Raw genomic sequence first — 57671 nt, 5'->3', positions numbered from 1 at the left:
CAGCGGGCGCGGATGCATAAACATCTTGTAATAAAAGCCCGCAGGCAGAAAGCGGCTGAGGTGTTTGTTAAGCGCCCCGACATCGAACTCAAGGCTCGGCCAATGGTTCTGGCTTTCCGCCTCCAACCCCTCGTAAAGCTCGGTCGTGGTGACGCGGGCGTTGGGCTCAAACCGCCCCTCTTGGCCAAGGCCGACCAGACCGTTGGGCTCTTCGGGGCCGGAGGTCACGATGCCGCGCGGACGGTGGTATTTGAACGAACGCCCGACCAGCACCTGATCATTGGCCAGCAAGGCCGAGGCCAGCGTGTCGCCCTCATAGCCGCGCATTTGCTTGCCGTTGAAGGTGAAATTCAGCGGTTTGCTTTTGTTCAGCAGGCGGCCGCCTGTGGCCAGTCTTGTGCTCATCTTGGGAAACCTTGCGGGCTGGTGGAGGGCGGATGCCTCCCGGTTGGGTTGGGGCCGAGACGGGCTTAGCTGGCTGCGGGCCATTGCCAATCGGGATGGCGTTTGCGGATCGCGTCAACGATATGATCCGGTGGCGCGAGGGTCTGGGCCGCATAGCTGCCAAAGACCTCAAGCGTGGCGGTATCACGCGCCATGTGGAACCACTTGCCGCAGCCATAGACATGACGCCAACGCTCTAGATGCACACCCTTCGGATTTTGGCGCATGAACAGGTAGCTTTCAAAGTCACCTTCAGCTCCGTCCGGCCCCACACGCTTTAAATGTGCCTCACCGCCGCCGTGAAACTCTGTTTCTTCGGCTGTGACATGGCAACAAGGACAGGTAAGGATCAGCATGGGCAGGCTCCTAAGCGAGGGGCAAACAGCAAAACGCCGCCCCTGCGCAATAGCGCGGAGCGGCGTTCGCCGTGTCGAGGCAGCGCCACACGGGGCATTGCCAGAGTGAATTTACTCAGTCGGGGTTGCTGTCTCTTCGACTGCATCTGCAGTGCCTTCGGCAGCGCCTTCAACCGCTTCGCCTGTGCTTTCTGCGGCACCTTCGATGTTGACGTTGACGTCATTTGCGCCATCCAAGTCGCCACCGGCAAAGAGGAAATAGGCCAGCAGAGCCACAACAACGACAACCGCACCAACGATAAACGCGAGGCCATTGCCGCCGCGGTCTGTCGTGGTTGTGGTCGTGTTCGTATGGTCGGTGTGATTGTTTTCCGGGGTTGCCATTGTTCAGCTCCGTTTAATTCAATGTCTGAACAGGCAACGCGGCTGAACGCAAACTCGTTCCCCCCGACGATCTCACAGAGCGGATTGTGGCTGACCGGCAACATCAATGAGCCACCCCGGCAGCCACGGATTCGTCGATAAAGCGCCCTTCGGCGAAACGCTCCAACCCAAAGGCATCGGTCAGCGGCGAATGCCCCTTGGCCATCAACTCGGCAAAACCCCAGCCCGACCCGGGGATCGCCTTGAACCCGCCCGTGCCCCAGCCACCGTTGATAAACACCCCCTCGACCGGTGTCTTGGAAAGGATCGGAGAGCGGTCGCCGGTGACATCCACGATGCCGCCCCATTGCCGCAGCATCTTGAGCCGTGAGATCATCGGGAAAGTCTCAACCAGCGCGCGCACCGTCTCTTCGATATGATGGAAGCTGCCGCGTTGGGTGTAGTTGTTATGCCCGTCCGTGCCGCCGCCGATGACCATCTCACCCTTGTCGGACTGGCTCATGTAGCCATGCACCGTATTGGCCATGACGACGACATCCATACACGGTTTGATCGGCTCGCTGACCAGCGCCTGCAGGGCAACGCTTTCGATCGGCAGACGAAAGCCCGCCATATTTGCCAACTGCCCCGAATGCCCGGCCACGACGAACCCCAGTTTGTCGCAATCAATATCGCCGCGGGTGGTGCTGACGCCGGTCACCTTGCCGCCCGTCTGACGCACGCCGGTGACTTCGCACTTCTGGATGATGTCCATGCCCATATCCGAGCAGGCCCGCGCATAGCCCCAAGCCACCGCATCATGGCGCGCCGTGCCGCCGCGGGCTTGCCACAACCCGCCCAGCACCGGATAGCGCGGCCCATCTAAGTTGATGATCGGCACCAGTTGTTTGACGCGGTCCGGGCCGATGAATTCGGTGCTGACGCCCTGAAGCGCGTTGGCATGCGCGGTGCGCTTATAGCCGCGCACCTCATGTTCGGTCTGTGCCAGCATGATGACACCACGGGGGCTGAACATGACGTTATAGTTCAAATCCTGGCTCATCGTCTCATAAAGGCTGCGCGCCTTTTCGTAGATCGCGGCCGAAGGGTCTTGCAGGTAATTCGAGCGGATGATCGTCGTGTTGCGCCCGGTGTTACCGCCGCCAAGCCAGCCCTTCTCAAGCACCGCGACATTGGTGATGCCGAAATTTTTGCCCAGATAATAGGCCGTGGCCAACCCATGCCCCCCGGCACCGACGATGATCACATCATAGCGTTTCTTGGGCTGCGCATCGCGCCACGCGCGGGTCCAGCCCGTATGATGGCGCATGGCCTCTCGGGCCACTGCGAAAACGGAGTATTTCTTCATCACGTCAATTCCCGGCAAGGATTCGGGCCGCGCGGGCGGCTGTGGTCTTTTCTGAGCCTAGGAGCAGATATTCGAAATGACCACCACGGCATTTGGACGCGGTTTTGCGACATGTGGTGCAATTGGTGAAAAATGCCGCAGGGGGCACGGCAATTGCGGTCTTTTGTCGGCGTCGGGCAAAGGTTAGGTAAAGGACATGATATTTTGGTTTCTCTCTGGCGCGATGGCGCTTGTCGTGGGCGGTTTTCTGGCGCGGGCCGCATGGCGCGGCTCGGATACGCCCCTGCCCGTACAGGCGGATTATGATCTCAAGGTCTACCGCGACCAATTGGATGAGGTGGAGCGTGACGTAGCGCGCGGTGTGGTGCCTGAGGCCGATGCCGCCCGAATCCGGACCGAGATCTCGCGCCGGATCCTCGCCGCCGATGCTGGGCGCGACACGCGTGTACAAAGCACGTCGCGGCCCGCGCCGGTCGTGCTGATCGCGGGGATTATCGCTTTGGGTGCCGGGTCACTGGCGCTGTACTGGCATTTGGGCCAACCCGGCTATGGTGATCTGGCGCTTGCTGACCGCATCGCCTTCGCCGAAGATATGCGCCGCAACCGACCCAGCCAGCAAAGCGCGGTGGAAAGCCTGCCCGCCAGCCCCAGCACCGAAGGGCTAAGCGCCGACTACCTCGCGCTGATCCAACAGCTCCGCGCCACGGTCAAAGAGCGCCCCGAAGATCTGCAAGGTCAGACCCTGCTTGCCCAGAACGAAGCCCGTATCGGCAATTTCGTCTCCGCTGCCGAGGCGCAGGGCAATGTGCTGCGTCTTAAGGGCGCGGATCGTACCGCCAAGGACATTGCAGACTACGCCGAACTTCTGGTGTTGGCCGCGGGGGGCTATGTCTCTCCCGAGGCGGAAACGGCCCTGCGCGAAGTGCTGAACCGCGATGAGCAGGATGGACGCGCGCGCTATTACCTTGGGCTGATGATGGTGCAGACCGGGCGGCCAGATGTCGGTTTCCGTATTTGGGACGCGCTGTTGCGGCGCGGGCCTGAGGATGCAGCATGGATTGAGCCGATCCGCGTGCAGATCCCACAGGTCGCAACCCTTGCCGGGGTGGATTACGAAATACCTCAGACAGGCAACGGCGCGCCTGCCCGAGGGCCGTCCGCCGAAGACATCGAAGCGGCCTCTGAAATGGACGCGGGCGACCGGATGGAAATGATCGGCGGCATGGTCGCGGGCCTCTCTGACCGTCTGGCCAGCGAAGGCGGCCCGCCGCAGGACTGGGCGCGGCTGATAACCTCGCTCGGTGTCTTGGGCGATACCGATCAGGCTCGCGCGGTCTATGACAATGCACTTGAGGTCTTCTCGGGCGATAGCGCAGCGTTGGATATGATCCGCAATGCCGGAGAACGCGCAGGGGTGGCAGGATGATTTTTGACGACACCGCAGATTTCATCGCCGCCCTGCCCCCGATGCAGGCGCTGATCGGGTTGGATCTGGGAGAGAAAACCATCGGCGTCGCGGTAAGCGACAGCTTCCAATCCGTTGCCACCCCGCTTGAAACCGTGCGGCGCAAGAAATTTGGGCTGGATGCCGCGCGTCTGGCCGAGATCATCGCCGAGCGTCGCATTGGCGGTCTGGTCTTGGGCCTGCCGCGCAATATGGACGGCTCTGAGGGGCCGCGCTGCCAATCGACCCGCGCCTTTGCCCGCAACTTTGACCGGCTCACCCCACTGCCCATCACCTATTGGGACGAACGTCTGTCGACCGTCGCAGCCGAACGCGCGCTTTTGGAGGCCGACACCACCCGCAAACGCCGCGCCGAGGTAATTGACCATGTGGCGGCGGGCTATATTTTACAGGGGCTTTTGGACCGCCTGCAGGTGATGCGCCGTGAGTAAGAAGGTCTGGCAGCGCGATGAGATTGAAAGCCCCTGCATCAACATCTGCGTGGTGCATCCCGAAAGTCGGCTCTGCACCGGCTGCCTACGCTCGATTGATGAGATTGGCCGTTGGTCAACGATGACCAGCGACGAACGCCGCGCCATCATGGAAGAATTGCCTGAACGGGCCAGCGCCCACACAAAACGGCGCGGGGGACGCGCGGCGAAACTGGCCCGACGCCGCGATTAGCGCGGCCTCACGCGCCGCGGCGTTGGGTGATCTGATTAAGAAAGATCAGCGCGGCGTCGCTATCTGTGCCGTCGCGGTAACCAATGGGGCTAGCGTTATAGTTCGCCGCCGGGAAAGACGCCCGTGCGAAAGACAAGCTGGTTTCGCGGGTGAACATCCCATCAAAACGGAACGCCCGACGACCATTACGCGCAGGCCGCCAATAAGCGAGGTTCTCGCCCTGCCCTTTTAGAATGATTGCTTTGGTCCGGTACTGGCCCATTAGATCGATTCCTCTGATTCTGCCGCCGTTAGGGCATTCAACCTCTAGTTTGTGTCGAGAATGCGGCGAATTGATGAAAATGGGCTTAAATTGGGCGTAAATTGTCGAATTTCGGCAGGTTTAAGGTGTAAAACCGGACGACCCTACCCCCAGAGTGCCTTTCTCAACATATTTAGTGCCACCAGTATCAGAAACACGGCAAAGACCCGTCTTAACGGCTTGGGGTCCATCGCGTGGGCCAATCGCACGCCCCAAGGTGCCGTGATCAATGTCATCGCAACAACGATCCCAAAGGCTGCGACATTGACCGCGCCTATCGTCAGCGGTGGTCGGTTTTGGGCTATGTCCACAAACAGAAATGCAATGACCGACGGCACGGCGATCAATAGGCCAAAGCCCGCCGCAGTGGCCACAGCCTTGTGGATCGGCCGCCCGTGCAATGTCATGAGCGGCACGCCAAAGCTGCCGCCGCCGATCCCCATGAGAACCGACAGAAACCCGACCATTGGCGATAGAACCGCACGTTTAATGCCGCGCGGCATGTTCTCTCCCAAGCGCCAATCGCTGCGCCCGAACCCAAGATAAAGCCCGACAAGCAATGCCAAGCCGCCGAAAATCATCTGGAGCGTCACAGTTCGCAATTGTGACACCAAAATCACGCCCAGAACCGCGCCCAGCATGATACCCGGTGCCCAAGTCCGCAGAATTTCCCAATCGACCGCGCCCTTCTTGTTATGTGCATGCACCGACCGCGCCGAGGTGACGATGATGGTCGCCAGCGAGGTCGCAAGGCAGATCTGCATCAATTGCGGCCCGCCATAGCCCAACGAATGCAGCACATAAAAGAAGGCAGGCACCAAGACGATGCCGCCGCCCACGCCAAGCAACCCCGCCAAGACACCCGCAATCCCCCCGATCAGGACAATAAGCGCCAGCATCGGCAGCAATACGTTCAACTCTGGCATGGAAGCCCTCCCCGAGGTTTCTGCGCTCTTTCAAGCCGTTTCCTACCGGGGGTTCAAGGCCATAAAGGCGGGGTTGCACTTCCCCTACGGAAGGTTAGGTTGCGCGCGAAGTTCAAGGCGGGCATATCGGTCTGCGCTTGCCGCCTCCTCCTATGGCTGCGGCCATCCCATCCGAAAGGACATCACGTGCTACGTTCAGCGCTCATTCTCGGGTTGCTGGGGCTGGTCGGCCCCTTCGCCATCGACATGTATCTGCCCGCCATGCCCGCCATCGCCGCCAGCTATGGCGCGTCTGAGACGGCGGTTCAGGCAACCATCACCGCCTATTTCATCGCCTTCGGACTGGGTCAGCTTTTCTATGGCCCGTGGGCCGATCAGGCGGGGCGCAAGCTGCCGATCATGGTGGGGCTGGTGCTGTTCTTGATCGCCTCCTTCGGGGCCGCCTTTGCGCCGACGATGACGGCGCTGATCGGCTGGCGGGCGCTGCAAGGGCTCGGCGGTGCGGTGCTGATGGTGGTGCCGCGTGCGATCATCCGCGACCAATATACTGGCACGCAGGCCACGCGGTTGATGGCGATGTTGATGCTGGTGATCTCGATCTCGCCAATGCTGGCCCCTCTGGCTGGCAGCGCAGTGATGGCGCTGGCCGATTGGCGCGCGATTTTCATGACCTTGGCTGTCTTGGCCATTGCCGCTCTGGCCCTCACCGCCTTCGCTCAGCCCGAAACGCTGCCTGTAAAACGCCGCGTGCGGATCAACCCGCGCAACCTTGCACGCGGGGCAAAGGTACTGCTGAGCGATCCGATCTTCATGGGGCTGACCTTTATCGGCGGCTTTGCCATGGGGTCTTTCTTTGTCTTCATCGCCTTCGCGCCCTTCGTCTACACCGGGCAATACGGGCTGGGGCCGACCGGGTTCTCGCTGGCCTTTGCGGTGAACGCTGTCGGCTTCTTTTCGGCCTCGCAACTGGCCGGTTTTCTAGGCGAACGTTGGGGCATGCGCAGCCTCGTGCGGCGCGGGGTGGCGGGCTTCGTCTTCTTTTCCGCCGCGATCTTTATCACCGCGCTGGCGACCGACCCGGGCCTCTATCTGGTGATGGCGGGGCTGTTTTGCGCCAACGCCTGCCTTGGCGTCGTGGTGCCGACGGTCATGGTCGTGGCGCTGGACGATCACGGCGATATCGCGGGGTTGGCCTCGTCATTGGGCGGCACCTTGCAGATGGTAGCGGGTGGCCTTTCCATCGCGCTGGCCGGGCCGTTCTTTGACGGTTCTGTCACACCGATGTTGGGGGCGATCGCAGCCTGCGGCCTGGTAGCGGCGGTGCTTACCTTAGCGCTGCTGCGCCCACGCCCTGTGATTGAACCGACTGCCTGATCCTACCCCGCCGCGGCGATTTCCTGCGCCGCGGCGACCTCGGCCAAAGCGGCCTCTACCAGCTCCGGACCCGCGCCGGGCTTATGCGCCCCCTCCGATAGGATACGCCGCCACTGCCGCGCGCCGGGACGGCCGGCAAAAAGCCCCAGCATATGCCGCGTGACCTGCCCCAAACGCCCGCCGCTGGCCAGATGCGCCTCGATATAGGGCAACATCCCCTGCACCGCCGCCTCTGCACTGCTGTCCGTCTCTTTACCATAGATACGCCGATCGGCACTGGCGAGGATATCGGTCGGCGAATGATAGGCACTGCGCCCGACCATAACGCCGTCTAGCCCAGCGTCGAGAAAGGCCTCGGCCTGTTCCAACGACGTGATGCCGCCATTGACCGAGATATGCAGATTGGGGAACAGCCCCTTCATCTGATGCACCAAATCATAGTCTAGCGGCGGGATATCGCGGTTTTCCTTGGGGCTCAGCCCCTGCAACCACGCCTTACGCGCATGGATCGTGACACGGGTGCAGCCTGCCGCCACAATGCGCGACAGGAATTCTGGCAAGATTTCCGCAGGGTTCTGATCATCCACACCGATGCGGCATTTCACGGTCACCTCGACATCGCAGGCCGCGCGCATGGCATCCACGCAGTCCGCCACCAGCCCCGGCTGCTGCATCAAGACCGCGCCGAACGCACCCGATTGCACCCGGTCTGAAGGGCAGCCGCAATTGAGGTTGATCTCGTCATAACCCACATCCGCCCCCAACCGCGCTGCCTGCGCGAGCTCTGTGGGGTCCGAGCCCCCAAGTTGCAGGGCCACGGGGTGTTCAGATGGATCGTGATCCAACAGATGCAGCGCACCACCGCGCACAAGCGCAGGCGCGGTGACCATCTCAGTATAAAGCAGGGTCTCGCGGCTAAGCAGTCGGTGCAGATAGCGGCAATGGCGGTCGGTCCAATCCATCATGGGAGCCACGCTCAAGCGGGCCGCTCTTTCAACTTTATACGTCAATATCTCAACCTCAACACCGACCAAATCTCATATGGCGCGCTTTGCGTGGTTACCGGAGTGTTCCGGTGCTTCGTCTCTGGATTGCCACCCTGTAGCATATTCACGTTGACAGGCCAGCACCTGTCGGTGATCCTGAACCGACCTACACAGATTTGGCATTCCTCTCGGCGCAAACCGAAATCACGCTCTGTCGATCACAAGGCACGCAGCTAGGCCATCAGACGTGTCTTCAAAGGACAGCGACCCGCCATGCAATTTCGCAATCGCCGCAACAATCGTAAGGCCAAGGCCATAGCCGTCGATCGTGGCCGTATTGGTCCCGCGCTGAAACGGAGCCATGAGAGCCGCCATATCTGCAGCAGAGCTTTCAGAGCCTTCGTCTTCGATGATGATCCTCGCCGTATGGGCGTCAGCTTCGAGCGCGACAATCGCACGACGACCGTATTTCAGCGCGTTCTCAATCAGGTTCGTCACCGCGCGCTCAAGTGAGACGGGCCGCCCGATCACAGTGACATCCCGGTCGGCAGCAAACACGCTTTGCCCCTGTCGCGCGCTAAAGACCGAACGGGCGCTCTGCACGACAATGTCCGACCCTGTGCGGAAGGTCACATCCCTGCCCGTGTCCTGATAATCAGCGACGATGGAATCGATCAGTGAGCCCAGTGAAAGCTTGCGTGGCTTTTCGACGTTCATCTCGACCCGCGTATAGGTCAGCACGCTTTCGATGATCCCCGTCATACTGTCGATATCGGCCTCAAGTTTCTGGCGCAGTTCCGCATCGGGAATAAGCGCGCTGCGCAGGCGCAGGCGTGTTGCGGGGGTGCCAAGGTCATGGCTCACGCCAGAAAGAACGGCGGCGCGGCTCGACAATTGTTGGCGTTCATCTTCAAGAAAGCTGTTTACGGCCGAAACGATGTCCTGCAACTCCTGTGGGCCGGGCAGATCATAGCTCGCCGGGCCGCCGATGCGGCGGCGGCTGCGCAATTGCTCTGCAAACTGCGAAAATTCAGCCGAGAGGTTCAGCACCACGGTGAGGGTCACCCCCATCGCCAGCACGGCCAATAGGACAGCCCACATGCGATTATCAGCCGGGGCTGCGGCGCAGCTAAGCACGGACGCGGCGTCGATCTCAAACCACGGCGCACTGCCCATCTGGGTCAGCACAACCGGATCAGAGCAATAGGACGCCACCAGACGAAAGACCTCTCCGGTCTTCTCCGCCGCGGTTTGATCGGCGCGATTGGGCATCTCGGCCAGCTTGTAGGTAAGATCGGGCGACAGGATCGCCATGGTCAGGGGCGCCCCGGTCTGGCTGTTCGCGCTATCGGCAGAGATCAGGACAATAGTGACACGCGCTGCGAGAGGGGCGTGAGAAATCTGGCGGAAGGCCCCGTGCGCGGCGCGGGCCTGATCCTCAGCGCTGAGGGGGCGGATTTGCACCTCCTCCGCCGGTACGGTGCCGTTTTGTACGGCGTAGTAAAGGTTGATCCCCGCGACATAGGCACGTTCCTGATGTGCCCGCCAGCTTGCGTTAGAATGGCTCCATAGCCACACGGCAATCCCACCGGAAAGAAAGGCCGTGATGACAAGCAAGCTGCCAATCACCCGTAGGCTGCGGCGCTGGATCACCTGTCGTGTTCCATTACATCGACGGCAAAGACATAGCCAACCCCGCGTTCCGTTCTCAGGAATAAGGGGTGTTTCGGGTCGACTTCGATTTTAGCGCGCAGCCGCCCGACCAAAACGTCAATGGCGCGGCCCAGCCCATCGCCCTGCGGTCCTGCCTCGCCTGTTACATCAAGTGCTGCGGCGATCTCTTCACGGGTCAGGGGGATATGCGGATTTGCAAGCAGCACCCGCAAAAGCGCCGTCTCGCGCCGAGACAGCGAAACCTGCACCCCACTGGGCGCGCGCGCCTCATTGTGTTTTGCATCATAGGTCCAGCCTGCGAATGTAAAAGTCTTGGTATTGCGGCGGTGCACCAGCGAAGAGGACCGCCGCGTGCGGTGCAGCACGGCCTTCACCCGTGCGAGCAGCAGTTCAGGGTTGAATGGCTTGGCGATATAGTCATCGGCCCCTACCGCATAGCCTTCCATCCGCTGATGGTCCGCCGACAGGGCCGAGACCATGATGATTGGCACGTCTTGATCCTGCCGCAAGCGCCCACAGATATCGAGCCCGCTTTCATCCCCCAGCATCACGTCGAGCAGGATCAGATCGACCCGCCCACCCTCAAGATGAGCCGCGACCTCTTCCTCCGTTGCGGCGGGCAATGCGATCGTCCCATGCTTGTGCAGAAATTGCGTCATCATTTGCCGCATCTCTATATCATCATCGACCACCAAAATCCGCGGAATTGTCACCCGCTCTCCTCCTCTACCCTCAGCGGGATACCACTGCCTTGTCCCCGTCTGAGCGCCATGATGCAACAAAATCCACGGCTAAGTAACAAGCTGTAACGTGCGCACAGAATAATTGCATGTTGCGCCCGGTTTGCTGTGCCCTGCGCATTGCAAGCTGTGTTTTTCCGCGACAATCTCCTGCCATCCGGTCTGGGAGGGCCGTCATTTCCACGGGAGGAAACATCATGAATACCTATGTAACCGGGGCGGTCTCTGCCCTGTCGATGATTGTCGCGACTTCGGCCCTCGCCGAGCCGACAGCCGAGGTGCTGCACTATTGGACATCTGGCGGCGAAGCGAAATCCGTCGCCGTTTTGCAAAAAGAATTCGCCGACAAAGGCGGCAGCTGGACCGATATGCCGGTGGCTGGCGGCGGCGGTGACGCGGCAATGACCGCTCTGCGCGCCCGAGTGCTGTCAGGCAACGCACCAACGGCCGTCCAACTTAAGGGCCCCGCCATTCAGGAATGGTACGAAGAAGGCGTTCTGGCCGATATTTCTTCGGTCGCCGAGGCGAACGATTGGGAAACTGTGCTGCCCGCCTCCATCGCTGGGCATATGAAATGCGAGGGCACATGGTGTGCTGCGCCGGTCAACGTGCACCGGGTCGACTGGATTTGGGCGAATGCCGAGGTGCTGAACGCCAATGGCATCGAGATGCCCACCACATGGGATGAATTCAACGCCGCCGCCGACAAGCTGCAGGAGGCCGGGATCATCCCCCTCGCGCACGGTGGGCAGGCTTGGCAAGACGCTACGATTTTCGAGGCAGTCGCCCTAGGCATCCTTGGGCCAGACGGCTACCGCAAAGCCTTTGTTGAACTCGACAACGAAACCCTCACGTCGGACGCGATGATCGCGGTGTTCGACCAAATGCGCACCCTGCGCGGCTATGTCGACAGCAACTTCTCTGGCCGCGACTGGAACCTTGCCACGTCCATGGTCATGAACGGAGAGGCCGCTTTCCAGATCATGGGCGACTGGGCCAAGGGTGAATTCATGGCTGCGGGCAAGGTGCCCGGCGAAGACTTCCTCTGCGCTTCTGCACCGGGCGAAGGTTTCCTTTATAACGTCGACAGCTTTGCAATGTTCGACGTGGACGGCGATGATAAAAAGGCTGGCCAAGAACTTCTGGCTGAATTGGTTGTCGGGCAGAACTTTCAAAAGGTGTTCAACCTCAACAAAGGGTCGATCCCTGCCCGCACCGATGTAGCGCTGGATGAATTTGACGATTGCGCCCGTCTGTCCGCCGATGACATGCAAGCCAGTTCTGACAGTGATGCGCTGCTGCCAAGCTATGCCCATGGCATGGCGCTGCGCGGCGCGCAGGCTGGTGCGATCACAGATGTCGTGACTGCACATTTCAACTCGGACATGTCATCTGCCGATGCGGTTCAGATGCTTGCCGACGGTATCGCCAACAGCATGTAACGCCTGCTCCTGCCCCCGCGCATTTGTGGGGGCAGGCCAATTCGGGACATTCACATGATCAAGTGGCTTGAAGAAAACACCCCCAAACTGGTTCTGGCGCCCTCGTTCATCGCCGTTCTGATCTTCGTCTACGGCTTTATCGCTTGGACGGCTTGGGTATCGCTGACGCGCTCGCGGCTGTTGCCGAAATACGAGATCGAAGGTTTCATCCAATACGAACGGCTCTTTGCCTCTCCGCGGTGGGAAACGGCCTTTGGCAATCTCTTTGTATTCGGGACGCTGTTCATCGTGATCGCGATGGTGCTGGGTCTCGCGCTGGCGATCCTGCTGGATCAGAACATCCGCACCGAAGGTGCGATCCGTACGATTTACCTCTACCCCATGGCGCTGTCGATGATCGTGACCGGCACCGCGTGGAAATGGATCCTGAACCCCGGTTTGGGGTTGGAGGCCATGGTGCGCGGCTGGGGGTTTGAGAACTTTACCTTCGACTGGTTGGTTGACCCCGACAAGGCAATTTACACCATCGTACTTGCGGCGATCTGGCAAAGCTCTGGCTTCGTCATGGCGTTATTTCTCGCCGGGCTGCGTTCGGTAGATGGGGAAATCATCAAGGCCGCTCAGGTCGATGGCATCCCGACATGGCGCGTTTATACCGCGATCATCATCCCGGCGATGGCACCGATTTTCCTGTCGGCCTTTATCGTGCTGTCGCACCTTGCAGTCAAAAGCTTTGATCTGGTCATCGCTCTGACCGGCGGAGGCCCGGGCTATGCCACTGATCTGCCCGCCACCTACATGTACGCCATGGCGTTTTCGCGCGGGGATATCGGGCAAGCGGCAAGCTCGGCCATGATTATGATGCTCGTCGTATTCTCTATCGTCGTGCCTTATCTTTATTCTGAATTGAGGTCCAAAGATGGTTGATCTTTCCCTCGCGCAGACCCCGCATCAGGCTGAAGGCCGGACAGGCAGGCTGATCCTGCGGTGGATGCTGTATATCTTGCTGCTGCTTTTTGCGCTGTTCTATTTGCTACCGCTTTTCGTAATGTTGACTACCTCACTGAAAAGCCTTGAGGAAATCCGCACAGGCGATCTGATCGCCCTGCCCCGCGACGTGACCTTCGCCGCATGGCGCACGGCATGGTCAGAGGCCTGCACCGGTATCCAATGCGAAGGGGTGCGGCCGTTTTTCTGGAACTCTGTCCTCATCGCCATTCCGGCAGTGGTGATTTCCACCCTGCTGGGCGCGATGAACGGCTATGTCGTGGCACAATGGAATTTTCGCGGCGCGAACCTGTTCTTCTCACTGATGCTCTTTGGCTGCTTCATCCCTTTTCAGGTGGTGCTTCTGCCGATGGCGCGGGTGCTGGGGCTGATCGGTATGGCAGGCACAATTCCGGGGCTGATCTTTGTCCATGTGATCTATGGGTTGGGTTTCACCACGCTGTTTTTCCGCAACTACTATGTTTCGATCCCGTCAGAACTGACAAAGGCGGCCAAGGTGGATGGCGCAGGGTTTTTCCGCATCTTCTGGTCGATCTTCCTGCCGCTGTCCTTGCCGATCATCGTGGTGACCGTGATCTGGCAATTCACCCAAATTTGGAACGACTTCCTCTTTGGCGTCTCATTCAGTCAGGCCGGTACGCAGCCGGTGACCGTGGCGCTAAACAATATCGTCAATTCGACCACCGGCATCAAAGCCTACAACGTCGACATGGCCGCCGCGATCATCGCCGGACTGCCGACACTTCTCGTCTATGTGATTGCCGGGAAATACTTTGTCCGCGGCCTGACCGCCGGTTCCGTGAAAGGATAAATCAATGGCCCCGATCCTCGAAATCAACAATCTGTTCAAAAGCTATGGCACGGTTGAGATCCTCAAGGACATCAATGTGGCGATTGAACAGGGGGATTTTCTTGTGCTGGTCGGCCCTTCGGGCTGTGGCAAGTCGACCCTGCTCAACTGTATTGCTGGGCTGGAGCCGATCAGCGGCGGCGAGGTCCGCATCGGTGGGCGCGACATGACCAGCGTCAGTCCCAAAGACCGCGACATCGCGATGGTGTTCCAATCCTACGCGCTTTACCCGACGATGACCGTCGCAAAAAACATCACTTTCGGCATGAAGGTGCGCGGCGTTGATCAGGTCACGCAGGCCGAAAAGCTCGCCCATGTGGCGCAGCAATTGCAGATCGAACCACTGCTTAACCGTAAACCCGGCCATCTCTCGGGTGGCCAGCGCCAGCGCGTCGCCATGGGCCGTGCCTTGGTGCGCGACCCCAAGCTGTTCCTCTTTGATGAGCCGCTTTCCAACCTCGATGCCAAGTTACGGGTCGAGATGCGGACCGAGATCAAATCCCTACACCAGCGGCTTGGTGCGTCGATGGTCTATGTGACGCACGACCAGATCGAAGCGATGACGCTGGCCACCAAAATCGTCGTCATGAAGGGCGGTGTCATTCAGCAGATCGGCACGCCTGCAGAGATCTACAACCATCCGGCGAACCTATTCGTCGCAGATTTCATGGGCAGCCCGGCGATGAACCTGATCCCGGCAAAGGCACGGTCCGGTAGCGCCGGAACAACAATCGAAATCGCGCGCAAATCGGGCGGGTCAATGGTTTTGACCGACCGCAAAAACCTCAGCCTGCCAGAGGATGTGATTATCGGTGTCCGCCCCGAAAACATCGCCGATGCAAACGCGCATTCCGGCCCGGATTCGCAAGAGGCCGATTGCGTCATCGACATCGTAGAGCCTGCGGGCGCAGACACCTATGCGGTCATGGAGTTGGGCGGCAAACATGTCACCGCGCGGCTGCACGCGGAAACCACCGCTGCGCCGGGCATAAAGCAGCGATTGGCCTTTGATCTGGGTAAAGTCTCGTATTTTGCGCCCGATACGGGGCTGCGTCTGAACTAAGGCTTTTCGGTTTAGCGGCCCTGCCCCGTTCTGCTTTCAGCCGGACGGGGCGAAACCGCCCAATAACCCGGTCATACGCGAATGACTTCGCAGCCATGCCGCGCACAACTTTCCATAACAGGCGGCGAAAACCTTGCGCCTGTCACCACGATATCAACGTCCCAGAGGTGGCCCATCTGAAATGCCAAATCTAATCGGTTCTTGGTGCTGTCCATCACCAGAATGCTCTTTTTGCCGCAGCTCGCGATGGCCTTGCGTGCGCTCATTTCGTCAGCGTTATAGTCCATCACCATGCCCTCTTCGGACAGACCCCCGCAGCTAAAAACCGCGTAATCGACGCGGTACTTTGCAAAGAATTCAAGCGCAGGCGTGCCGATCATATCCAGATCGCGCATTCTTACGGTTCCGCCTGCCAGTTCAACGGCAACGCCGGGGGCTTGTTGCAGGGCGCAGACGGCGTGGATGCTATTGGATGCGACGAAAAGGTCATTGTGCGAAGCCAGAAACCGGGCGCAGGTTTCCACTGTTGTGCCGGTCCCCAACGCCACCCGTGCGCCATCTGGAATCAGACTTTTGACCACCAAAGCGATGCGCTGCTTTTCCTGTCGCGCGATGCTTTCGCGAGGCAGATAGCCGATGTTCTCACTCTGCTGCCGCAGCCGCGCATTGCCGTTGCGGCGCTGGACAAGCCCCGCTTCATCAAGATCGCGCAGGTCCGCTCGTATGGTTTGCACCGAAACGGCAAGCTCGGACGAAAGCTCGATCGCCGACAGAGTCTCGCTCTTAGACAGGAGCGCGATAATCTCATCTCTTCGCTGGGTTACTTCCCGTCGCACGGTCATTTCCTTTGAAAAATTCTCAAACTTTCCGGCAGGTTAGGAAAAGTTTTTGAATCTCGCAATATAAATAAAAGTTTCAACTAACTGTTACAAAACCGTCAAACTTCTCAGGGATAAGGCTCATGTGAACTGCTTTCGTTCGAAAGTTAAAACCCTAGGAGCATCCCATGAAGTCCTTCGTCACATCCACCGCTTTCGCGCTTTTGGCCAGCACGGCCATGGCCGATACGATCACTCTTTATACCTCGCAACCCAATGCCGATGCGCAGCGGACCGTTGATGCCTTTATGGCTGCCAACCCCGGCACCGAAGTTGATTGGGTCCGCGATGGTACAACCAAATTGATGGCCCGCCTGCGTGCCGAGATTGAGGCAGGCAACCCGCAGCCCGATGTCCTGCTGATCGCCGATACTGTGACGCTGGAAGGCATGGCACAGGAAGGTCTTTTGACCGCCTACCAATCGCCCGAAGCCGGTGACTATGACGCGGCGTTGCATTCTGCCGAAGGCTATTACCATTCGACCAAATTGATCACCACCGGGGTCGTCTACAACACAGGAGTCGAGACCGCGCCGACCTCTTGGAAAGACCTGTCAGACGCTTCCATCAAAGGGCAAATCGCAATGCCCTCGCCACTTTATTCCGGTGCCGCGCTGATCCACCTTGCCACGCTGACCGGCGATGAGACTTTGGGCTGGGAGTATTACGAAAACCTCGCCGCGAATGAGGCCCGCGCTCAGGGCGGCAACGGCGGCACTTTCAAGGCCGTGGCTTCGGGTGAAAAGCCATATGGCATGGTCGTCGACTTCCTCGCGATCCGCAACAAAGCCGATGGCTCCCCGGTTGATTTCGTCTTCCCTGAAGAAGGTGTTTCCTATGTGACCGAACCTGTGGCGATCATGTCTTCCGCCAAGAACGTCGAAGGCGCAGAGAAATTCGTCGACTTTCTGCTCAGCATTGAAGGCCAAGAACTGGTTCTGGACATGGGTTATATCCCTGCCCGTGACGGTATGGGCGTCCCCGAAGGGTTCCCCGCCCGCGAAGACATCAAGCTTATGGCCTTTGACCCTGCCGAGGCCCTTGCAAATGCCGAAGCCAACAAAGCCAAATTCGCAGAGCTTTTCGGCGCTGAATGATGAGTGTCGCACAACAAAATGGAGGCAGCCGGTCCGAGGCCCGGCTGCTCTCTGCCATTTTGATCGTCGCGATTTGCCTGACGCTCGCCCCGGTTCTGCGCCTGTTTGTCGAAGGCGTCACCGATCAGGGCAGGCCCAGCCTGACCCTTATGCGCGATGTGCTGGCACAACCCTCTACTTTGAGCGCGTTGAAACATTCACTGGTCACGGCGGGCTTTGGCACCTTGGTATCGCTGGTGCTTGGCGCGGCCTTTGCCTTTCTGGTGGCACTGACAGACCTACGGGCCAAGGCGGCTTTGGTCTTTTGTTTGATGATCCCGATGATGATCCCGCCGCAGATCACCGCGCTGTCCTGGACCCAGATTATGGGGCCGTCGTCGGTCTTACTAAAAACGCTAGGCATTGCCCCCCCGCTTGGCGCGCCGCAGCCACTTTATTCGCCGCAAGGGATCATCTTCCTTTTGGGAATCCAACATATGTCGATCATCTTCCTGACCCTGCGCGCGGGTCTGCGGTCTATCCCCCAAGACGTGGTTGAGGCCGCCCGCATCAGCGGTGCCAAAGGGCTGCGTACATGGTGGCAGGTCGTGATGCCCCTGACCTTGCCCAGTTTGGCGGCGGGCACGGCGATTACCTTTGTGACTGCACTTGGCAACTTTGGCATTCCCGCGATGCTGGGCATTCCCGCAGACTATGCGACGCTGCCGACGCTGGTCTATCAAAAGCTGGCTGGCATGGGGACAACCGTCTTGGCCGAGGTTTCGGTTCTGGCGATGCTGATCGGGGCGGTCGCCGTGGCGGGCATCTTGTTGCAGCGCCTATGCCAGTCTCGTCAGAGATTGCATCTTGTGGGCAGCACCTCCCGCCCGCTGGCCCTGCCCTTGGGCGCGGCCCGCCTACCGGTTGAGATACTTCTATGGGCCGTGGTCTTTGCCATCCTCGTCCTGCCGATGTTCGGCCTATTGGCGACATCATTGGTGCCTGCCTATGGGGTGACCCTGCGCTTTGACACCGTGACGCTTGCATCTTGGTATGAGGTTCTCTTTCGCCAACCCGTTACTTCGCGGGCCTTTGCTAATTCCTTTGGTCTGGCGGCGGGGGCCTCTGCCGTTTTGGTGATGATCTGCCTGCCCCTAGCGTGGCTGATGGAGCGGCGCAAAACGCGACTTGCGCGGCTTTTCGACAGCCTGCTTGATCTGCCCTACGCGCTGCCGGGTGTTGTCCTGTCGATTGCGATGATCTTGCTGCTGATCAAGCTGCCTTTCACCGAGGCCACGCTCTACGGCACCATCTGGATCATTTTTCTGGCCTATCTCGCGCGGTTCTTCGCGGTGATGTTCCGCCCAGTTCAGGCAAGCCTGAAGCAGTTCGATCCTGCTATGGATGAGGCCGCGCAATCGGTTGGTGCCTCACTCTACCGGCGGCTGCGCGATGTGATCTTTCCGCTTTCGGCCCCGGCGGCGGCGGCGGGGGCGATCCTCGTGTTTCTTACCGCGTTTAACGAACTCACGGTTTCCGCGCTCTTGTGGTCTTCGGGTACCGAGACATTGGGCGTGGTGATTTTCAACCTCGATGACAGTGGCGAAACCGGCATGGCCAGCGCCTTGGCGATGACCATCGTCTTTGTGGTCATCGTCCTCATGGCGCTGATCCAACTGTTTTCCCGTCGCTTTCCCAAAGGAGTTGTCCCATGGCAGACATAGACCTGTCCTCGGTCGGCAAGACATTCGCAGGCACCCCTGCGCTACAAGACATCACAACCCGGTTCGACGATGGCGAATTTATCGCGCTTTTGGGGCCGTCGGGCTGTGGCAAGACCACCCTTCTGCGCATTTTGGCGGGGTTCGAGACCCCCACCAGCGGCCAAATCCGCATCGGCGCCCGCGAAATGGCCAATGCTCAAACAGGGGTGAGCCTGCCCCCCGAAGAGCGCAACATCGGCTTTGTGTTTCAATCCTACGCACTCTGGCCGCATATGTCGGTGTGGCGCAACGTGTCCTACCCGCTTGAGATCCGCAGGTTCTCCAAATCCGAGATTGCCAGACAAACCGATGCGGCGCTCGCCTCCACGGGGCTTGAGGCCTACGCCGATCGCATGCCCTCTGACCTTTCGGGCGGACAGCGGCAGCGGGTGGCCTTGGCACGCTGTCTGGTCTCTGATCCCTGCGCGGTGCTGCTGGATGAACCCTTGGCCAACCTTGATGTGGCGCTGCGGGCCACGATGCAGGGCGTCTTTACCGATTTCCACAAGCGCACCGGGGCCACGATGGTCTATGTCACCCATGACCAAGCCGAAGCCATGGCGATGGCCGACCGGATCGCGGTGATGGATCAGGGCCGTATTCAGCAGTTCGACACGCCGCAAACCCTCTATGAACGGCCCAAAAACCGCTTTGTTGCCGAATTTGTCGGGCGCGGGACCGTGGTGCCCGTGCAAGAGGTCACGCAGGCCGGAGGGGCGAGGCAGGCGCGGATACTGGGGGCCGAAGTTGCGGTGCAATCGGCACGCGCCGAGAAGCAAGTCAGCCATGTCTGCTTGCGCCCCGAAAACCTGACCATTTCTGAGAGTGGCGATCTGCGCAGCAAGGTCGCGCGGGTCACCTATATGGGCGGCAAATACCTGTTGGAAACAGTCACCGACTGCGGCGCGCGCCTGTTTGCAGAAACCCGCGCCCGCTTTGACGTTGGCGCACAATTGGGCCTGACAATCACCACCCCTTGGGCCTTTTCAGAGGATTAAATGCAAAGCATACGACTACTTTCCGGCATCGGGGACAAAGGCCCTGCGTGCATGCAATTGACCGTGGATGATCGGATCTGGCTGCTTGATTGCGGTTTTGGCCCCGAAGCCAATGCGCATTTCGATCCTGCATGGCTCGAAGGGGCCGAGGCGGTGTTCATCACCCACGATCACATCGATCACATCGGCGGCGCGTCTCATGCGGTTGAGGCGGGCTTGCCGATCTATGCCACGGCACAAACGGCCAAAGCCTTGCCCCCTGCGGCCAATGTGCATCTGCTGCCCGAACAGGGGCAGACGGCGATCAATGGCGTCACCCTGACCACCGGGCGCAACGGCCATGCAATGGGCGGCGTCTGGTTCCACTTTGATCTGGGCGAAGGGCTGTTTTATTCTGGCGACTGGTCAGAGGAATCCGATTGGTTCACCTTTGATGTGCCACCCCCTGCGGCGACCGCGATTTTGGACTGTTCTTATCACCTTGATGACGTACCACAATCGGATCGGTTCGAGGCGTTGAATGCCCTGTTGGATAGAGTCGAGGGTCAGGTACTTTTGCCCGTCCCCCCCTCTGGCCGCGCGGGCGAAATGGCGCTGCATCTGGTGCGGCGCTACGGCTGTGAAAGCGTGATGCTGGACCCTGAATGCCAAGACACGCTGCGCGGAGCACTCAGCAGCGGTGCCGTGAGCGCCGACGCCCATCTGATCGCCCCGCTGCTGGACCGCGGCCCGATGGAGCAGGCACGGTTTCTGATCTGCGACACCCCTAATGCCGACGGCGGTGCTGCTTGGGGCTATGTACGGGCATGGCACGAAAGCGGGCGTCTGGGGCGCGACGCGCATGTCGTGTTCACCGGCCACATGACAGCCCATGCGCGGGGTATTTGCAGCGTGCCGGGCGGATATTTCCAGCGTTGGAACGTCCACCCGCCGCTGCGCGATCAAATCAAAATGCTTAACCGTCTAGGTGCCAAACGCTTTGCCCCCGCGTTCTGCACCCAGCCCGAAGATTACCTGATTGAAGGGCTCGATGCTGAGGTGTTCTTTCACGACCGGGTGCGCCTATGACCGCCACGACTTTACCATCCCGCAGCTTTTGCCTGATCCGCCACGGCGAGACGACGGCAAACGCAGACGAGATCATCGCCGGGGTAACGGATGTGCCGCTCACCCAGTTGGGCCGCGATCAGGCGCACACCCTGTCACACAGGACATGGCCGGAATCGATAGCGATCTTCGCCAGCCCGATGTCACGCGCCCAGCACAGCGCAGAACTCGCCTTTCCGGGCCGAGCGGTTAAGCTAAACGACGGTTTGCGCGAGCGTGACTGGGGGGTGTTCGAAGGGCAGCCCTTGAGCGAGCAACCCGTCAGAGAAGACACGCCAGACCAAGGCGAAAGCTGGCCCGACATGCTGATGCGCGTGCACACAACGATCCTAGAGATTTGCGCGGCGTCTCCGGCGGCATTGCCTGTTTTGGTCTGCCACTCCGGCATCATCCGCGCCGCGCGCGTGCTCTGGACAACAGGCGATGTGGGCCAACGCCCCCCCAACGCAATACCGCTTTTGTTTGAAAAAACAGGCGAACAAATGATGGAGAAGACCCTATGACCCAAGCAGCAGAAGCGACCCCATGTGTGGTTTTCGATGTCGATGGCACCCTTGCCGAGTTCGACGCAGAGCGGCTGGGCCATCTTGTTCATGGCGTCGAAAAGCACTGGGATGACTTTCACCTTGCAATGGCAGATGCTGCACTGATTGGCCCGGTCGCAAAATTGATGCGCCGGTTGAAAGAAAGCGGTGAGACCATTCTGATTTGCTCTGGCCGACCAAAGGGTTGGGCTGACCATACAATCGCATGGCTGCGCAAACATGACCTGCCCTTCGACGGCATATACCTCCGCGCCGAAGATCAAGACGAAGCCACCGACCCCGAAGTAAAGCGCCGCGCATTAAAAGAGATGAACGCGGACGGTTTCAAGCCTTGGCTGGTAATCGACGACCGGAGCTCTGTGGTCGACGCATGGCGCGGCGAAGGGCTGGTGTGCCTACAATGTGCGCCGGGGGACTTTTGAAAGGGTGAGAAGATGGGACCTTTTGCACAATGTTTAGGTCCCCCCTTCTGTCTCCTCCCACGCATGGTTCGTTCTATCGGTTCGTCTAAGAGGGTTCCGCGATCGAAAAATCGATGTGAGCCAGATGTGCTGCACCCCCTTAACAGCGTAGCACTACATCGCGTCGGCCGCTTCCGTTTGAGGCAAAATCCCCAAACTCGCAAAAGCGCGGGCAAGGTCGCGGTCTCCGAAAGGCTTTTGCACAACGGCGCAGCGGCCCAAAGTCTCAGCGACGGGTACTTCGGCTTGGCCCGTGGCAAAGACGATCGGCATATCGGGGTGCTGCTTGCGCACGCGGGTGGCGACCTCTTCGCCAGAGATATCAGGCAGGCCCACGTCGATTAGCAACACGTCAAACTGTTCCTTTTCCAGCTTGTCCAATGTTTCCTGACCAAAGGCGGTTTCGGTCACCTCCGTGCCCATGCCTTGCAGTATATCCGCCAGATCAAGCCGGATCAGCGCGTCATCTTCGCAAAGCAGCACATGGCAGGCATTGTTAGGCCGCTCTTCACCACGCGCGGTTGCAGCCGCTGGCACAGAAGTGAGCGCATCGCGCACCTTGATGGCCAAAGCATCCTTGGTGAAAGGCTTGGCAAGGAACTGCACCCCGGCATCGACTTTGCCATCGCGCACAATCGAATCGCGCGAATAGCCTGAGATGAATAGGATGGGCAGATCGGGCCGTTCGGCTTGAAGGGTTTCGGCCATATCGCGGCTGCTTAGCTCACCGGGCATCACCACATCAGAGACCAGAAGGTCGAACTTTGGCTCTTGCCGCACGGTTTTCAGCGCGGCGGACGGGTCTTCGGCGGTGCGGACTTGATACCCCAGATCAGACAGCAAGGCAGCTGTGGCATCGCGCACCTCGGCGTCATCTTCGACCAACAGCACCGTCTCGGTCCCGCCGACGATATCTGACGGATCATGCCATTGCACAGGCTCTGCCGCGGATTTTGCGCGTGGCAGCAACAGCACCACAGAGGTGCCGATATCGGGTCGACTGTTAATTGTGACCCGCCCCCCCGATTGCCGTGCAAATCCATAGACTGTGGAAAGCCCCAGCCCGGTGCCTTTCCCCACGGGCTTGGTGGTAAAGAATGGATCAAAGACCTTGGGCAATGTTTCAGCAGGAATGCCGGGCCCTTGGTCGATGACTTTAACCTCGACGTAATCGCCGGCCATCATGTCAGGCTCTCCCAACAGGTCTTTTGGACCGAAATGACGGTTCGCGATTGCGATCTTCAACTTGCCGCGCCCCTCCATCGCGTCGCGCGCGTTTATCAAAAGGTTCAGCACGGCGTTCTGAGTGCTGGCGGCGTCGACATAGGCGGGCCAAAGCGCGTCGGCTGCGTCTATTTCGACCGCCATCCCTTCGCCCAAGGCGCTGCGGATGATATCATCGATATCGGTCAACAGGTCGCGCAAATCAATCGATCGGGGTTGCAGCGGCTGACGGCGGCTGAAAGCCAGCAGTTGCGATGACAGCGACGCCCCGCGTTCGACCGCCCGCATGGCAGCATCTATCCGCCCGCGTGCGGGGATCTCGGCCGGGAGTTCACGGGTGGCCATCGTTAAGCTGCCGGTCATAACTTGCAGCAAATTATTGAAATCATGAGCAATGCCCCCGGCAAGATTACCGACTGCCTCGACCCGCTGGCTTTGCGCCAAACGGTCATGAAGCTCTTCCAACTCGCGGTTGCGCTTCTCCACCCGTTCTTCCAGCGTGCTGTTCAGATTGGCGAGTTCGCGTGCCATCTCTTTCTGCTCGTGGATATCTGAGTTTGTCCCGACCCAGCGCAATAGATTGCCCTGCGCATCCATAATCGGTGCTGCCCGTACCAGATGCCAGCAATAGGCCCCATCCGCGCGGCGCAGACGGAACTCTGTCTCATAGATGGTTTCGGATCTGATCGCATCGGCCCATGCGGCGATTGAGGCCGCGCGGTCTTCGGGGTGTATGATAGTCGGCCAAGCGTCCCCCGCCAAGCTGCCTTTTTCCGCCCCGGAGTAGGCATAAAGCTGTTCGCTGATCCAATCCAAATGCCCGTCGGCCGTAGCAGTCCAGACATGCACAGGCATGGTATGCGCCATGGTCCGAAAGCGTTCTTCCGCTTCGCGTAGATGCATTTCGGCCATCTTTTGAGCTGTGACATCATGGCCTTGCACCATAATGCCGATGGTTTCGCCGCGCACATTGTCGAGCGGCTGGAACACAAAATCCACAAAGGCGCGTTCTGGCGGCCCCTCGGCGCTACGCTGCAACCACGCTTCGGCCCCGCGTTGGGTTACGGCCTTGCCGCTGCGGTAAACCTCATCAAGCATTTCGGGAAAGCCTTGCCCCCTGAGTTCCGGCAAGGCCTCGTTCAGTGGTTTGCCAATCAAATCACGCTGACCGACCAGTTTCATATAGGCCGCATTGGCTGTGCGGAACACATGGTTCGGCCCCATCAGGGTGACCATGAAGTTCGGCGCTTGTTCAAAGATCATCTTGAAAAGACTAATGCCTGAATCAAGCTCAAGGTTCTGGCGTGTGACCAGATGGGCGCGGCGCAGCACATCTGTTTGAGCCAAATTTGAATTTCCGTCCGACAGCGCTTCGGCGTTGTAGATGTCGGTGATGTCTTGTGTGTGCTGCAAGATGAACTCAACCTCGCCGCCAGCGCCCAAAATCGGAGTATGCGTCGCGCTCCAATAGCGGTCTTCGCTTTTGCCATCAGCGTCGGAAATCGGATAGGGGATGACAGGAAGATGGTCAGCGATACCATCGCGGAACACGCGTTCAAAAGACCCGCGCAGCATACGCCCTGACTCGCTGTCTGGGTCAGAGGGGAATTCTTCGGTCAGGATCTTGCCAAATAGCTTGTCTGCCTGACGGTCTGTGACCTGTAGATAAGCATCGTTCGCCCAAACCACCCGCAGTTCATGATCCAGCAGCACAAAGGGCGAAGGCGCGGCTTGGAGAATCTTTTCAAAATCGTGGTTCATTGCGTGTAAATCTACATTTCTAAATAGGAAATATGGGTTGGAGACCGTTGCTGCGCATTCAATCCTGCTTTTTGGTGGCAGGCAAGAACCCGTGTCAGCCCTCGCGCCGAGGGTGGCACAGACCAATGACAATGCCGCGTCGGCGACTCTCGGGTGGCGTTATGCATGTTATCAAAGCTCAGATACATTTGGATCATGGCAGAGTAAATCCACTGCCTCTTGAACGCGGGCCAATTTCATATAGCTCGAATGCAGGACCGCACCAGCCTTCGATACGCATTTTACAACGTCTTGAACTCCGCGCTCAGTTTGCGATGAATGGACCGGGGAGATCCTCTGCCCGATGCTGCCCCGCATCTGAAAAACCTTTGCCATTCGCCGCATATTGACAGAGTGCTGCCCTAAGCAATTCAGGACAACCGTATGACATTCCGCTTCATCCACGCGTCTGATCTGCACATTGGGCGCAAATTCGCGAATATCCCGCAGCCACCCGATGGCAATATTCGCGGGCGTTTGATGGAGGCACGGCATGGGGCGATCACAAAGCTTGCCCAAGCCGCCCGTGATCGCGGTGCCGCGCATGTCTTGCTGGCAGGGGATACATTCGATACCGCCACCCCCTCGCCCGCCGTGGTGCGGCAGGCCCTGACCGCAATGGGCGAAGCGCCAGAGGTGACATGGTGGATCCTGCCCGGCAACCACGACAATCTGCGCGATGCCGAACCCCTGTGGGATGTGATCAGCCGTGACGCACCCACCAACCTGCGCGCCCTGACCGATGCTGCCGCTATTGAGATGGCCGAGGGCATCACGCTGCTGCCCTGCCCCGTGGCTTATCGCGCCGGGGCGAGTGATCCAAGCGCGCCCCTAGATCAGATGCAGAGCCCCGAAGGCCACCTACGGATCGGCTTGGCCCATGGTGGGGTCACAGATTTCACCGAAAGCGGCGACGCAATTGCGCCTGACCGGGATCGCCGCGCGGGTTTGGACTATCTTGCGCTTGGCGACTGGCACGGGCGCATGGCGGTGTCTGAACGGGTGCACTATTGCGGCACGCCCGAACAGGATCGGTTCAAACATGGGCAACGTGGTGTCTGTCTTGCCGTCGATATCGCAGGCCCGGGGGCCGCACCAAAGGTCGAAGAGATAGAGACCGGGAGTTTTCTTTGGTCAGAGGCCGAGCTTGCGCTCCACCCGAGGCAAGACGCCGCTGCGGCCCTGAACGCCCTGTTGCCCACGACGGGCCGCCGGGATCACCTGCTGCGCGTCACGGCGCGTGGCTGGGCGGGCCTGCCGGATCGCGCCGACCTTGCCCGCGCAGCCGAAACCTGCGCCCCGGATTTCGCGCATTTCGATCTGGTGACAGATGCGCTGGCCACACAATATGAGGCGGGCGACCTTGATGAGATCGACCGCGGTGGCGCGTTGCGTCTGGCGGCAGAAGCACTGGTGTCCGAAGCGGAATCAGAGACCCTCTCGCAAGCAGAGCGTGACGTGGCCGCCGATGCGCTTGCCCGGTTGCATGCCTATGTGCAGGGGGCAAAAACATGAAAATCCGCGCCATCACCCTCAATAACGTGCGCCGTTTCACCGACCCTGCGCAGGTGGTGGGCATTGGCGACGGTATCAATGTGCTGAGCGAGCCGAATGAACACGGCAAATCCACGCTCTTTGACGCGATACAGGCACTATTTTTCAAACCCTTCGGCTCGCGCGACAAAGATGTCGCTGCGTTGCGCCCCCATGCGGGCGGCGCACCAGAGGTAACCGTTGAGGTCGAAACCGACGAGGGTCGTTTTTCGATTTTTAAGCGCTGGTTTCAAAAACCTCTCGCCACTGTCCACCGCAGCGGCACCCTGATTGCGCAGGCAGACGAAGCCGAGGCATGGATTGCGCAGCTTTTGGGCGGCGATGCGGGCGGACCATCAGGGTTGATCTGGGTGCGGCAAGGGATGACCGCGCTTACTGGCGGCTCCGGCAAAGAAGAAAAACTGGCGCTGGAGGCGCGCCGTGACCTCATGACCTCGGTCGGAGCCGAGGTAGAGGCGATGACCGGCGGGCGGCGCATGGACAAAGCCTTGGCCCAATGCCGGGACGAGCTTGCGCATTATGCCACCGCTACGGGGCGTCCCCGCACAGGCGGGCCATGGAAAGAGGCGCGAGATCAGGTTGAGGAACTCAGCGCCGAACACGATCACCTCGCCAGCACTGCGCGAGAGTTGCATGACGCCTTGGCCGAACGGCAACGTGCCCGCCGTGCCTTGGCAGAGTTGGAAGCCCCCGATGTCGTAGAAGAGCGCCGCCAAAAACTTGAAATGACACGTGCCGCCCATGCCGCAGCCACACGCCACGCCGAAGAGGTCGAAACCCTCGCTCGCGCCATGGACCTTGCCCGGCTTAACGCCGAAAGCGCCACCACGCGGCTGGACAGCTACCGCGCCGCAGAGGCAGAACAAAAAGCCGCCCTCGCGGAAGAAACCCGTGCCCGACAAGCGACTGACGCCGCGCGTTCTGCGTTGGCGGAGCGACGCACCGCACTTGAGGCCGCTGAAGTATCCGCACAAGAGGCCCGCACCGCCCTACAGACGGCCGAAGACCAGCGCAGGCGCGCCCAACGTGCAGTCGCCGCACGGGAAGGGGCAGACCGCCGCCGCGCGTTAGAGGCACGGATCAAAGAGGCCGAAGAGGCGCGCCGCCGGATGGAGACCGCAGCAGCCGCAGCCCGCTCCGGCCCCGATACTGCCGCCCTGCAACGGCTTGAAGCCCTTTCTGCCGAACTTTCCGCCAGCCGCGCCGCCCGCGATGCCACCGCCACCCAAGTGATCGTGCATTATGCGTCCGGCAGCTCGGGCGTGATCCACGGCGATGACGGCCCTCTAGCCGATGGGACGGCCCTGCCCCTGCCGCGCAGCACGACGCTGCGGATCGACGGGATCGGCAGTTTGGAAATCCACCCTGCGGCATCCGGGCAAGAGGACGGCTCGGTTGAGGCTGCAACGGCGAAATTGCAAACCGCCCTCGATCAAATCGGCGCGGCTAATCTTACCGAGGCCCGCGCCGCCACCGCCGCCCGCGCCGAAGCCGCCGCGCGACAAGGGGAAGCAAAGGCCGTGTTGGCCAGCCTCGCGCCCAACGGCATTGATGCGCTGCACCAAGAGCTTGCCGCCATTCCGACCCCAACGACCGAGACCGACGCACCCGATATTGAAACAGCCGAAAATGCCCTGCAAGCCGCGCAGACCCACCACGAGGCCTGCCGCATAATCCGAGAAACTGCAGCCGAAGCGCTGGCCGATGCCAAGGCCGATGCCGCGCGCAGTGACGCGCTGCTAACCTCGCTTACCGACCGTCTGCAGCGCGCAGAGGCGCAGCAGGCGAAACTGGGTGACGTCGCCGAAGAAGACCTTGCCACCCAAACCGTCACCACTGCGGCAGCGCTAGAGGCTGCTCGGCTTGCCCATGCCGAAAAGGCAAAAGACGCACCCGATGCGGCCAGCCTTCAGGCCGCCCTTACCCGTGCGGAATCGGTAGAAACCCAAGCCCGCGATGAGATTGCCCGCCTGCGCCCCCTGCTCGCCCGGCTCAGCGAACGGATCACCCGCGCATCCGGCGACGCGGTAGAAGAGCGACTGGCGGAGACCCAAGAGCAATTGCAGGCCGCAGAAGATAAACTTGCACGGATCACGCATGAGGTCGCCGTGCTCACCCGGCTAGAGGCCGCCTTGCAGGATGCGCGCAACGAGGCACGCGAGCGATATTTCACCCCGATTGTCAAAGAACTCAAACCCTTGCTGCAACTGCTTTGGCCGGACGCCGAACTGACGTGGGGCGAAGAATCTCTGCTACCTCATGCCCTAATCCGTGGTGGGCGGGAGGAGCCGATTGATGTTCTTTCCGGCGGCACGCAGGAACAGGTGGCGCTGCTGGTGCGGCTTGCCTTTGCCCGAATGCTGGCCCGCGCGGGGCGCATCGTGCCGGTGATCTTGGATGATGCGCTGGTCTTTACCGATGACGACCGGATTGAGCGGATGTTCGACGCGCTTCACCGACAAGCGGGCGATATGCAGATCATCGTACTGACCTGCCGACAGCGGGCGTTTCGTGCGCTCGGGGGGCAGGCTTTGCGCCTGCAAATGGTCAAAGAATAGTCACCCAGCCTACTGCCCGCGCAACCGGAGCGTTTATTATTAGGGTCGAATGAACCTTTCCCTTTGTCACGCGTTGCCTTGATAGCACCTGCGCAGGGCATTTGGGGGGAAGACTTTGAGCGATATCGCCGCGATCAGACGGCTGTTGGAAGTGTTGGTACTAATAGCCCTCTTCGTAACTGCCTATTTCGCCAAGGATCTACTGCTGCCGATCTTGCTTGGCTTCCTCCTCGCTCTCACACTTAGCCCGTTGATCCGCTCGCTGGAAAGACTTGGCATCGCGGCCCCGCTGGGTGCAGTGCTGTTGATTGGCTTTGTCGGATTGATCATCTTCCTGTTGGCAGGGCTCTCGGCGGGTACTGTCGCCACTTGGGCTGATGAAATTCCATCCTTGGGAAATGAAATCCGACGCAAGCTACAGGGCTGGGTTCAAACGGTGGAGAACGTCCGCTCGGCGACCGAACAGGTGGAACAGATCACCACAGAAGATGGCGGCGGCAGCCCCGACGAGGTGGTAATGAAGCAGCCGGGTCTGCTGAACAACGCCATGAACACAGGTGCGCGGATCGGTGGTACAGTGGCCGTGGCCTTAGTATTGGCTCTGTTCCTGCTGGCCTCTGGCGATTTGTTCTACCTCAAATTGGTGCAATCTTTCCAGACATTCACGGGCAAGAAACGCGCACTGAAAGCGGTCTATGACGTTGAGCGCCGCGTCTCGCGCTACTTGCTGACCATCACTGTCATTAATGCAGGTTTGGGCATCTCTGTCGGGCTTTACCTTTTCGCGCTTGGCCTGCCGGTGCCTTATGTCTGGGGCATGGCCGCATTCTTGCTGAACTTCCTGCCCTATATCGGCGGCGTAATCGGTGCCGTACTAGTTGGCGCCTATGCCATTGCTACATTTGACAGCGTTGGCTACGCGATCCTTGCCCCAATCGGGTATCAAATCCTAACCGGGATCGAAGGCCAGTTCGTCACCCCCTACCTCGTCGGTAGACGGCTAGAGATTAACACGGTTGCCGTGTTCCTTACCGTGGTCTTTTGGGGCTGGCTGTGGGGGATTGCGGGCGCACTGGTGGCGGTGCCCTTCCTCGTGGTGTTCAAGGTGATCTGTGAGAATGTCACAGCCCTTAATATGGTCGGGAATTTTCTAGATAAATCCAACCCCGAACTTGGCGCATCCGCGGCAGATGAAACCGCCGCGGACAAGCCTGTTGCTTAAGCCTGCTTAGCCCGCGAGGGACGGCAGCCAAAGCACGATCTGCGGGAAGGCCACCAGCAAGCCGATGGTCACCGCGTCAGCAACGAAGAAGGGCATTACGCCGCGGAACACGTCCTGCACGCTGAGGTCGGGGCGCACGCCGGCGACGACAAAGCAGTTGAGGCCAATGGGCGGGGTGATCAAACAGAACTCCGCCATCTTCACCACAAGAATGCCGAACCAGATCGCGCACATCGGACCGGACATGCCAAAGGCACTGTCAGCGGCCGAGACGAACTCGCCCCCATTGAGCGCCATCACCGCCGGGTAAACCACCGGCAGGGTCAGCAGCAGCATGCCAATGGCGTCCATGAACATGCCCAGCACCGCATAGGCCAGCAGGATGCAGATCAGGATCAGCATAGGCGAGGTTTCGAGCGATGAGATCCAATCGGCGAATGCGCCCGGCAGATCGGCGAAACCGAGGAAGCGTACATAGATCAAGACGCCCCAGATGATGGTGAAGATCATCACTGTCAGTTTGGCGGTCTCCAACAGCGCGTCCTTCAACTCCGCCAAACGCATCCCACGGAAGACGGCCATACAGAAGACGATAAACGCACCCACGGCGCCACCTTCAGTCGGGGTGCCCCATGCATCGCCAAAGGGGTTGTAGACGAAGAAGATGATGATCACGACCACCGCGACAATCGGCAGAGCGGCAGGCAACGCGGCAAAGCGTTCGCGCCATGTAAAGCCGGTCACCGGCGGGCCGACGTTCTTCCAGATCATGGCGATGCCGATGATCAACACCGCATAGACCACCGCCGAGAAAGCACCGGGGATGAAGCCCGCCAGCAGCAGTTTGCCCACGTCCTGTTCAACGATGATCGCATAGATCACCAAGATCGCCGAAGGCGGGATCAGCGAGGCCAGCGTGCCCCCCGCCGCCACGACACCCGCGGCGAATTGCTTGTTATAGCCGATTTTGAGCATTTCGGGGATAGCGATGCGGGCAAAGACTGCTGCCGTCGCAACCGAAGCACCCGACACGGCCGCAAAGCCTGCTGTGGCGAAGACGGTCGAAACCGCCAAACCGCCCGGCACCCAAGCGAACCAACGTTTCGCGGCTTCAAAGATCGCCTTGGTGAGACCTGCGTAATAGGCCAGAAAACCGATCAGGATGAAGGTCGGGATGAGCGAGAGTGTCTGGCTCGAGACTTTCGAGTGCGGCACCTGCCCGGCGGTCTTGATTGCCACGGTCAATGCCCAGCCAAGCTGGTCCCACTCCATGCCCTTCTTGGCCCAGAAAATCCAGATAAGGCCCACAAGCCCGGCCATTGCAGCGGCAAAGGCCACCCGCATGCCAAGCACCACCATGAGCAGCATGCCGCCCGAGACCCAAAGGCCGATTTCAATAGGATCCATCAGTCACGTCCATCCAGTTGTTCGGCCTCGGCCATTGCTTGTTCTGCCGCCGATTGCACCAGCGGCACGGCCACGGGGCGGTCCAGCCCCAGCACCAAGGCCCGGCCATAGCCCCAGATTTGCAGGCAAAGCCGCAAAGAGATCACGGCAAAGGCCACGGGCACCACCAGTTTGCTGGGCCAGATCGGCAGGCCGATGTCGATCGAGCTGTCGCGGCTCCACATCGGGGCGGCCATATCAAAGCTGCGGTCAAAATGCGCCCAAGCGCCCCACGTGAGTGCCAGCATCAACAAAAGGATCAGCACCACCGACAACAGTTCCGCCGCCCAAAGCGCACGGCCCTTCAGCTGGCCAATTAGGATATCCATGCGCACATGCCCGCCCATACGTTGGGTATAGGCAATGCCCATGATGGCGATGAAGGGCATGGCCGCTTCGATCCAGTCGACATACCCCGCCAGCGGCGTGGCAAAGAACTTGCGCCCCCCCACGGACCAAACGGCCAGCACCATCAACATGAAAACGGCAATCCCCGAGATCAGGGCAAAGATGGTCTCTAGCTTCAGCAGGCCCCGGTCGAGGCGGCTGAGGAGGCTGCTGTCCTCCAGCACGGCGGATGATCCGGCCATCGGCTCTCCTTTTCAGAAAGTCTGATTGTTTCGTTTCAGAAGTCGAAAGGGCCGCGCGGTTTGCCGCACGGCCCTCACAGTCATGCGTGGCAGGGTTTAGTTCGACGCCTGCTCTTTTTCCAGCGTTTCGATCACGAGATCGTAAAGTTCCTGACCCGGAATGCCTTGGGCTTCCATGTCTTTGATCCATGCTTCACGCGCAGGGTCAGCCGCTTTGGCTTTGAACTCGGCGATTACCTCTGGGGTGAATTCGACCTTCTCAACGCCCTTTTCCTCAAGAACGGTATCCCAACGCTCCAGCAGTTCCGCGTAGTTGGCGAGGTAGTGATCCAGCGCCTCATCGACCGAGCTGTCGAGCGCTTCACGCTCTTCGTCGCTCAGCATTTCATAGGCGTCGATGTTCACCACGACGGGGCAGTTCACCGTGCCGGGGTTGAGGTTCGCGGTCCACCAGTCGGCTTTGTTGATCGTGCCGAAGGACAGATGCGCGTGCTGGGCGAAGGCCACGGTGTCGACGACACCCGATTCCATTGCATTATAGGCTTCGGTCGCGGTCACGGATGTGGGCACGGCGCCGACAGCTTCAAAGGCTTTGCCCAGACCGCCGGTGGCGCGGACGCGCATGCCGTCGAAATCTTCCAACGTGGTGCGCGGATCGCCGGTGCCGACAAGGTTGTACTGTGGCATGGGCGAAGTCATGAGCATTTTCGCATTCCACTGTGCCATTTCTTTGGCGACGGCGGGGTGGTCATAGACCGCTTTGGAAACCGCGACTTCTTCTTCGAGGTTGCTTACACCCAGAAACGGCAGTTCCAGTACGGTGATCGCGCGGTTCTTGTCGGCGTGGTAGCCGGCGCAGAACTGGGCCATCTCGAAAGCACCGATGGAGATACCATCGAGGTTCTCACGGTTCTTGGACAGGCCGCCGTAGCTGACGTTGATGGTGAATTCACCGTCGGTCTTCTCCGAAACCAGCGCGGCGATCTTTTCCACATGTTCGGTGAAGGCGCGGCGCTTGCCCCAGACCGAGGCATTCCATTCGGTCGCGGCAGCTTCGCTTACAAAAGCTACGCTCAGCGCACAGGCGGCGGCACCGCTCAGCAGTTTTTTCATGATGGCTCTCTCCCATAGTTGCCGCCCTTGGATGGGCGGATTGGCGCACAGGCTACCCCGCGGGGGCTGGCCTGCCAACCCCGTCATGCCGCGCAAATACGACAGCCGCAAGACAGTAGCGCCAAGTTTGACTGGCAAGGCTTTGAAAAATCTTACTAATCGCTTCTTCGCCAAAGAAAATTTACAGACATCCCGGCAGACGGGAAAAACGTTTACAGGCAAGCCCTTGTAATCCAGTTGCTTATTCACTTCTTTTCACGGGCCGTTATGATCCAGCTCAGGAGGAGGCCACGGAAAGCAGGGGAGACCCGCGCCCCGTGGCAAGACGCGTAAATCTAGGGAGGAACCACCATGTCCGACGCCACTGCAAAGACCTATCCGCCATCCGCCGACATGGCCGCCCGCGCCCATGTGGATGCGCAGACCTACGACAAGATGTACCAAGCATCCGTCACCGACACCGACGGTTTCTGGCGCGAACAGGCGCAGCGGATCGACTGGATCAAACCCTTCACCCAAGTGCGCGATGTCAACTTTGACCTTGGATCAGTCAGCATCAACTGGTTCGCGGATGGTGAGTTGAACGTCAGCGCAAATTGCATCGACCGCCATCTAGAAAAGCGCGGCGATCAGACCGCGATTATCTGGGAGCCGGATAGCCCCGAGGATGACGCCAAACACATCAGCTACCGCGAGCTTCACAGTGCCACCTGCCGTATGGCCAATGTGCTGCGCGATCTGGGCGTCGATAAAGGCGACCGCGTCATCATCTACATGCCAATGATCCCCGAGGCCGCCTATGCCATGCTGGCCTGCGCGCGGATCGGCGCGATCCATTCCATCGTCTTTGCCGGGTTCTCCCCGGATGCGCTGGCCGCCCGCGTCAACGGCTGCGAAGCCAAGGTCGTTATCACCGCCGACGAAGCGCCGCGCGGCGGCAAAGCCACCCCTCTCAAAGCCAATGCCGACAAGGCGTTGGCGCAATGTGATGCCAGCGTTCAATGCCTTGTCGTACGCCGCACGGGTGGAGACGTCTCGTGGGACGACGCCCGCGACCGGGATTACAACGCGCTGATCAAGGATGCCGCCGACACCTGCAAACCCACCGCAGTCGGTGCCGAAGACCCGCTGTTTATTCTCTACACCTCCGGCTCCACCGGCCAGCCCAAGGGCGTCGTCCACACCACCGGCGGCTATATCACCTATGCGGCGCTGACCCACGAAGTCACCTTCGACTACCACGACGGCGACATCTATTGGTGCACGGCGGATGTGGGCTGGGTCACCGGGCACAGCTATATCGTCTATGGCCCGCTGGCCAATGGCGCGACCACGTTGATGTTCGAAGGCGTGCCCACCTACCCCGACGCCAGCCGCTTCTGGCAGGTCTGCGAAAAGCATAAAGTCACGCAGTTCTACACTGCCCCCACAGCAATCCGCGCCCTAATGGGGCAAGGCAAAGAATTCGTCACCAAAAGCGATCTGTCGTCGCTGCGCATCCTTGGCACCGTGGGTGAGCCGATCAATCCCGAGGCGTGGAACTGGTATCACGAGGTCGTCGGCCACGGCCGCTGCCCGATCGTCGATACATGGTGGCAGACCGAGACCGGCGGCCATCTGATGACACCCCTACCCGGCGCCCATGACATGAAGCCCGGCGCGGCGATGAAGCCCTTCTTTGGCATCAAGCCGGTGGTGCTGGACCCGACCTCGGGCAAAGAGATTGAGGGCAACCCTGCCGAGGGCGTGCTTTGCATCGCCGACAGTTGGCCGGGTCAGATGCGCACGGTTTGGGGGGATCATGAACGGTTCGAGAAAACCTATTTCGCGGATTACCCCGGTTATTACTTCACCGGTGACGGCTGCAAGCGCGATGCCGACGGCGACTATTGGATCACGGGCCGCGTGGATGATGTGATCAACGTCTCAGGCCACCGCATGGGCACCGCCGAGGTCGAAAGCGCGCTGGTCGCCCATGACAAAGTCGCCGAAGCCGCCGTGGTCGGCTACCCGCATGACGTCAAAGGTCAGGGCATCTATTGCTATGTCACCTTGATGAGCGGTGAAGAGCCTTCCGATGATCTGCGCAGCGAACTGCGCAACTGGGTGCGGCAGGAAATCGGTCCCATCGCCTCGCCCGATCTGATCCAATGGGCGCCCGGCCTGCCGAAAACCCGCTCGGGCAAGATCATGCGCCGCATCCTGCGCAAAATCGCCGAAAACGACTATGGCGCCTTGGGGGATACATCGACGCTGGCGGATCCCACCGTGGTGGACGATCTGATCGACAACCGCATGAATCGCTGACACGCTGCGCGGCGCGGGCGGCTACCTGCCCCCGCGCCGCGTTGCATGAGAAAGAGAGACATGGACCAAACCGCCCCCCAAGTGCCGCCGCCCGCCTCCGCTGCGGAATGTGACGCCGCCCTGCCGGATATCCTCGCCGCGCCCAAGGATGGCGCCGTGATCGAAGAGCTTTGCTTTCGCCCCGACTATGGGGAGCGAGATTTCCGTGATGAACTGGAGCTGACCGTGGCCCAAGGCATCCTTGGCGAACGTTGGACCGAGAAACCTTGGCTGACCCTGCCCGACGGCAGCCCAGACCCGCGCATACAAGTGTCGATCCTGTCTAAAAGAGTGATAGATCTCTGCTGGCGTGATCGCGACCATACGGTCCACCCGGGCGATACGATGATCGTGGACATGGACCTCGGCCACGAGAACCTGCCCGTCGGCACACGGCTACAGGCTGGATCGGCGGTGCTGGAGGTGAGCGACAAGTTCAACAACGGCTGCATCAAATGGCGCGACCGCTATGGCCAAGACAGCCTGCGGTGGATCAACCGAAAGGAAAACCGCCCGCATCGGTTGCGCGGTGTCCTGTGCAAAATCGTACAGGACGGCACCGTTCGGCGTGGGGACCGGCTGACCAAGCTCTGACGTCTCGCACTTACAAATGGGCCGCCCCCAAGGGACGGCCCAGGTCTTTTAAAACTATCGCTCAGGCTCAACCTTCGACGCGCTGCAGATTGATCTCACCCACGCCCACGGCAAAGTTAACGCCAGTCTGGGTGTTCACGCTCAGCGGCTGAAGCGCCAGCGTGTTCTCGGACCCACCCGTCATCAGGTTTGCACCGGCGCCCACACCCACGGTTGCTTCTGCAGAGACACCTTTATAGCTGCCGTTCAAGCCGCCTTCGGAATACTCCTGCTCGGTCGGGGCCAGCACCAGCCAAGACATTTGGCCGTTCTGGGTTTTGCCGATGTCGACGCCCCACCGGCTGATCTCACCGACATAGGTCTCATCTTCGAGCCCTTCTTCGATGGGGTTAAAGGTACATGTCAGTTCACGGGTAGAACCAAAGACAAAGCCGGTACCATCGCCCACATCGCAAGACAGCGACCCGATTTCGGCGTGATCGACTGTCTCATTGTCATCGGCCATCGCGGTGGAGCCAAAGGCGGTGGCGCTCAACAGGGCGGCGCCGAGGGTCAGTTTGGTTGCATTCATCATTGTCTGTCACTTTCCGGTGCAAGCTTGCGCACCTATCTTTTGTGAACGGCATTCGGGTGCCCGGTAGAACGGTACACATCACGCGCCCCGCTCCCTTCCGACAGCCAGCATCAACGCCACTTGGACCCTGATGTTGCCTCTCATCGCAGACATAACGCCCGCCCCCAGAAAGGGTTCCTTTGGGTTTCGCAAACAACGGATATCCGCGCAGTAAGATGGCGATACAACGCGCCGGCACCGCTGGACAAATCGGCGCCCACATGGCACCGCTTGTCGCTATGAACGATGATCTGATCCCCTTCTCCCCCGACAGCGGCGATGCCACGGCTCTGCGCCGCGCCTTTGGGCGTTTTGGCACCGGTGTGACTGTGGTCACCGTTAAAACTACGCAGGGCCCGATGGGGATGACGGCGAATTCTTTCGCCTCTGTCTCGCTTGATCCGCCTTTGGTGCTGTGGTCGCCTGCGATTTCATCCAAGCGGCACGATAGTTTCACCGCAGCGGCGTCATTTTGCATTCATGTACTTGGCGCGGATCAAGAGGAATTGGCCCAGCGTTTCGCCACACAGGGCCATGACTTTGCCGGGTTCGACTGGACCGAGGATGCAGCAGGCGTGCCCACTTTTGCAGGCTGCCTTGCGCGGTTTCACTGCAATACCTACGCGGTGCACGCAGCGGGCGATCATTCGCTGATCCTGGGCCATGTCCGACAGGCCGCGCTGCGCGAGGACGGCGCCTCGGGGTTGATGTTTGACCAAGGCCGTTATGGCCGCTTTACCCCACGCGACGAAGCTTAAGCGCCGCTGAAACCAAGGGTGCCCCGCTAGGCGCCCTCGTTCTTAATAGTCCCGCTCAAAGAAAATCCCGATGCTGCTGTCGCCATCGGAGCCGAGCGTGCCCTTGGCCGTCAGGCTTTCGCTGATGTCGAGGTTGAGGGAGACCTCGCCGGTCCCGTCAGAGGCCGCCGTGACATCGGTATAGACATTGTCCGTCAGATATTTCCCCAACCGCAGCGCCGTGGCGCCATCGTCGGTGGTGGTCACATCAAGATCATCCAATCCAAAGCCTTCGCGCAGGTTGCCGATTATCCCGTCGCCCTCACGGCCTGCAAGGGTCGCCACGGCGCTGGCAAGTTGCAGCGCCTGAAAGGCCGAGATTTCCGAGATGTTACGCCCGAAAAGCAATTGCGACAGCACTTCATCCTGTGGCGCGGCGGGGGTTGATTCAAAGGTAACCTCCGGCTCATTCGCGGGGCCACTGACAATCACACGCACCTCTCCCGCCTCGGTATCGGTTGAAGTAACGAACCGGATATAAGGAATGAAATCACCCTGAAACTGAACCGACCCCTCATCCAGCAAGAAACGTTTGCCCAAGATATCCAGCCGCCCCCGGATCAACTCAAACCGCCCGGCAGAGATAATGCGGTTGGTGGTGCCGCTGAGGTTCAACGCGCCGCCTAGTTCCGCATCCAGCCCGCGGCCGCGCACAAAGATGCGGTTCGGCGCATTGATCTGCAGATTGAGCCCAAAACCAGCGCCAGAGGATGTCTCGGTCGGATCGTCACCCGCATCGGCGCCATCGAGCCCCGCCTTGCGGCGCGTCGCCAGAACATCGGCTGGCGCGTTGACCTGGGTGATCTGCGGGATGTCCCCGATCGAGGTCAACCCCGTCGCGGGCACCTGAATATTCGTCTCGCCCGCGTTGATCACACCGGTAATCTGCGCCCCGCCGCTCAGCGGGCCAGCGAGACGCAAATCCCCGTTCAACGTGGTGCTATAAAGGCTTGGATCCGCATAGACGAGGTTGCGCACAGCGATATTAATATCCGCGGGCAAGGCAGGCGTCAGGGTGACCGCTCCGGCCACGTTAAGCTGCCCGCCATCCACCGCTTGGCCTGTCACATTTAACTGTGCGCGGTTGTTACCAAGCTGAATGTCAGCGTCGATCCCCTGCAAGGCGACCCGCAGGTTTGGCGCAGTGAATGTCGCATTATTCGTAGAGATACGCCCGCTGACCGAAGACAACGCCGCTGGTCCATTGATCTGCAAATCAAATTGCGCCTGCCCTTGCAGGTTGCGCGGCGCGAGGAAGGGCCGCGACAGCCCAAGCGGAGCATTGCCTGCAATATCAATGTTTAGCGAGCCATCGGCATTCACCAATCCAGCAACGCTGGCCTGCGTACCAGCAGGGCCGTTGGCATTGGTGTCAATCCGCCATGCCTCCCCCTCACGCCGGGCCGAGCCTGCGACACTGAGTGGGCCGTTCACTTGGTCGACCAGCGCGCCGATGTCGGGCACGTTCAACTGGAAATCGACATCGGCGTTGGGGCCAGTCACCAGCCCTTCGACAGTTGCCTGCGCGCCGTAAGGGCCGCTTGCGCTGGCATCAAGCACAACACCTGCATCCGTCTGACGCGCCGTGCCATTGGCCGCGAAAGACCCTGAGACACTTGGCACCAATGGATTAACGTTCGGCACAGAGACGTCGAACTTCAGCGACACTTCTCCCGTCACCAGCCCCTCGACCATGGCACTACTGCCATATGGGCCGTTTGCATCTACATCCACGGCAATCCCGTCAGTTGTTTGACGGACATTGCCCTTGGCCGATAGCGGGCCGTTCACGCCGGGGGCAAGCGGGCTGACATCAGGCACGGAAAGATCGAAACTCAGCGCCATATCGGGGCCTGTTGCCAAACCTTCCACCGACACGCGACTGCCGTAAGGGCCACTCGCGATTGTGTCGACGACAAACCCCTGATCGGTTTGCTCCACCGTGCCGCTGGCCTCTACCCCGCCGTTAACCTGCGGGACGAGGGGCTGAATATCTGGAAGCGCCAGATCAAAGGCCACATCAACACGGGGCGAAACCAGCCCTCTGACAGACGCCTGCGCATTCAGCGGGCCACTGGCGTCTGTATTGATCTGCCAGCCTTGCGGCGTTTGGCGCAGATCGCCCTTGGCCATGACCGGCCCGGTAATGTCGGCATCCGGCACAAAATCTTCGATTCGGGGGATATCAGCGGTAAAATCAATCTGCGCGTTATCGCCCGTGGCCAAGCCCGAGACGGTTAGTGCGGCGTCATAGGGGCCATCGGTAACAGCATCTACAACCCAACCGCGCGCCTCTTGCACCGCAGTTGCCTTAACTGAAACTGGACCTTCGTATTGTGGCAGCACCAGACCGATATCGGCCAATGCGAAATCGAGCGCGGCGCGGCTGTCTTCACTGCGCAGTTCGACATCGCCGGTCAACTCAAGCGCGTCATTCTTCAGATCAAGCTCGCGCAGGAAGGTCCCGGTTTCATTACGTTTTGCCACCATGCTTAGGCTGGTACGCCCCGCCAAAACCGCATCAGCCTGTTCAATACCGATTTGCAGGTCATCCGTACCACCTGCAATTGCCAGATCAAACATACCGCCCAAGGGAGTCACGGACCCATTCAGCGCAAGCGCCGTGGCCCCTGAAATATCGCGGCCCGCAAGCGCCGAAAAGCGGCTGATATCCTTGGCTTCGAGCGTCATCTTCAACTGGGTCAACAGCCCGGCATCCACACCATCAATCGCCGCTTCACCGGTAAGACCGTAATCTTCGCCCGCAAGCGTCAGACCGTTGATCTCAATCGGCTCTCCCTCGACAAAACGGATCTCGGCGCTGCCGGTGATCGCGTCACCAATGGCCGCTGAACTGGCCGGATCAGTCAGCGTCAGCCCCTCGGTGGCAAAGGTCACATCGCCAAGGAACTGCCCCAAGCTGCCCAGATCGCCCTCAAGGATCCCATCAAGGGCAAGTTTGGTTTCGGCAATTTGCACCGCGCCAGTGTCCAGCCCGGTAATGTCAAATGCACTCTCAAACCGGTCCCCATCCGCGGCATCATAGTCCACCCGCAACGTCACAGCCTCAACTCGCGTGCCATCACCCGACACGGGCAACAACGTCGAGGTGCCATCGGGGTTGGCAATACGGCCGGAAATGTCGATCAGTGTCGGCCATTTCTCTTGGTTCAGCGTGACCTTACCCTCAAGATCGACGGAATTCGCCGCAAGGGTGAAGCTGCTGACATCAACAGCACCATTGCTTTGCAACAGCGCATCCAGCGCCAGACGGACATCTTCGCCAAAAAATTCACGATAGCGCGGGGCCAGCAGTGCGGTGATGTCACCGCCGATGTCGGCCTGAATTCGACGGTCCGGTCCGTCGCCCGTACGCTCAGAGCTTTGCGCGCCTAGCGTCACCTGCCCTGCTAGACGTTCTTCGCCATCGGTGGCGATTGTCACATCGGTGGCGAAATCATCCAATGGCCCTGCGCCTTTAACCGACATCTGCACAGACGGTTGACCCGGCAGATTCAGCAGCTTGGAGGCGATGCCTTCGGGGTCTTCGGTAAGTTCCAACAGCAGATCAAGGACACTTTCCGTGCGGTCGAAATCAGCCTGAATGTTAAACTCACCCCGTGTGCCGTCCGTGCGGCGGGCCTGAAAATCGACGATACCGACCTGATCGGTCAGGCGTGCATTGGCCTTGACCGACAACTGCGCCGCCTCCCCCAAGATCGGCTCACCCAGGTTAATCTCATCCACGGAAAAGTCTGCAATTTCAATGGATACTGGCAGATCGGGCAGTGCGAAGGGTTTGGCTTCGGCGTCCGGCAGATCGACCTCATCACTGACAGGCAGGCGATCAACATCCAACCGCCCGGCGGTCAATTGTTCGACCTCTAACCGACCGCGCAGCAGGGCCGATCGGTTCCAATCCAGCACCACGTCCTCCAGCGTCAGCCAGATGCCATCATCATCGGAAATGGTCATCCGATCAAAAGAAGCAGCCGAGCTGAGCGCCCCGGCAAAACCATCAATGCTGACCGTACGCCCAGCCCCGCTAAGCGCGTCCTGAATGGTGCGCGTCAAAAAGCCCTTGTCATCATCCTGCGCGAAAGCCGGAGAGAGACAGGCAAGGTAGACAAAGCTGGCGGTGAGAAATTGGAGAAACTGTCGCATTAAAACGCCTGCCCGATCCCGATATAGACTTGGAAATCTTCATCCACTTCCGGCCCAGACGTTGGCACCGCCACATCCAGCCGAATGGGGCCAATCCCCGTTGCATAGCGCAGGCCAAGCCCCGCACCGGAATGCCAAGTGCCCGATCCGTCATAGAACTCTTCTGAACCGATATAGCCCGCGTCGGCAAAGCCCACGACGCCGATCTTCTCGGTCAGTTTAACACGTGCCTCGGCCGAAACGCCCGCGAAGCTGCGCCCACCAACGGTGTCGCCACTGGCCAGATCAACACCCAGCGATTGATAGGGTTGCCCGCGCACGCTGCCGCCCCCACCAGAATAAAAGAGGTAATCCGCAGGCGCCTCTGACAGGTCTGGCCCGGCTACAGAACCCAGTTGACCCCGGAAGGCCAAGGTGACCGGACGCTCAGTCCCAAAGGTCCGATAATAGCGCGCGTCGAAATAGGTTCGCAGCCCGCTTGCAGAGCCGGAGACAGCAACAAAGGGCATGATGCTGGCATCAATGTAATACCCTTCGGTCGCGTCTAACTCTTTGTCACGATAGTCAAATTCGGCGCCCAGCGGTAGGGTTAACAAGGTATAGTTATTGGTGCCAAACGCGTCTTCCGTTTCCGCCACGCGCAGACCAAGGCCCGCGGAATAGGTACGGTTTTCATTCGCGATCCGCTCGATCCCCGCTTCAAGGTCCAATTGGCGAGAGAAGTAATTCACCTCGTCCAACTGCTCCAACGTCGCCAGCGCATAGAAATTTGTATCTTCGTTGAAGGTCGCGGGCCGTTCAAAACGCGCCGAAAGCGTATAGTCTTCGCCCCCCGAGTTCCCGCCAATGCCTTCAATCTCTGCCGAAAGCCGCAGCCGTTCGGCCCCGCCCAACAGATTGCGATGCAGCCAAAAGGTGCTAAGTGTCAGCCCCTCAAGCGAAGACAGTTCCGCACCAAAGCCCAAGCGGCGTTTGGGCGCTTCTGTGATCTGAGCAGTGATCGGCAGCGTGTTATTGGGGCCGATCCGATCGGCTTCGATCAATGCTACAGCGTCAAAAGCGCCAGTGCGGCGCAGACGTTCGGTCGCCAGGTCCAACTCTTCGGGAGAGAACACCTCCCCCTCCGGCAGGCCTGCAATTTCGAGCAAACGTTGGGTGCGGACATCTTCGTTTCCGGTCACGGTAAGCGCGCCAAAGCGCAGCTTTGGGCCGGGAGCGAGGCGCAGATCAGCGTCGATCAGACGCTCCCGATGTTTGGCGGTCAAATCCTGCTCGGCCAATTCGGCCTTGGCATGGCCCACGGCGCGCCACCCGCTGATCCCGGTGGAAACGGTCTCTTTCAGCACGCCGAGGCTTGCGGTTTCCCCGGTGGCAAAGCCGTCTGGCAATTCGGTCTCTGGCGCGACGGGGGCGATGCGGGTCAAGCCAAAGCGGAATTTCGGCCCCGGATCGACGGTGATCACCGCCCGACCAATTCGGCGCGGCGGCTGAACTGCCGGAATTGCCGACGCATCAACGCCATCAAGCGTGATTTTCAGGGTCGGCCCAAAGTATCCATTGTCATAAAGAAGGGCCAAAAGCCTGCCGTAGTCGGCCTGTGCCGCTGCGACCAGTTCCTGCGGCGTGGCCGGTTCGGCATCTTCATCCTGATCCGTCTGCTCGGCCAATAGGGACCCACCGCGCAGCGTGGCATAAAGCTCTGAATCCTCAGCCACCCCTGTGAGTGCCAGCTCTGCGGCTTGCGCAGCAGCGCCCCCGCCAAGAAGTAGTCCAAGAACGAGATAAATCGCTGCCCCTTGAGTCTGCCCTTGATGCGCCACGCGCTACCCTCCTGCATCCCGTCGCCCCGGTTTCCGTGCCGGTTCTGCTCTGCCCGCCGCACACGGGCGTTATTCTCTCACCTTTAAACGGCATCACCGCCTAGGCTGCAAACACTCTGGGGGTGCCTTGCCCGGATGTGAACAGCGTTACCCATGCCCATTTGCCGTATTTACAGCAAAACAGGCAAAATACCGCGCAGCACAAGGATAGGCTGCGCGCCGATATAGGCGAGCCCAAGGAGCAAATTTTATCAGGATTTTTCCAACATCATTTTGCAAACGCAAAATAAGGTGGTGCGGTCGGAGAGACTCGAACTCTCACGGGTGTTACCCCACAGCGACCTCAACGCTGCGCGTCTACCATTCCGCCACGACCGCACGCCATGGTTGGTGGGCGGGGTTTAGCCAAAGACCAGAGGCTTGTGAAGAGGCAATCGGCAAAATTCTTCAGTCTTTTTCCGAACCGCTTATTTGACCGTTTGGCACCCCCTACCCCCGCGCCGTTGGCGATAAGTTTCCCAGCACCTTCGGCCATCTCCCAGAAAACGCATCCCCATTCACAAATCCTTTAGGACGCCGCAATCTCGCACCTCAACCGTTGAAACACCGCGCCCGGCAGGCCATTTGATAGGGCAAGCAAAAAGGATTTCATCATGCCCGCAGACGCCGCCGCCCCCGATCACGCCAACGCCCAAGCCAATCCAGCCGATGCTCCCACCGTGCAGATCGATATCGTGTCGGATGTCATGTGCCCATGGTGTATCGTTGGCTACAAGCAGCTAGAACAAGCGCTTGGTGCCGTGGGTGTCGGCGCTTACATCCGTTGGCATCCTTTCGAGCTGAACCCGCAGATGCCCGCCGAGGGTCAGAACATGGCCGAACATCTGGCCGAGAAATATGGGTCCACCCCCGCGCAATCCGTCGAGAATCGCAAGCGCCTCTCGGATATGGGCCGTGATTTGGGCTTCACTTTCAACTTTTCTGATGAAACCCGGATGCAAAACACATTTGCCGCGCATCAATTGCTGACATGGGCGCAGTCCAAGGGCTTGCAGCACCCGCTCAAAATGGCCCTTTTTGATGCGCACTTCACCCAAGGCCGCAATGTAAATGATACCGACGTGCTGGTGGATGTCGCCGCGCTCGTCGGCTTGGACCGCAACGAGGCCTTGGAGGTCCTGAATAGCGGCAGCTTGGCCCAACAAACCCGCGAAGCGCAGGAATTCTGGACCTCGCGCGGCATTTCCGGTGTCCCCTCCATGGTATTTGACAGCAAATACCTCGTCACCGGTGCGCAGGGCGCCGATAATTACGCGCAGATGCTGCGCAAGGTTCTCCAAGAGCGCGACGCGGCGGCCTAAGCGCCGCCTCTGGCGGTGCGGCACAGGTCTTGCTAAGGCATCCCCATGGTTGAATGGATTATCACCGACGGCTTGACTGATTACCGCACCGCCGAGGCGTGGATGGAGGCGCGCGCGAGCGCCATCGCGGCAGGCGAGGCCGAAGAATGTATCTGGCTGGTGGAGCATCCGCCGCTCTACACCGCTGGCACCTCAGCGCGGGCCGCAGACCTGACAGAGCCTGATCGCTTCCCCGTCTACCCCACCCGGCGCGGCGGGCAGTATACCTATCACGGGCCGGGGCAGCGCGTGGCCTATGTGATGCTGAACGTAGCCGCGCGAGGGCGAGATGTGCGCTGCTTTGTGCGCCAGCTTGAGAATTGGGTGATCGCCACCCTCGATCAATTCAACCTACGCGGAGAGATTCGCCCCGGTCGCGTCGGTGTTTGGGTGCAACGGCCTGAAAAGCCCGCACAGGTGGATGGCAGCCCCGCCGAAGACAAGATCGCAGCAATTGGTATTAGGCTGCGCAAATGGGTTAGCTTCCATGGCATCAGTATCAACGTCGAGCCGGACCTCAGCCATTTTGGTGGGATCGTTCCCTGTGGTATTGCCGATCACGGGGTGACCTCACTGGTCGATCTTGGCCTGCCTGTTACAATGGATGATGTAGATCTCGCACTGCGTGCCACGTTCGATGATGTCTTTGCCCACGACCCGGCAGGCAGCTGCGATACCGCCCCCTGACCACGCGAACCTGCGCCTCAAACGGCCCCACAGCCCATTTTGGCCGCGCCAACAACAGCACAAAAAATACCCTCCCTGCGACCATCGCGCCCATTGCCCCCGCGAAGCGAGCGCTCTAAAACGGGCGCGACTACGCATGCGCCGCCTATGGCGCCATGTGTCCAATTCATTTGCAGGAGGCACCGCATGGCAGACGCAGCCATTCACGGCCAAGATCACCACGACGACCGGGGGTTCTTTACCCGGTGGTTCATGTCCACCAACCACAAAGACATCGGTATTTTGTACCTGATTGTCTCGGCCTTCGTGGGTCTTATCTCGGTGGCATTCACCGTTTACATGCGCCTCGAGCTCATGGATCCCGGCGTTCAATACATGTGTATGGAAGGCGCGCGTTTCATCGCGGATAGCGCTGCGGCCTGTACGCCAAACGGCCACCTGTGGAACGTGTTGATCACCGGCCACGGCATCCTGATGATGTTCTTTGTTGTGATTCCTGCCCTGTTTGGGGGTTTCGGCAACTACTTCATGCCGCTGCAAATCGGCGCGCCGGACATGGCGTTCCCACGGATGAACAACCTCAGCTTTTGGCTCTATATCGCTGGTACGACACTGGCGGTCTGCTCGCTGCTGACACCGGGCGGCAACGGCCAACTGGGCTCTGGCGTGGGCTGGGTTCTCTACCCGCCGCTCTCGGTGCGCGAAGCAGGCATGTCGATGGACTTCGCGATCTTCGCGGTCCACGTTTCCGGTGCCTCTTCGATCCTCGGTGCGATCAACATGATCACCACTTTCCTGAACATGCGTGCCCCCGGCATGACCCTGTTCAAAGTGCCGCTGTTCGCATGGTCGATCTTCGTCACAAGCTGGCTGATCCTTCTGTCCCTGCCGGTTCTGGCGGGCGCGATCACCATGCTGCTGATGGACCGGAACTTCGGCTTCGCCTTCTTCGACCCCGCAGGCGGTGGTGACCCGATCCTTTACCAGCACATCCTGTGGTTCTTCGGTCACCCCGAAGTTTACATCATCATCCTACCGGGCTTTGGCATTATCTCCCACGTGATCGCGACCTTCTCGCGCAAACCGGTCTTCGGCTACCTGCCGATGGTCTGGGCGATCATCGCGATCGGCGCTCTGGGCTTCGTCGTTTGGGCGCACCACATGTACACCGTGGGCATGACCCTGAACCAGCAGGCCTACTTCATGCTGGCCACCATGGTCATCGCGGTGCCGACAGGGGTGAAGGTGTTTAGCTGGATCGCCACCATGTGGGGCGGCTCGATCGAGTTCAAAACACCGATGCTTTGGGCCTTCGGCTTCCTGTTCCTCTTCACCGTCGGTGGCGTCACCGGCATCGTGCTGAGCCAAGCTGCCGTGGACCGCGCCTATCACGACACCTACTACGTCGTGGCACACTTCCACTACGTGATGTCGCTCGGTGCCGTCTTTGCCATCTTCGCGGGTATCTACTTCTACCTGCCCAAAATGACAGGCCGCATGTACCCCGAATGGGCAGGCAAACTGCACTTCTGGGCGATGTTCATCGGCGCCAACCTGACCTTCTTCCCCCAGCACTTCTTGGGCCGTCAGGGCATGCCACGCCGCTACATCGACTATCCTGAGGCCTTCGCCTACTGGAACCAGTGGTCTTCGATCGGTGCCTTCCTCAGCTTCGCCTCCTTCCTGTTCTTCTTCGGGATCATGGCCTACACGCTGACACGCGGCGCCCGCTCCACCGCGAACAACCCGTGGAACGAGTTCGCCGACACGCTGGAATGGACCCTGCCCAGCCCGCCGCCCGAACACACGTTCGAGCAGCTTCCAAAACAGGAAGACTGGGACAAACAGCACAGCCACTAAGCGCTGCGCCACAATTTCAAAGGCCCCGCCACACGCGGGGCCTTTTCTTTTGCACCGCTGCACTGTCACACTCAGCGAAAGCCCCAGACAAAGGTCACCCCATGCCTCTCACCCTCACTCCGATTTACGCCGCCCTTTGTGCGCTGGTTTTTCTCGGCCTCAGCTGGCATGTGATTGCCTACCGGCGGGTCAATCGCATCTCTCTCGGCGATACCGGAGACAAGGCGCTGCTCAAACGCATGCGCGCACAGGCGAATGCGGCAGAATACATGCCCATCGCGCTGATCTTGCTGGCGCTGACCGAAGCCAATGGCGCCCCCGCACTGGCTGTCCACGCCCTTGGCCTCGCGCTGCTGACGGGCCGCATCCTGCATCCTCTGGGCTTTGCCGCCACCCCGCAAAAATTCATCCTGCGTCAGGTCGGTATGGTTCTGACCCTCGCCATGATCTCCGTCTCGGCCCTCGGTTTACTGGGTCACGCCCTCTTCTAATTCATCCTTTTTCAGATACCCGCGGGGGTCCGGGGGCAGCGCCCCCGCCCTGCGCAACTTTTTCCGCCAAAAACCACATTTCCCTCTTGAAGCCCCCTGCCCCAATGGGTATTTCGCCCTCACCAGACGGTAAGCGGGCGTAGCTCAGGGGTAGAGCATAACCTTGCCAAGGTTAGGGTCGGGCGTTCGAATCGCCTCGCCCGCTCCATCTGGTCTTCACAGGGTCGCATCTTCGGATGCGGCCCTTTGTGTTTCTCAGGCCCGTGACGAATGCCCAAAAAATCGCATGCACCCGGCCAAGCCGCCGCATTTTACCTCTTGCAGCCCCCCGCACGAATGGGTATTCCCCCCTCACCAACCGGATGCGGGCGTAGCTCAGGGGTAGAGCATAACCTTGCCAAGGTTAGGGTCGGGCGTTCGAATCGCCTCGCCCGCTCCAGGTTGATCCTACCACCCCGTAGGAAACGCAAAGCCGCCCCTCGGGGCGGCTTTTGTGTATCTTGCCACCACATAAAAAAACGCCCCATGACGAACACGGGGCGTAAGGTACGGAACGAGGGACAGTAGGTGGCCAGCAGGCGTTCCGGGCCTGCGGTCACCTTTAAATTTAGGAAGCCTTGGCCGGTTTCAAAGGGGCCGGGTCCTGTCGCCCCGCCCCCTGCCCGGTTTTAAGCCAATTTCTGCCGATTCTCAGCCCCCCACCCGGCTGGCATATAGCGCAATCGCGGCGGCGTTAGAGACATTGAGCGACCCAAATCCGCCCGCCGCATCGATCCGCACCAGCGCATCCACGGTCTCGCGGGTCTTTTCACGCAGCCCCGGCCCCTCGGCCCCCAAGACAAGCGCCACAGGGCGGTCCCGGCGGCCTTCTACCGCGCCTTCGATGGTCTGCGTAGCCTCCCCATCCAGCCCCAACACCAGATACCCCATATCCTGCAGGGCGCGGATCGCATCGGCGAGGTTGCGCACCCGCACATAGGGTTGGCGCTCCAACGCGCCGCTGGCGGTCTTTGCCAGTGCGCCCGTCTCGGGCGCCGAATGATGTTTCGTGCCTATCACCGCCGACGCCCCCAAAACTTCAGCCGAGCGGAGAATCGCGCCGACGTTGTGCGGATCGGTCACTCGGTCGAGCAGCAATAAGCGCGGTGCGGTATCGCCTATGGCGACATCCTCTAGCCGCCCCCAGTTCAGCGGCTTCACTTCCAGCACCGCACCCTGGTGAACGGAATTCGGATCAAGCGGCGGACGGAACTTGCGCGGATCGACGACCTGCGGCGTGATTCCCGCTTCCGCAATGGCATCTTCCAACTTCGCTTGGGCATTCGGCGTGACCATCAACTGCAGTTTTTCGCGGTTGGGGTTCATCAACGCATCGCGCACCGCATGCAGGCCAAAAAGCCAAACTGTCTGCGCCGCTTCCGCCTTTTTGTCCTGCTCTTTTTGCACGACCCATTTGGGTTTCTTCATCTCTTTATCCTTTCGCGCGATTTACCCAAGATTTCTCGGGAATTCGCCTTGACGGTCCTTTGGGTCGCTTGTAATCACGCCCCCACGTCAGGTGCAATGCACAGGGCAAAGTGGGCGACAGGCCGCAAGGTGTGGCAGGGGACTGTAACTCCCTCGCGGAGACGCACGCCTGGTTCGATTCCAGGGTCGCCCACCACTTTACCCCCATCGTCGATAGCGTTGCCTCGCATTTCTGCTCCCTCACGGGATCAGCACGTCCCCCCGCGCAAAACCTGCAGCATCCATACCTAAATCGTCATAGATCAGTTGCACGCGAACCGATTGAACCGCCCCCGCTTCAAAGGTCAGATACGGTTGCGGATCATCATGAAGAATCGCGTTGGGGGTTGAGAGCGCCTCGTGGCAGGGCGGCATGGGCCAATCTCGAAACGGTGTGTCATTCACGGCGATGGCAATCGCCGCCAACCCGCAACGCCAACTCCAAAGATGGGTAACGTAGACGTAATCTTTCCCGTTATACTCGCACGGCAATCCAATTGCCCCTTGTAGCGTTCAGGATCGGCCTGACCTCTGTTGCAGTTGTAAAGCGCCCCGTGGGCGTTTGATCTTCGGCCACCAATCCCGCGGGCACGACATCCATATACGACCCCTGCGCCGGAGCGGCGGGTGAGGATGGGGCTGCAGGTCGCGCCGGGGCTGCAGGGCTTGCTGGTGCTTCCGCCCTTAGAGGCACGCCGGGCCGACCTACCCCGTCCAATGGCGCGGCAGGCACCCCAATGCTGATCGCGACCACCGCGAAGAAGAAATCTAACATGCCACCCCCCAAAACACCGCGTAAATTGCCACCTTTTGCCGATAGAGGCTTGCCCCTATACTGTTCAAAACCATGAGGCTGCGCCCAAGTATGACACGCAATTCGCGTATCCCGCAAATTTTCAACGTCGTCATCGTGGCTCAGCAGGGGCGTCTGGCCTATGAGGCGCTGCTTTTCGCGGCCTCCCTGAGGCACTCCTGCCCCGACTTCAAAGGGCGTTTGTTGATAGCGGAGCCGCAGCCCGGCCCGCTTTGGGACGGCGACCCGCGCTTCGCCAATGACACTCTGCGCGATGCACTTATAGACCTCGGGGCAGAGTTCATCCCTTTCCAGAGCCAGCATTTCGGCAGCGCCTACCCCTATGGCAACAAAATCGAGATGCTCAGCGCCCTTCCTGCGGGCGAACCCTTTGTTTTCTTTGACACGGACACTTTGATCACCGGTGATCTTAACGACGTGCCTTTCGACTTTGACCGCCCCTCCGCCTCTTTGCGGCGCGAGGGGACATGGCCAGAGCCGCAGTTGTACGGGCCGGGCTATACCGGACTGTGGAAATCACTTTACGACAAGTTCGACCTCGACTTTGCAAGCAGCCTCGACCTGAGCCAGCCGGACGAATATTGGCGCCGTTATCTCTATTTTAACGCGGGCTTCTTCTACTACCGCTGCCCCCGCGAATTTGGGGAGCTTTTCTTGCGCTACGCGCTTGCGGTGCGTGACGACCCTCCGGTTGAGCTTTGCGCGCAGAGCTTTGACCCATGGCTCGACCAGATCGTGCTGCCGCTGGTGATCCACGCCCTCGGCGGCGGGCGTGACGCCCTGCCCTCTGGCCTGCTGGATGGGACGGTGTCCTGCCACTACCGTTTTCTGCCGCTACTCTACGCCCGTGAAAGCGACCGTGCCATTAAGGTGCTAGAGGCCGTAACCGCCCCCAACCGGATGAAAAAGCTGCTGAAAGAACGCGATGCGATCAAGCGGATGGTCTATCAAGGGCGCGGGGCCAAGGTGCGCGTGCTTTTTGATCAAGACAACCTGCCCCGGCGCGAGCAGGCGATCCGCAACCGGATCAAATCCAACGGCTTTTGGATGCGCTGAGGGCTGCGTCCCCCGTTGTCTGGATGGTTCTTTGCGCCTAGGCTGCGCGAAATCCATTTTTCTGAGAGGACAGACCAATGGCCGACAGCCCCAAACATCAATTTGATACGTTGCAGATTCACGCAGGCGCCACGCCCGACCCGGCCACCGGTGCGCGGCAGACGCCGATCTACCAGACCACGGCCTATGTCTTTCGCGATGCGGACCACGCGGCGGCGCTCTTTAACCTCCAAGAGGTGGGTTACATCTATTCGCGCCTGACCAACCCCACCAATGCCGTTCTGCAAGAGCGGATTGCCACGCTCGAAGGCGGTGTCGGCGCGGTTTGCTGCTCATCGGGCCATGCCGCGCAGATCATGGCGCTGTTCCCGCTGATGGGGCCGGGCAAGAATATCGTCGCCTCCACCCGTCTTTATGGCGGCACGGTCACGCAGTTCAGCCATACGATCAAGCGCTTTGGCTGGTCCTGCAAGTTTGTCGACTTCGACGATCCGCAGGCCGTGGCCGATGCCATCGACGATGACACCCGCGCGGTCTTTGGCGAAGCCATCGCCAACCCCGGCGGCTATATCATGGATGTGCGCGCCATCGCGGATGTGGCCGATGCGGCGGGCATTCCGCTGATCATCGACAATACCAGCGCCACGCCCTACCTCTGCCGCCCTATTGAACACGGCGCGACGCTGGTGGTGCATTCCACCACCAAATACCTCACCGGCAACGGCACCGTGATGGGCGGTTGCGTGGTGGATTCGGGCAAATTCGACTGGTCCGCGAATGACAAATTCCCTTCGCTCAGCCAGCCTGAGGAAGCCTATCACGGGATGAAGTTCCACGAGACTTTCGGCGCGATGGCCTTCACCTTCCACGGCATCGCCATCGGGCTGCGTGATCTGGGTATGACGATGAACCCACAGGCGGCGCATTACACGCTTATGGGGATCGAGACCCTGTCACTGCGGATGGACCGGCATGTGCAAAACGCGGTAAAGGTCGCCGAATGGCTCGAACAGGACGACCGCGTTGATTACGTCACCTACGCCGGGTTGAAATCCTCGCCCTATCACGAGCGGATGCAAAAGGTCTGCCCCAAAGGCGCGGGCGGACTTTTCACCTTTGCAGTGAAAGGCGGTTATGATGCCTGCGTGAAGCTGGTGAACAGCCTTGATATCTTTAGCCATGTGGCGAACCTGGGCGACACGCGCTCGCTGATCATCCACTCAGCCTCCACCACCCACCGCCAGCTCACAGAAGAGCAGCAGGAAGCGGCAGGCGCCGGGCCGGGCGTGGTGCGTATCTCAATCGGGACCGAAGATGCCGACGATCTGATCGCCGATCTGGATCAAGCGCTGACAAAAGCAACCAGCTAAATCTTCTCCCCCCGCCGATCACCTCGGCGGGGGAACTTTCATCCAAGGCGGCCTACTGCCCCGGTGCAATCGCGAAGGTCATTGAGACCTCGGCCTGCACCTCGACCTCACCTTCGGCAATGGCACTATCCATCGCCATGCCCAGGCGGGCTGCCTCGAACATTTTGGGCTGGGAGTGTGAATTTTCGGTCATGCGGATCAGCGTACCAAGCTTCACCCCCGCAGCCTCCGCCAATTGCCGGGCGCGTTCAGAGGCATCCGCAACAGCGGCTTTGCGCGCTTCGGCCAGCGCATCCTTGGGATCTTGAAGACCGAAGTCCAAGCCGTTGAAATCGTTCGCGCCCTCGTCGATCACCGCATCCATCATTGCGCCAAGACGGTCCAGATCGCGCACCTTGACCGTGACCGAGTTCCCCGCTTGATAGCCAGTGATACGGGGCGGTTGGCCGTCTTCAACGGGGCGGCGGTCATGCACCGGGCGCAAATAGAACCGACTGGTCTGACGGTCCCTCGCGGCCACACCCTGCGCATCAAGATGGGTGAGAATCGCAGCGACGGCTTCGGTCACCTTGTCCATCGCAGCCTTGGCGGTGGTGGCCTCTTCGGTAACGCCCAATGTGATCGTGGCCATATCGGGTGCGGCGGCGATACTGCCTTGTCCGGTAACGATAATGCCCTCTTCTGGCCCCTGCTGGGCCGAGACCATACCCGCCCCCGCCATCCACGCAAGCGCCACCCAGTTCATCAGTCGCATGTTCATCCCTTTCCGTGCTTTTATGCGCCGCCATTTGCCCACCCCATACCGCCACTGACAAGCACCCAAGCAGCGCACACCCTTCCCTTGGGCGAACTCCTGCTCTATCCTTTGCATTGACTGCGGTGCGCCTGTAAGTGCGCCCGACCCCATGCTAAAGTCATCTACGATGAAGCCGAATTTTACCCTTTCCCTGTCGTTCGACGGCATTCGTTTGCTCCACCGCACGGCGGGCGGCTGGCGGCTTGTTGGTGAAGTGGCGCTCGACAGTACGGATTTGCCCTCTGAACTCGCCGTTTTGCGCAAAACCGCCACGGCGCTTGATTCCGGTGGGCTGCGCAGTCTGCTGCTGATCCCCGACGCGCAGATCAAATATCTGACCATCGACACGCCCGGCGCGGACAGCGCCGCGCGCCGGGCCGCAGCAGCGGCTGCGCTCGAAGGGGCCACGCCCTATGCTGTGGCCGATCTGGTCTTTGATGTCAGCGCCGATGGCACGCAAACCCATGTGGCCGCCGTGGCGCGCGAAACCTTGGAGGAGGCCGAAGCCTTCGCGGTGGAGCATCGTTTCCATCCCGTCAGCTTTGCCGCCGCCCCTGCCGCCCACCCCTTTGACGGTGCGCCGCATTTCGGTGCGACCAAAGCTGCATCAGAGCTTTTGGAGCCCGGCGAATCCGTAGAACCTGAAGCCGCCGCTATCGTGATCACCGGCGTGATGAGCGCGCCAGAGGGACCGATTGCCGACACGAATGCAACGATCGCCGTCGCAGACGTGCCCGCAGCACAGCAGCCGGAGCCGGAGCTTGCCCCCACGCCCGAAGACACCCCTCCGCCGGTTGAAGAAGACCTGCCTGAATTGGCCGCGCCCGAACAAGCGCCAGACCCCTCGCATCCAGCCGAGCTAGAGGCGACCCCAGATGACGTGCCCCCGCCCCTTGTTGAAGACCTGCCCGATCTGGATGCGCCGGTAGAAACAGCTGAGGCGTCGGCCGGTTCGAAAGAGCCTGAATTGGCTCCAACGCCAGCGGAAACACCACCACCGCTGGAAGAGGATTTGCCAGAGCTTGACGCCCCTAAGACGGGGGCCGCGGCTGATACGCCCGAAGAGCCCGAGGAAACGTCTCCGCCCGCGATCGGAAGCGTTGCGGCATCCGCAGCGCCCCTCGCTGCGGCTGCTAAGGGCGAAAGTGAAACCCCCGCACCGCCGACCGCTCGGCCGGAGCCTTCGCGCAAGGTGGATTTCTCGGCCCCGCCGTCGCGCAGCGCCCCGGCTGCGGGTTTTGCAAGCCGTCGCGGCGGAACGGACAATGCACCGAACCTTGGCGGCGCGAGCCGGGCCACACCGCTGCCCCCGCCTGCTGCCAAACCAGACACCAAACCGAATGCGGGGCCGAACACGGCCTCTAATTCAACTCCTGCGCCCAGCACAGCCTCACTGCCAGTCGGTGCGCCATCCCCCGCTGCCGCCCCACTGGCGCCGCAGATGCCGGTTGAGCCTGCCACCGTCGAGGCCGCCACAGAGGCCGCACCGCCCGAACCTGACAGCAGTTCGCTGACCCCCAATGCCCAGTCTTCGGTCGGCGGGTTCCTAAGCCGTCGCAAGCCCAAACCATCGAAAGACAGACGGTCAGCAGCCACCGCCCCCAACGCGGCCTCGCCCTCCTCTGAAGCCGAGCGGATGACCGTCTTTGGCGCGCGCCGACGTAACGAGGTGGGTGGCAAACCGCGTTTCCTTGGGCTGATCCTGACAGCGGCGCTTTTGGTATTTCTTGCTGGCGTGGCGGCGTGGGCGTCGATTTTCCTTGATGAAGGCAACGCGCTTTCGCGGCTTTTCGGTGATCGCAGCCCGCGCAGTACCGCCGAAGCTTTGGCCCCGGCTGATACACCGACAAGCGAAGACGCGATCACAGCGCTTCCTCCTGAGCCTACAGAACCCGATGCAATCGAAACCGCCGCATTGGACGCAGGCCTGACCGATGAAGACGGGGCCGTGCTCGACGCGCTGCGCGACCCCCAACCGCGCCGCATCACCGAGATGACAGAGGCCGAGATTGACGCCAAATATGCCACAACCGGCATTTGGGCGCGTGCCCCAGATGTGCCCCCGGCCCCTGCCGCAGCCATCGACATTGATGATCTTTACCTCACCAGCATTGACCCGATCAGCACCACGACCGACGCTGTGGCCCTGCCACCCGCCAGCGGTTTTGGCACGGACACGGCACCCGGCACGGTAAGCTCTCCTGCCGCTGCCGGAACAGTTTTTGCGCTGGATGCCCAAGGTCTGGTTAAGCCCACGGCCCAAGGCGCGATGAGCCCCGATGGGCATCTTGTCTACCTCGGGCGCCCCGCCGTAGAGCCCCCCGCGACATTAACCCGGCCAGAGGTTGCGCCGACCACACCAGAGGTCGACAACACCTTGGCAGAGACGCGCCCCCGCACGCGCCCCGACGATCTGGAAGAAACCAACGAACGCGCGCAGCTTGATGGGCTGACGCGCACTGAACTTGCAGGTCTGCGGCCGCAGTTGCGGCCCAAATCGGTTCAGGAAGAGGCCGAAGAAGCGCTTGCCGCCGCCGCGCCCGAAGTGGCGATTGACCCGATCGACACCAGCGATGCGGTTGCCGCCGCCCTTGCCCCGCCGCCAGCGATCCAGAATGCCACGAAACAGGCCACCACCCAGTCGCGCCGTCCTGATACGCGGCCCCGCAACTTTGACCGTATCGTGAAACGCGCTGCACGCAGTCCCGAACCTGCGCAGGTTGCCAGCGTGGCCCCCAAAGCGGTGCAGCCCCGCTTCCCGTCGAAAACGTCGGTCGCGAAACAGGCCACGGTGAAAAACGCGATCAACCTGCGGGATGTCAATCTGATCGGGGTCTATGGCAAACCGTCGAACCGCCGGGCGCTGATCCGGCTTAGCAACGGACGCTACCAAAAAGTCGAAGTGGGCGACCGCATTGATGGGGGCCGCGTTTCGGCAATCGGCGACAGTGAATTGCGCTATGTCCGCCGGGGCCGCAATGTCGTGCTGAGGATGCCGAACTAAGGTTACGTCTCAACGGCGCGCAACCAGCAAAAAGGGGCGCCAAAGCGCCCCTTGATCTCACAAACCAATCTGAATGTTCTATGAGGCCTCAAGCTCGCCATTGTCGATCTGCTCTTGCTCGATCGATTCAAACAGCGCCTTGAAGTTCCCCTCCCCGAAACCGTCATCGCCCTTGCGTTCGATGAATTCGAAAAAGATCGGGCCAATCACGGTTTTCGAGAAAATCTGCAACAGGATGCGCGTCTCGCCCCCGTCGACGACACCTTCGCCGTCAATCAAGATGCCGTGTTTCTGCATCCGGTCCAGCGGCTCTTCATGGCCGGTCACCCGGTCCTTGCTCATCTTGTAGTAAGTCTCTGGCGGGCCGGGCATGAACTTTAGCCCGTTGTCGGCAATCGCATCGGTCGCGTTATAGATATCCCGCGCGCCCACGGCGATGTGCTGGATGCCCTCGCCGTTGTACTTCTTCAGATAGGCAACGATTTGCCCGGTCTCGCCCCGGTCTTCGTTGATCGGAATGCGAATGCGCCCACAGGGAGAGGTCAGCGCACGGCTGGTCAGCCCGGTAAACTTGCCTTCGATGTCAAAGAAGCGAATCTCACGGAAATTGAACAAATCGCCGTAGAACTTGAACCAGACGTCCATATTGCCCTTGTGGACGTTATGCGTGAGGTGATCGAGGTAGTAGAACCCAACACCCTCGGGCTTGGAAGTGGCGATCCAGTCGTATTCCCAGTTATAGGGCGAAGTGTCGTAATACTGGTCGACGAAGTAAATCAGCGACCCGCCAATACCCATGATCGCGGGGACGTCCAGCACCTTGCCGTCGCCTTTATATTCCTCGGCGCCCTTAGCCACCGCATGGTCCAGCGCCTTTTGCGCGTCCACAACACGCCAGCCCATCGAAGGTGCGCAGGGGCCGTGTTCATCCACAAAACGTGCGGCAAAGCTATCCGAGTCGTAATTCAGCACATAGGTAATGTCGCCCTGCTGC

49 protein-coding genes and 4 tRNA genes (2 of these 53 running past the window's edge) are annotated in these 57671 nt (G+C 60.3%); 31 read left to right on the top strand and 22 right to left on the bottom strand.

All coding sequences use genetic code 11. From position 1 onward, the window contains the following. From BM229_RS00815 to BM229_RS00800, 4 genes are all read right to left on the bottom strand, one after another. A protein-coding gene (locus BM229_RS00815) for a sarcosine oxidase subunit alpha family protein (RefSeq protein ID WP_093925819.1) crosses the window boundary here: on the bottom strand, positions 1 to 405 show its 5' portion. 2613 nt of this gene lie to the left of the window's left edge; only the first 405 of its 3018 coding nucleotides appear in the window; its start codon is at positions 403 to 405; its stop codon lies beyond the left edge, outside the window. Positions 406 to 470: 65 nt separating this feature from the next. Further along, on the bottom strand, positions 471 to 800 hold the full coding sequence (locus BM229_RS00810) for a sarcosine oxidase subunit delta (protein ID WP_093925818.1): 330 nt from the start codon (positions 798 to 800) through the stop codon (positions 471 to 473). 111 nt (positions 801 to 911) lie between these two features. Continuing rightward, entirely contained in the window at positions 912 to 1184 is a 273-nt protein-coding gene (locus tag BM229_RS00805) for a hypothetical protein (RefSeq protein ID WP_093925817.1), read from the bottom strand. A 103-nt stretch (positions 1185 to 1287) separates the two neighbouring features. Next, positions 1288 to 2532, bottom strand: a complete 1245-nt coding sequence (locus BM229_RS00800) for a sarcosine oxidase subunit beta family protein (RefSeq protein ID WP_093925816.1) — start codon at positions 2530 to 2532, stop codon at positions 1288 to 1290. Positions 2533 to 2728: 196 nt separating this feature from the next. Here BM229_RS00800 and ccmI point away from each other — a divergent pair, with 196 nt between their 5' ends. The 3 genes from ccmI to BM229_RS00785 are packed head-to-tail and all read left to right on the top strand — an operon-like array spanning position 2729 to position 4660. Next, positions 2729 to 3958 carry a c-type cytochrome biogenesis protein CcmI gene (gene ccmI / locus BM229_RS00795; protein ID WP_093925815.1) on the top strand — a complete coding sequence of 410 codons (1230 nt, stop codon included), beginning with the start codon at positions 2729 to 2731 and terminating at the stop codon, positions 3956 to 3958. After that, positions 3955 to 4428: a Holliday junction resolvase RuvX gene (gene ruvX, locus BM229_RS00790; RefSeq protein ID WP_093925814.1), complete on the top strand. Its 474-nt coding sequence runs from the start codon at positions 3955 to 3957 to the stop codon at positions 4426 to 4428. The genes ccmI and ruvX overlap by 4 nt, the downstream gene beginning before the upstream one ends. Next, positions 4421 to 4660: a DUF1289 domain-containing protein gene (locus BM229_RS00785; RefSeq protein WP_093925813.1), complete on the top strand. Its 240-nt coding sequence runs from the start codon at positions 4421 to 4423 to the stop codon at positions 4658 to 4660. The genes ruvX and BM229_RS00785 overlap by 8 nt, the downstream gene beginning before the upstream one ends. A 7-nt stretch (positions 4661 to 4667) precedes the next feature. Here BM229_RS00785 and BM229_RS00780 read toward each other — a convergent pair whose 3' ends face one another. Both BM229_RS00780 and BM229_RS00775 read right to left on the bottom strand, forming a co-directional pair. Continuing rightward, positions 4668 to 4922, bottom strand: a complete 255-nt coding sequence (locus BM229_RS00780; protein WP_093925812.1) for a hypothetical protein — start codon at positions 4920 to 4922, stop codon at positions 4668 to 4670. A 143-nt stretch (positions 4923 to 5065) separates the two neighbouring features. Then, positions 5066 to 5887: a sulfite exporter TauE/SafE family protein gene (locus tag BM229_RS00775; RefSeq protein WP_093925811.1), complete on the bottom strand. Its 822-nt coding sequence runs from the start codon at positions 5885 to 5887 to the stop codon at positions 5066 to 5068. A 186-nt stretch (positions 5888 to 6073) separates the two neighbouring features. Between BM229_RS00775 and BM229_RS00770 the strand changes: the two genes are divergently transcribed. Further along, on the top strand, positions 6074 to 7261 hold the full coding sequence (locus tag BM229_RS00770; protein ID WP_093925810.1) for a multidrug effflux MFS transporter: 1188 nt from the start codon (positions 6074 to 6076) through the stop codon (positions 7259 to 7261). A gap of 2 nt (positions 7262 to 7263) precedes the next feature. On the opposite strand, the gene dusA is transcribed toward BM229_RS00770, so the two are convergent. From dusA to BM229_RS00755, 3 genes are all read right to left on the bottom strand, one after another. Beyond that, a complete protein-coding gene (gene dusA / locus BM229_RS00765; RefSeq protein ID WP_093927164.1) occupies positions 7264 to 8271 on the bottom strand; it encodes a tRNA dihydrouridine(20/20a) synthase DusA in 1008 nt (335 codons plus the stop codon). A 180-nt stretch (positions 8272 to 8451) separates the two neighbouring features. After that, positions 8452 to 9900: a sensor histidine kinase gene (locus BM229_RS00760; RefSeq protein WP_093925809.1), complete on the bottom strand. Its 1449-nt coding sequence runs from the start codon at positions 9898 to 9900 to the stop codon at positions 8452 to 8454. After that, entirely contained in the window at positions 9897 to 10634 is a 738-nt protein-coding gene (locus BM229_RS00755) for a response regulator (protein ID WP_093925808.1), read from the bottom strand. Before BM229_RS00755 ends, BM229_RS00760 begins: the two co-directional genes overlap by 4 nt. 224 nt (positions 10635 to 10858) lie before the next feature. Here BM229_RS00755 and BM229_RS00750 point away from each other — a divergent pair, with 224 nt between their 5' ends. From BM229_RS00750 to BM229_RS00735, 4 genes are read left to right on the top strand one after another with little or no spacing between them, the layout of a single operon-like run. Continuing rightward, positions 10859 to 12103: an ABC transporter substrate-binding protein gene (locus BM229_RS00750; protein ID WP_093925807.1), complete on the top strand. Its 1245-nt coding sequence runs from the start codon at positions 10859 to 10861 to the stop codon at positions 12101 to 12103. Positions 12104 to 12157: 54 nt separating this feature from the next. Further along, positions 12158 to 13030 (top strand): carbohydrate ABC transporter permease, encoded by an 873-nt coding sequence (locus BM229_RS00745; protein WP_093925806.1) that lies wholly within the window; start codon positions 12158 to 12160, stop codon positions 13028 to 13030. Continuing rightward, on the top strand, positions 13023 to 13922 hold the full coding sequence (locus BM229_RS00740) for a carbohydrate ABC transporter permease (RefSeq protein WP_093925805.1): 900 nt from the start codon (positions 13023 to 13025) through the stop codon (positions 13920 to 13922). The genes BM229_RS00745 and BM229_RS00740 overlap by 8 nt, the downstream gene beginning before the upstream one ends. Before the next feature lie 4 nt (positions 13923 to 13926). Then, entirely contained in the window at positions 13927 to 15024 is a 1098-nt protein-coding gene (locus tag BM229_RS00735; RefSeq protein WP_093925804.1) for an ABC transporter ATP-binding protein, read from the top strand. 71 nt (positions 15025 to 15095) lie between these two features. Here BM229_RS00735 and BM229_RS00730 read toward each other — a convergent pair whose 3' ends face one another. Continuing rightward, entirely contained in the window at positions 15096 to 15866 is a 771-nt protein-coding gene (locus BM229_RS00730; RefSeq protein ID WP_093925803.1) for a DeoR/GlpR family DNA-binding transcription regulator, read from the bottom strand. Positions 15867 to 16030: 164 nt separating this feature from the next. Here BM229_RS00730 and BM229_RS00725 point away from each other — a divergent pair, with 164 nt between their 5' ends. The 6 genes from BM229_RS00725 to BM229_RS00700 are packed head-to-tail and all read left to right on the top strand — an operon-like array spanning position 16031 to position 21813. Beyond that, positions 16031 to 16999 carry an ABC transporter substrate-binding protein gene (locus BM229_RS00725; RefSeq protein ID WP_093925802.1) on the top strand — a complete coding sequence of 323 codons (969 nt, stop codon included), beginning with the start codon at positions 16031 to 16033 and terminating at the stop codon, positions 16997 to 16999. Further along, complete coding sequence (locus tag BM229_RS00720) at positions 16999 to 18702, top strand: ABC transporter permease (protein ID WP_093925801.1); 1704 nt, start codon at positions 16999 to 17001, stop codon at positions 18700 to 18702. Before BM229_RS00725 ends, BM229_RS00720 begins: the two co-directional genes overlap by 1 nt. Continuing rightward, positions 18690 to 19739, top strand: a complete 1050-nt coding sequence (locus BM229_RS00715; protein WP_093925800.1) for an ABC transporter ATP-binding protein — start codon at positions 18690 to 18692, stop codon at positions 19737 to 19739. Before BM229_RS00720 ends, BM229_RS00715 begins: the two co-directional genes overlap by 13 nt. Before the next feature lie 51 nt (positions 19740 to 19790). After that, on the top strand, positions 19791 to 20807 hold the full coding sequence (locus tag BM229_RS00710; protein ID WP_093925799.1) for an MBL fold metallo-hydrolase: 1017 nt from the start codon (positions 19791 to 19793) through the stop codon (positions 20805 to 20807). After that, positions 20804 to 21349 (top strand): histidine phosphatase family protein, encoded by a 546-nt coding sequence (locus tag BM229_RS00705; RefSeq protein WP_093925798.1) that lies wholly within the window; start codon positions 20804 to 20806, stop codon positions 21347 to 21349. The genes BM229_RS00710 and BM229_RS00705 overlap by 4 nt, the downstream gene beginning before the upstream one ends. Then, the gene (locus BM229_RS00700; protein WP_093925797.1) at positions 21346 to 21813 is read left to right on the top strand and encodes a phosphatase domain-containing protein; all 468 of its coding nucleotides are present in this window, start codon (positions 21346 to 21348) and stop codon (positions 21811 to 21813) included. Before BM229_RS00705 ends, BM229_RS00700 begins: the two co-directional genes overlap by 4 nt. 153 nt (positions 21814 to 21966) lie before the next feature. Here BM229_RS00700 and BM229_RS00695 read toward each other — a convergent pair whose 3' ends face one another. Beyond that, the gene (locus BM229_RS00695) at positions 21967 to 24837 is read right to left on the bottom strand and encodes a hybrid sensor histidine kinase/response regulator (RefSeq protein WP_093925796.1); all 2871 of its coding nucleotides are present in this window, start codon (positions 24835 to 24837) and stop codon (positions 21967 to 21969) included. Between the two features lie 423 nt (positions 24838 to 25260). On the opposite strand from BM229_RS00695, the gene BM229_RS00690 reads away from it, so the two are divergent. The 3 genes from BM229_RS00690 to BM229_RS00680 all read left to right on the top strand — a co-directional run bounded on the left by BM229_RS00690 (position 25261) and on the right by BM229_RS00680 (position 30210). Further along, positions 25261 to 26391 (top strand): metallophosphoesterase family protein, encoded by a 1131-nt coding sequence (locus BM229_RS00690; RefSeq protein ID WP_093925795.1) that lies wholly within the window; start codon positions 25261 to 25263, stop codon positions 26389 to 26391. Then, a complete protein-coding gene (locus tag BM229_RS00685) occupies positions 26388 to 28988 on the top strand; it encodes an AAA family ATPase (protein WP_093925794.1) in 2601 nt (866 codons plus the stop codon). Before BM229_RS00690 ends, BM229_RS00685 begins: the two co-directional genes overlap by 4 nt. Positions 28989 to 29103: 115 nt before the next feature. Further along, the gene (locus tag BM229_RS00680; protein WP_093925793.1) at positions 29104 to 30210 is read left to right on the top strand and encodes an AI-2E family transporter; all 1107 of its coding nucleotides are present in this window, start codon (positions 29104 to 29106) and stop codon (positions 30208 to 30210) included. Positions 30211 to 30216: 6 nt separating this feature from the next. Here BM229_RS00680 and BM229_RS00675 read toward each other — a convergent pair whose 3' ends face one another. From BM229_RS00675 to BM229_RS00665, 3 genes are all read right to left on the bottom strand, one after another. Continuing rightward, positions 30217 to 31617, bottom strand: coding sequence for a TRAP transporter large permease (locus BM229_RS00675; RefSeq protein ID WP_093925792.1), 1401 nt, complete (start codon positions 31615 to 31617; stop codon positions 30217 to 30219). Continuing rightward, a complete protein-coding gene (locus tag BM229_RS00670) occupies positions 31617 to 32246 on the bottom strand; it encodes a TRAP transporter small permease subunit (protein ID WP_093925791.1) in 630 nt (209 codons plus the stop codon). Before BM229_RS00670 ends, BM229_RS00675 begins: the two co-directional genes overlap by 1 nt. A gap of 96 nt (positions 32247 to 32342) precedes the next feature. After that, complete coding sequence (locus tag BM229_RS00665; protein WP_093925790.1) at positions 32343 to 33359, bottom strand: C4-dicarboxylate TRAP transporter substrate-binding protein; 1017 nt, start codon at positions 33357 to 33359, stop codon at positions 32343 to 32345. 85 nt (positions 33360 to 33444) lie between these two features. Here BM229_RS00665 and BM229_RS18160 point away from each other — a divergent pair, with 85 nt between their 5' ends. The 3 genes from BM229_RS18160 to BM229_RS00655 all read left to right on the top strand — a co-directional run bounded on the left by BM229_RS18160 (position 33445) and on the right by BM229_RS00655 (position 36299). Next, on the top strand, positions 33445 to 33591 hold the full coding sequence (locus BM229_RS18160) for a hypothetical protein (protein ID WP_167360171.1): 147 nt from the start codon (positions 33445 to 33447) through the stop codon (positions 33589 to 33591). 119 nt (positions 33592 to 33710) lie between these two features. Further along, entirely contained in the window at positions 33711 to 35666 is a 1956-nt protein-coding gene (acs, locus tag BM229_RS00660; protein WP_093925789.1) for an acetate--CoA ligase, read from the top strand. Positions 35667 to 35726: 60 nt separating this feature from the next. After that, on the top strand, positions 35727 to 36299 hold the full coding sequence (locus BM229_RS00655; protein ID WP_093925788.1) for an MOSC domain-containing protein: 573 nt from the start codon (positions 35727 to 35729) through the stop codon (positions 36297 to 36299). Positions 36300 to 36366: 67 nt separating this feature from the next. On the opposite strand, the gene BM229_RS00650 is transcribed toward BM229_RS00655, so the two are convergent. Next, positions 36367 to 36873 carry a DUF992 domain-containing protein gene (locus BM229_RS00650; RefSeq protein ID WP_093925787.1) on the bottom strand — a complete coding sequence of 169 codons (507 nt, stop codon included), beginning with the start codon at positions 36871 to 36873 and terminating at the stop codon, positions 36367 to 36369. A gap of 260 nt (positions 36874 to 37133) precedes the next feature. On the opposite strand from BM229_RS00650, the gene BM229_RS00645 reads away from it, so the two are divergent. After that, positions 37134 to 37670 carry a flavin reductase family protein gene (locus BM229_RS00645; protein WP_093927163.1) on the top strand — a complete coding sequence of 179 codons (537 nt, stop codon included), beginning with the start codon at positions 37134 to 37136 and terminating at the stop codon, positions 37668 to 37670. Between the two features lie 42 nt (positions 37671 to 37712). Here the strand turns inward: BM229_RS00645 and BM229_RS00640 are convergent, their stop codons facing one another. From BM229_RS00640 to BM229_RS00630, 3 genes are all read right to left on the bottom strand, one after another. Next, positions 37713 to 41873 carry a translocation/assembly module TamB domain-containing protein gene (locus tag BM229_RS00640; RefSeq protein ID WP_093925786.1) on the bottom strand — a complete coding sequence of 1387 codons (4161 nt, stop codon included), beginning with the start codon at positions 41871 to 41873 and terminating at the stop codon, positions 37713 to 37715. Beyond that, on the bottom strand, positions 41873 to 43693 hold the full coding sequence (locus BM229_RS00635) for an autotransporter assembly complex protein TamA (RefSeq protein ID WP_093925785.1): 1821 nt from the start codon (positions 43691 to 43693) through the stop codon (positions 41873 to 41875). The genes BM229_RS00640 and BM229_RS00635 overlap by 1 nt, the downstream gene beginning before the upstream one ends. Before the next feature lie 292 nt (positions 43694 to 43985). Further along, positions 43986 to 44071, bottom strand: a tRNA-Leu gene (locus BM229_RS00630). Between the two features lie 275 nt (positions 44072 to 44346). Here BM229_RS00630 and BM229_RS00625 point away from each other — a divergent pair. The 6 genes from BM229_RS00625 (at position 44347) to BM229_RS00600 (ending at position 48570) form a co-directional block, all read left to right on the top strand. Beyond that, the gene (locus BM229_RS00625) at positions 44347 to 45054 is read left to right on the top strand and encodes a DsbA family oxidoreductase (RefSeq protein ID WP_093925784.1); all 708 of its coding nucleotides are present in this window, start codon (positions 44347 to 44349) and stop codon (positions 45052 to 45054) included. A 45-nt stretch (positions 45055 to 45099) separates the two neighbouring features. Continuing rightward, on the top strand, positions 45100 to 45780 hold the full coding sequence (gene lipB, locus BM229_RS00620; RefSeq protein WP_093925783.1) for a lipoyl(octanoyl) transferase LipB: 681 nt from the start codon (positions 45100 to 45102) through the stop codon (positions 45778 to 45780). Positions 45781 to 45966: 186 nt separating this feature from the next. Further along, positions 45967 to 47640: a cytochrome c oxidase subunit I gene (ctaD, locus tag BM229_RS00615; RefSeq protein ID WP_093925782.1), complete on the top strand. Its 1674-nt coding sequence runs from the start codon at positions 45967 to 45969 to the stop codon at positions 47638 to 47640. Positions 47641 to 47741: 101 nt separating this feature from the next. After that, on the top strand, positions 47742 to 48131 hold the full coding sequence (locus BM229_RS00610; RefSeq protein WP_093925781.1) for an MAPEG family protein: 390 nt from the start codon (positions 47742 to 47744) through the stop codon (positions 48129 to 48131). A 133-nt stretch (positions 48132 to 48264) separates the two neighbouring features. Further along, positions 48265 to 48339, top strand: a tRNA-Gly gene (locus BM229_RS00605). A gap of 156 nt (positions 48340 to 48495) precedes the next feature. Beyond that, positions 48496 to 48570: transfer RNA gene (locus BM229_RS00600), tRNA-Gly, on the top strand. Positions 48571 to 48821: 251 nt separating this feature from the next. Here BM229_RS00600 and rlmB read toward each other — a convergent pair. After that, positions 48822 to 49598 carry a 23S rRNA (guanosine(2251)-2'-O)-methyltransferase RlmB gene (rlmB, locus tag BM229_RS00595; RefSeq protein WP_093925780.1) on the bottom strand — a complete coding sequence of 259 codons (777 nt, stop codon included), beginning with the start codon at positions 49596 to 49598 and terminating at the stop codon, positions 48822 to 48824. Positions 49599 to 49710: 112 nt separating this feature from the next. Here rlmB and BM229_RS18155 point away from each other — a divergent pair. Further along, positions 49711 to 49794: transfer RNA gene (locus BM229_RS18155), tRNA-Tyr, on the top strand. A gap of 44 nt (positions 49795 to 49838) precedes the next feature. Here BM229_RS18155 and BM229_RS18020 read toward each other — a convergent pair. After that, the gene (locus tag BM229_RS18020; RefSeq protein ID WP_139226253.1) at positions 49839 to 50042 is read right to left on the bottom strand and encodes a hypothetical protein; all 204 of its coding nucleotides are present in this window, start codon (positions 50040 to 50042) and stop codon (positions 49839 to 49841) included. A 460-nt stretch (positions 50043 to 50502) separates the two neighbouring features. Here BM229_RS18020 and BM229_RS00590 point away from each other — a divergent pair, with 460 nt between their 5' ends. Then, positions 50503 to 51507 (top strand): hypothetical protein, encoded by a 1005-nt coding sequence (locus BM229_RS00590; protein WP_093925779.1) that lies wholly within the window; start codon positions 50503 to 50505, stop codon positions 51505 to 51507. Positions 51508 to 51584: 77 nt separating this feature from the next. Beyond that, positions 51585 to 52877, top strand: coding sequence for an O-acetylhomoserine aminocarboxypropyltransferase/cysteine synthase family protein (locus BM229_RS00585; RefSeq protein WP_093925778.1), 1293 nt, complete (start codon positions 51585 to 51587; stop codon positions 52875 to 52877). Positions 52878 to 52929: 52 nt separating this feature from the next. On the opposite strand, the gene BM229_RS00580 is transcribed toward BM229_RS00585, so the two are convergent. Beyond that, the gene (locus tag BM229_RS00580; protein WP_093925777.1) at positions 52930 to 53631 is read right to left on the bottom strand and encodes an SIMPL domain-containing protein; all 702 of its coding nucleotides are present in this window, start codon (positions 53629 to 53631) and stop codon (positions 52930 to 52932) included. A 151-nt stretch (positions 53632 to 53782) separates the two neighbouring features. Between BM229_RS00580 and BM229_RS00575 the strand changes: the two genes are divergently transcribed. Next, complete coding sequence (locus tag BM229_RS00575; protein WP_139226252.1) at positions 53783 to 56677, top strand: hypothetical protein; 2895 nt, start codon at positions 53783 to 53785, stop codon at positions 56675 to 56677. A gap of 78 nt (positions 56678 to 56755) precedes the next feature. On the opposite strand, the gene hppD is transcribed toward BM229_RS00575, so the two are convergent. After that, positions 56756 to 57671, bottom strand: partial view of a 4-hydroxyphenylpyruvate dioxygenase gene (gene hppD / locus BM229_RS00570; protein WP_093925775.1) — the 3' portion only. 179 nt of this gene lie beyond the right edge of the window; only the last 916 of its 1095 coding nucleotides appear in the window; its start codon lies off the right edge, out of view; it ends in the stop codon at positions 56756 to 56758.

It is taken from the genome of Sulfitobacter dubius (assembly GCF_900113435.1).
Lineage (GTDB): Bacteria > Pseudomonadota > Alphaproteobacteria > Rhodobacterales > Rhodobacteraceae > Sulfitobacter > Sulfitobacter dubius.
Note: the sequence above shows the minus strand (reverse complement) of the source record. Positions and strands in the feature narration are given on the sequence as shown.

Coding starts and splice junctions, on each gene's coding strand:
- BM229_RS00810 (WP_093925818.1), bottom strand. CDS start 800: ATGCTGATCCTTACCTGTCCTTGTTGCCATGTCACAGCCGAAGAAACA.
- BM229_RS00805 (WP_093925817.1), bottom strand. CDS start 1,184: ATGGCAACCCCGGAAAACAATCACACCGACCATACGAACACGACCACA.
- BM229_RS00800 (WP_093925816.1), bottom strand. CDS start 2,532: ATGAAGAAATACTCCGTTTTCGCAGTGGCCCGAGAGGCCATGCGCCAT.
- ccmI (WP_093925815.1), top strand. CDS start 2,729: ATGATATTTTGGTTTCTCTCTGGCGCGATGGCGCTTGTCGTGGGCGGT.
- ruvX (WP_093925814.1), top strand. CDS start 3,955: ATGATTTTTGACGACACCGCAGATTTCATCGCCGCCCTGCCCCCGATG.
- BM229_RS00780 (WP_093925812.1), bottom strand. CDS start 4,922: ATGGGCCAGTACCGGACCAAAGCAATCATTCTAAAAGGGCAGGGCGAG.
- BM229_RS00775 (WP_093925811.1), bottom strand. CDS start 5,887: ATGCCAGAGTTGAACGTATTGCTGCCGATGCTGGCGCTTATTGTCCTG.
- BM229_RS00750 (WP_093925807.1), top strand. CDS start 10,859: ATGAATACCTATGTAACCGGGGCGGTCTCTGCCCTGTCGATGATTGTC.
- BM229_RS00745 (WP_093925806.1), top strand. CDS start 12,158: ATGATCAAGTGGCTTGAAGAAAACACCCCCAAACTGGTTCTGGCGCCC.
- BM229_RS00740 (WP_093925805.1), top strand. CDS start 13,023: ATGGTTGATCTTTCCCTCGCGCAGACCCCGCATCAGGCTGAAGGCCGG.
- BM229_RS00735 (WP_093925804.1), top strand. CDS start 13,927: ATGGCCCCGATCCTCGAAATCAACAATCTGTTCAAAAGCTATGGCACG.
- BM229_RS00730 (WP_093925803.1), bottom strand. CDS start 15,866: ATGACCGTGCGACGGGAAGTAACCCAGCGAAGAGATGAGATTATCGCG.
- BM229_RS00725 (WP_093925802.1), top strand. CDS start 16,031: ATGAAGTCCTTCGTCACATCCACCGCTTTCGCGCTTTTGGCCAGCACG.
- BM229_RS00720 (WP_093925801.1), top strand. CDS start 16,999: ATGAGTGTCGCACAACAAAATGGAGGCAGCCGGTCCGAGGCCCGGCTG.
- BM229_RS00715 (WP_093925800.1), top strand. CDS start 18,690: ATGGCAGACATAGACCTGTCCTCGGTCGGCAAGACATTCGCAGGCACC.
- BM229_RS00710 (WP_093925799.1), top strand. CDS start 19,791: ATGCAATTGACCGTGGATGATCGGATCTGGCTGCTTGATTGCGGTTTT.
- BM229_RS00705 (WP_093925798.1), top strand. CDS start 20,804: ATGACCGCCACGACTTTACCATCCCGCAGCTTTTGCCTGATCCGCCAC.
- BM229_RS00700 (WP_093925797.1), top strand. CDS start 21,346: ATGACCCAAGCAGCAGAAGCGACCCCATGTGTGGTTTTCGATGTCGAT.
- BM229_RS00695 (WP_093925796.1), bottom strand. CDS start 24,837: ATGAACCACGATTTTGAAAAGATTCTCCAAGCCGCGCCTTCGCCCTTT.
- BM229_RS00690 (WP_093925795.1), top strand. CDS start 25,261: ATGACATTCCGCTTCATCCACGCGTCTGATCTGCACATTGGGCGCAAA.
- BM229_RS00685 (WP_093925794.1), top strand. CDS start 26,388: ATGAAAATCCGCGCCATCACCCTCAATAACGTGCGCCGTTTCACCGAC.
- BM229_RS00675 (WP_093925792.1), bottom strand. CDS start 31,617: ATGGATCCTATTGAAATCGGCCTTTGGGTCTCGGGCGGCATGCTGCTC.
- BM229_RS00670 (WP_093925791.1), bottom strand. CDS start 32,246: ATGGCCGGATCATCCGCCGTGCTGGAGGACAGCAGCCTCCTCAGCCGC.
- BM229_RS00665 (WP_093925790.1), bottom strand. CDS start 33,359: ATGAAAAAACTGCTGAGCGGTGCCGCCGCCTGTGCGCTGAGCGTAGCT.
- BM229_RS18160 (WP_167360171.1), top strand. CDS start 33,445: ATGCCGCGCAAATACGACAGCCGCAAGACAGTAGCGCCAAGTTTGACT.
- acs (WP_093925789.1), top strand. CDS start 33,711: ATGTCCGACGCCACTGCAAAGACCTATCCGCCATCCGCCGACATGGCC.
- BM229_RS00655 (WP_093925788.1), top strand. CDS start 35,727: ATGGACCAAACCGCCCCCCAAGTGCCGCCGCCCGCCTCCGCTGCGGAA.
- BM229_RS00650 (WP_093925787.1), bottom strand. CDS start 36,873: ATGATGAATGCAACCAAACTGACCCTCGGCGCCGCCCTGTTGAGCGCC.
- BM229_RS00645 (WP_093927163.1), top strand. CDS start 37,134: ATGGCACCGCTTGTCGCTATGAACGATGATCTGATCCCCTTCTCCCCC.
- BM229_RS00640 (WP_093925786.1), bottom strand. CDS start 41,873: ATGCGACAGTTTCTCCAATTTCTCACCGCCAGCTTTGTCTACCTTGCC.
- BM229_RS00625 (WP_093925784.1), top strand. CDS start 44,347: ATGCCCGCAGACGCCGCCGCCCCCGATCACGCCAACGCCCAAGCCAAT.
- lipB (WP_093925783.1), top strand. CDS start 45,100: ATGGTTGAATGGATTATCACCGACGGCTTGACTGATTACCGCACCGCC.
- ctaD (WP_093925782.1), top strand. CDS start 45,967: ATGGCAGACGCAGCCATTCACGGCCAAGATCACCACGACGACCGGGGG.
- BM229_RS00610 (WP_093925781.1), top strand. CDS start 47,742: ATGCCTCTCACCCTCACTCCGATTTACGCCGCCCTTTGTGCGCTGGTT.
- rlmB (WP_093925780.1), bottom strand. CDS start 49,598: ATGAAGAAACCCAAATGGGTCGTGCAAAAAGAGCAGGACAAAAAGGCG.
- BM229_RS00590 (WP_093925779.1), top strand. CDS start 50,503: ATGACACGCAATTCGCGTATCCCGCAAATTTTCAACGTCGTCATCGTG.
- BM229_RS00585 (WP_093925778.1), top strand. CDS start 51,585: ATGGCCGACAGCCCCAAACATCAATTTGATACGTTGCAGATTCACGCA.
- BM229_RS00580 (WP_093925777.1), bottom strand. CDS start 53,631: ATGCGACTGATGAACTGGGTGGCGCTTGCGTGGATGGCGGGGGCGGGT.
- BM229_RS00575 (WP_139226252.1), top strand. CDS start 53,783: ATGCTAAAGTCATCTACGATGAAGCCGAATTTTACCCTTTCCCTGTCG.